Below are 57,671 nucleotides of genomic sequence, written 5' to 3'. Positions count from 1 at the left end.
TTTAGCTTAGAAAAGCTAAATCAATATGTGGCCGGCAAAAAGGTGAAAATTTTTTATCCGGCTCTTTACCCTAGATATGGAGTGTTAGAAGTAGGCGTTAAGCCAAGTACCTTTTTTATGTTTTTTGTTTCCATGCTATTGCTACTTGCTGGGAGAATATTTAAAGGCAAAATTACTAAAATAAATAAGGTAACGTAAATTAAAAGCAATTTTATAAAGGCTCACTCTCTAGGACACTTTTTGAACTGATTTAAGTTTGCCTTGATCATAATGAAACGTGCCACTAGTGATAGTCGCTCGTGTACGTAAAGCGGACGTTGGGGCATAGGCTCAGATTCTATTCAAAAATATAGTTATGAAGTGTCGACTGAACTAGTGGCGATTCACCTTAAACTGATTTTTCCCCTGTTTTTTAGCTTCATAAAGAGATTTATCCGCTTTTTGATATGCAGATTCATAGTTTGCGAAAAACTTGTTTAGTCGCGCAATTCCAACGCTTACGGTAACCTGAATACTAACAGCACTTTCTAATTTAAAATATTCGCTGGCAACGCTTTTTACCAACCTATCAGCTAGCTTTTCTATTTTATTTTCGGAGCATACAAAAATTACAAACTCTTCTCCTCCTAATCTGGCGAGAACATCTTCACTTCTAACCACACTCGATAAGCGCCTTGAAACTTCCGAGAGGACTTTATCGCCCTCAGAGTGACCATAAGTATCGTTAATTTGCTTAAAGTCGTCTATATCTACAATAAGAAGAAAGCCGCTGACATCTTTCTTTATACTCATTGCAGCATCAAAACCTCTGCGATTTAGCAGTGCAGTAAGCGGGTCGTGATTCGCAGACGTTTCAGCTGCTTTTAATGCTGATGCTCGCTTGTTACTCAAAACTCCTGCGATCATTAAAAGTGAAAAGAAAAACAGCAGATTCAGGGCCAATATAATAGAAAGCATAATGGTATTAGCCGCGACTTCTTGGTATTCAAAAACGGCATCTGTCACTGCATATACTTCAGAAGAAGAAAGTAGTACTGCGAAGAAACATGATTTTTTCACGGGATTTCTTTTCGGATAAGTAAGTAAATCACTTCTATGACAACACACGGAATACTAAAATACAGGACAGAGATTAACCCCACAGCTATGACAGGTCCTGTAAGCAATACGGGCAGTGATGAAAGCAACACGAGCTTAGCGGCTAAAAGGTGCAGCCACCCCATCACAAACAGCATCAATCCAAAGTAGCGTAATGGCAATCTGACCATGTTGCGGTGAAAAATCAGCAACCCCAGGCTGAAAATGCATAATGAAATGGCGGCATATGAGTTCGCCATTGTGCGTAAATTTGCAAAGAGGTTACTTAACGTTAAATCACTGGAGCTCCAAAAATCAGGTAATAAGGCCAAATCAAAAAGCGCTAATTTAGCGAAGAGGTTTACAAAATCTGATACCGGGATTGATAACTTATCTTCATCAATATCCAGAAGAAGTATAAGCCTTATAACAAAGAAAATTGAGAAAAAAGATAATATCAGAGTAATGTAGTTTAGCTGCGGAGACAGCTTAATAGGAAAAATGACCTTTAACATTCCTTGTTCTTATAATAATGCCTGTTCAAAGTCTGCCATATCCCACCTAAAAATCAATCACAGACTTCGACAGTCAAAACAACTTCCGCCTGCAAACCAGATGCAGGCAAAAATAAGCGTTGAGCTAACCGCCGCCAGGAAAGGCTGACTGACATGGGGGAGAATTGCCGATTCAATAACAGACGCAGTCAGGCCGCTAAAGCCAAATGATAAAAAACTAGTGTCAGAGTGCTTACCGTCCGGAACTTGTATCGAGCAGACCTTAAAGATGGGGACAGATGTGCGCCGCGCAATACTGCGGGGATGGTGCAAATCCATATCTGATTAAGTAAAACCGTAAGCTCACACTAAAATTAGTAAAGGGCTACTGTGTTATTACTAAGTTTTTGTATTATCGATTTTCAGAAGACGCTTTATTTCGAGCAACAACTACCAAAGAAAATGAGCGATTCAGCTAATTATTTCGGTCAAAAAAACTGATAACGACTAAACAAGGTATCTGGCTCGGGAATGGTGATTTTACCGTAATGCCGTTTTACCAAACCTTCACTTTCAAGCTCACCTAAAAGCTGATTAACCGTTTGCCTACTGCTATTTATCATTTGCGCCAAAGACTCTTGCGAGAGGGTGAGTGTAATTGCGTTGTTCTTAGGTAAATGTTGACCATAGCTGGTGGTAAGCATCAATAGCCGTTTTACAAGCTGGTGTTTAAGGCCAAGCCCCGCGCTTGAGTCAATAAACTGAAAAGCGCTGCGCACTCGCGTGCATAAAAGGCGGGTGAAGTGCGGGTAGAGTTCAGGAAACTGCTCAAGTAATGCCTTGAACGCATTTTTTTGAATAATAGCAACCGTGGAGTTTGTCTCACAGAAGTTATCGTGAGTACGAGGGAGATCATCAAACATGGATATTTCACCAAACCAAGTGCCGGGCCCAAGTAACGCGAATAGCATTTCGCGACCATCCACGCCCACAGTAACCACTCTTAAACGGCCCTCGCACACGCCATAAAAACCTACACCTTCTTCACCTTTGGCGTGCAGTTGCTGCCCTGCCTTTAAATGCTTAAGGCGCATCTTTTCGAACATGGCTTCCTGTAAATAGTAAGGGATCGCGCTAAACCAAGTAGAGCCAGCCAGAACAGGTTTAAATTTTTCCATTTAACAAATTACTTACAATGTCGTATATCCGACAGTGTATAGCAATTACTGCGCGTAATGTAGGCGGTAAGAGAAAGTAAATGGAAGTTTCATTGGAGTGCTTATGTTTTAGAGCCTCAAAAGACGGCTGACATACTTTAATGAAATGATTTTAGACATAAAAAGAGTAAAGCTATGACAGATTCAGTAAAGTCGAAGGTAAGCAATGAAGAATGGCAAACCCGTGTTGACCTTGCCGCGTGTTACCGCGCAGTTGCTATGTATGGGTGGGACGATCTTATTTTTACTCACATTTCTGCCCGTGTTCCTGGGCCTGACCATCATTTTTTAATTAACCCATACGGTTTAATGTTTGATGAAGTTACTGCATCCAGCCTAGTAAAAGTTGACCTTCACGGCAATAAGGTGATGGAAAGCGAATACGACATTAACCCTGCGGGTTTTACTATTCACAGCGCTGTTCATGAAGCACGTGACGATGCAAAGTGCGTGTTGCATTTGCATACAGCAGAAGGCGTGGCGGTATCCATTTTAGAAGAAGGGTTGCAGCCTTACTCGCAGCAGTCCCTTTTCCCGCTGGCGTCGCTTTCTTATCACGCCTATGAAGGCGTGGCGTTAAACCCAGACGAAAAAGCACGGTTGGTTCGCGACCTAGGCGATACTCAATTTATGATTTTGCGCAATCACGGGCTTTTAACCTGTGCAGACAATATTCCCGATGCATTTTTGTTTATGTTTATCATGCAGCGCGCCTGTGAAATTCAGCTAAAAGCCCAGGCCACAGGTAAGCCGTTAATTCCAATTCACTCGGCAATTTTAGATGGTATTCGTGCTCAAGCCGAACAAGTTACCAAACAAGCGGGTGGTTCACTGGCATGGCCGGGCATTAAACGTCGCGTAGAGCGCCGTTTCCCTGGATACGATAAGTAACTATTTAAAGTTAACGTTATCCAGTACCACGATCGTAAAGGATGAGGTGGACAAAAAACCCGAGCTAAAGCGCTTTGCTTAAAGCGTTCCCGGTTTAAAAGATTGTATAAACTTCGGCCGTCTCTTTGATATGGCGGCCAAACGTGCATCAAAATGACGTAGATTAAGCCAATCACCGACAAGATAAATAAGGGCGCTAGGTTACTAAAAGCCTAAGTTAGGTTACACTTAGCGCCATGAAAATACTTCTTGAAGATACCATTCCGTTTGGCACCGATTACCTTAACAGCGTAGGTGAAGTTGAAACCTATGCTTGGCAATCTCTTATGCCTGAAATGCTGCGCGATGTAGATATTCTTGCGTTGCGTTCTACCACTAAGGTTACCCCTGCACTGCTTACCAGCGCTAACAAGCTTAAGTTTGTTACTTCGGCAACGGCGGGTACTAATCATCTAGATAAAACGCATTTGAATAGCGTCGGTATTATGTATAGCAGCGCAGCAGGCTGTAATGCCGTTGCGGTTGCCGAGTACGTATTGAGTGTTTTGTTGCATGCACAAAAAGTCCAAAAGCTCGACTTTTACAATGCGAAAGTAGGCATAGTAGGGGCCGGAAACGTGGGAAGCGCGCTATCACGTATTTTAACGGCAATTGGTGTTGAACACTGCTTGTACGACCCTCCGCTACAGCAAGCGTTAGCAAAGACTGGCAAAACCCAGCATAACGGGCAGTCGTTTGTAGATTTAGCACAAATTGCAAAGTGCGACGTTATCTCGCTTCATGTGCCTTTCACAAAAGACGGCGATTACCCCACCTACCAGATGATTGATAAAACTTTTCTGGAAGCATTAACACCTGACCAGCTGCTTATCAATGCATGCCGTGGCGAGGTTATAGATGAAGAAGTGTTACTTAACCTGCTTCAACAAGAACAAGCGCCAACAGTAGTGCTCGATGTGTTCGATAATGAGCCTGCCATAAACACAGCATTATTTGACCACGTTTGGTTCGTTACGCCACATATTGCGGGTCATTCCGTCGAAGGCAAAGTGCGCGGTACGCAAATGATTTACGAGCAAATTTGTGAGGTAGTGGGTACAGCACCAGATAAAGAACTCAGCGATTTTCTAGATAAGACCAACCCAATAAACGCTGAGTTAGCATCGCCAGAAGCATCTCGGTTATCGGTTGAAGATCTTACTGCAGTATTTCACAAGGTGTACGATGTTGCTATTGATGACGAAATAACGCGAAACGCTTTTTCATCAACATCAAAAAATAACGAAAAGGCGAAATCTGACTTAGCAAATACGTTTTCTGCACTGCGCAAGCAATACAGAGTACGTCGCGAGTGCTGCGCCTATACGTTACAATTGCCAAAGAACACCAGTAAACAAATTCAAAACACTTTCACCAAGCTAGGCTTTTTCGTTAGTCTGGTTTAGTTATTTTCTTATTAGGAGCATAAAGCATTATGTCGCAAGCGTTTGACGTAGCGGTACTTGGCGCAACTGGTTTAGTGGGCCAAACCATGATTGAACTATTAGAAGAGCGAGACTTTCCGGTAAACCGTTTGTATCCGCTTGCCAGTAAACGTTCAGCTGGTAGTACTGTATCGTTTAAAGGCGAAGACATTGAAGTATTAGATGCTGATGACTTCGACTGGTCATTAGTGCAATTAGGTTTTTTCTCAGCCGGTGGAAGTATCTCAGCAAAATTTGCTCCGCTAGCCGCAGAAGAAGGCTGTATTGTAATCGACAATACTTCAGAGTTTCGTTACGAGCCTGATATCCCTCTTGTAGTGCCAGAAGTTAACGCCCATGCACTGGCAGAGTTTCGCAATAGAAACATTATTGCGAACCCAAACTGCTCGACCATTCAAATGTTGGTTGCGCTCAAACCTATTCAAGACGCCGTTGGTATTGACCGTATTAACGTGTGCACGTACCAGTCAGTCTCTGGTGCAGGTAAAGAGGCTATGGAAGAGCTGGCTAAACAAACCGCAGGTTTGCTAAACGCACGTGAAGTAAAGCCAGAATCGTTTAGTCGCCAAATTGCCTTTAACGTTATCCCTCAAATCGACATATTCCAAGACAACGATTACACAAAAGAAGAAATGAAAATGCTGTGGGAAACCCAAAAAATCATGGGCGACCAAAGTATTTTGGTAAATGCGACGGCTGTGCGTGTACCTGTCTTCTATGGTCATGCTGAAGCTATTCACCTTGAAACGCGTTCGCCAATAGATGCGCAGCATGTTAAAGAGCTTTTAGCCGATGCGCCAGGAGTAACAGTTTACGACGGCAATGAGCAATTCCCTACGCAAGTAAGCAGTGCTAGCGGCAACGACATTGTGCATGTAGGGCGTATCAGGAATGATATTACTCATCCTTGTGGTTTAAACCTATGGGTGGTGTCTGACAACATTCGCAAGGGTGCAGCGACAAACAGCATTCAAATTGCTGAGACACTCATTCGCGACTACTTGTAAGTATTCTACAGAGGTTCAGCCTCTGATTAATCGGATAAGCACAGTAAAAGGTAAACATTTTTCTGTGCTTGCCGATACGCAATGAAAGGGGCATTACCTGTTGCAATGAAGCGTCACTATTCAACGGGATAGAAAGACAGCACTCGAAGCTATTGAATGACGGTTTTTAGCGAAAATTTGAGCATTAGAGCACTTCAATACTACTGTCTAACTAGATCACCCTTAATAACTGGTTTATAGTTTGTAAAGTTAGGAATAGAACAACGTTAAAAACAATACTCAGTCAGACACTTAGGCGAAGGGTAAGAACTCTATAAAGCGCAAATAAATCTTACTGCTAAGTTCAAAAAGACTGTAAAACGCTGGCTTGATGATTAATGGTTTCAAGGTGGCTTAAGAATAAAAATAAAAGCCAATATTTTCTTCCGTTCTGATTGGCTAGAAAATCCGCCCATACGTCTCGGGTGGTAAAGACGCTTGAGGGCATATAGGACTGCTATGAAATTGCATTTGACGGGCTTACTTTTACTAACACTTTGTTTGTCTGGCCCTATTATCACTGTTGATGCACAAGAACGCGCTACCTTCTTAAAAGGTCCCAAAGACGCAACTGATCAGTATTCCGGCCTGGAATATGGGCCCATCGACGCCAACGATACCCTATGGCGCATTGCTGAGCGCTATCGCCAAAACAATAACCTGAGCGTATATCAGGTTATGACCGCCATTTACGAGCTCAATCCAAACGCATTTGAAAACGGCAATTTAAATTTATTAGTTGATGGTGCGGTATTAAAGTTACCATCAGAGCGGTATATCGCCAGAATTGATAAGCAAAAAGCTCAGATGCGCGCTGAGCAGGATGATAGAGCATTTGCTGAAATGCTTAATAAACCTGGCAGTAGCGTACGAAACATCAAGCCCGCATCGCCTTTAGTAAATCAACAAGACCTGACGCAAACCCAAACTGATATTGAGCAGAAAATCACTCGCTTGGATCAGGAGCAAACCCGACAACTCGACGAACTGCGTATGCAGTTTGCTGCCTCACTTGAGAATGTTGAAGCGATTCTTAACGAAAACCGACGCTTGTACGAGCGTGTTGAGGCTGTTAATGGCGAACTAGAAACCTTGCGTGGGCAAGTCGAAGGCGACGTTAAGAGCCAGCTTGATATGCAAGTAGCGCTTCAGCAAGAATTGCTCGACATGATCAAAGCCGAGCAAGCGCAGCGCGACGCAGAAAAGCAGTCTTCGTTTTTAAGCGCTCTTACCAGCCCTTTGAGTCTAATCATAGGCTCCGCAATTCTGTCACTATTGTTAGTTGGTGGCCTGATCATGTGGTTGCTTAAACGCAACAGTAAGCCTGAAGAAGCGCCTGCAGCTGGCCCTACGATTACAGCCGATAACGATGATGTGCCGGTACCTGATTCTGACATAGGCGATCTTTCAAGTGCACTAGCCCCTGACTTTGACGATAAAGCAGAGTTGTCAGATGATGACTTATTTAATGATGACGACTTACTCGATGACGTACTTACCTCAGATTTAGAAGAAAGCTTAGATGACGAGTTAGAAACCTTCGCGGACCTTGAAGACGATATGTTGGTGCCAGACGATGGCAGTGATGACTTGTTTGAAGCTGGCGATGATGAACTAGATCAAAGCGAACTGGATAGCCTGTTCGACGACGATGACTTGTCAGATAAAGTATTAAACGAAAATGACGCAGACGACCTTGAAGGCTTTGACTTGTCAGGTGATGACGATGTTTTTGATGAAAACAGCGATGACGATGGTATTGAAGACAGTTTAGAAGAGGACAAGCCAGAGGAAGCTGTTACTGAAGAAGCTGCGTCATCAGATGATGACGACGATTTTGATATTGATGACTTGCTTGATGATGTGCAAAGCCAAGATGCGGTAGAACCCGATAGTAATGCACTCGATGAGTCAGGTGATATAGACCCTGACGACATACTGGCTGAGGTCAAAGGAACCGCTGAATCTGACAATGTTGATGAAGACGATATCGACGCGTTGCTTGCCAGCTCTGTTGATGAATTATCTGACGCTGATGAAGAGACAGTAAGTGTTTCATCTTTGCCAACGGTAGAAGATGAGGACGATAAGCCTGAAATCAGTATTGACGATTTGCTGGAAGAGCATGGCGTTGATGCAGGTCTTACTGATGAGTTAGACAGCAATGACGACCTTATTAATGAGGATATGCTGAGCAAACTCGACGACGAGATTAATCAGCAAAATAAAGAAATAGATAAAATCACCGACGATTTGTTAAACGAAATTGAGCAAATCGAAATGATGGGTGGACTAGGTGAAGAAGATGACGAAGACGAGGATGATCTTGAGGAAGAAATAAATACTTCTTCGCCGTCGCCGCAGTCTATTCAGAGTCTAGATGCCATTACCGACGATTTGGACGAAATTGTCACTGACGAAATTGAAACTAGTGCCGACTTCAGTGATCCGCTTTCCGATGAGCTTATTGCTGAGCTACAGGCGGAAGACGAGTTTGCTGAAGAGCCCTCAGCGGGTGAACAGCCCTCAGTTGATGAACAGCCCTCAGCGGATGAACATCCCTCAGTTGATGAAGTGCTTAATGAAAGCGCTTCTAACGAGTTACCTCCTCAATCCGATGAGGGAGGTGATTTCGATGATCCGTTTACCGACGAATTACTTGCAGAGCTTGAAGCAGAGTTAGACGGCCAGCCAGAAGTTAGTCCAGAAGTTAGTCCAGAAGCTCACGATGAAGATGTAGACTTTGAAACGCCTGAAAGCGATGAAGAAGTTGCGAGCGAAGATGATTTCAGCGACCCGTTAACCGATGAGCTGCTTGCTGAACTAGAAGCTGAAGAATCTAAAAGCAGTGAAGATGTAGATTTGCTGACAGACGAGTTACTTTCTGAGCTTGAGTCTGAAATAGAGCCTGATGATGAAACAGATGCAGAGTTCGAACCTGAAGCTTTAAGCGAGCCAGAAACAGAAGTTGACTTGGAAGATGAAGTAGAGCTAGAGACGGAAGCCGAAGGTGAACCGGAGTTAGAACTAGAGTCAGAGCTTGGTACTGAAGTAGAAGCAGAACAAGACGTTGAGATTGAGCCTGAACTAGAGGCGGAACTTGAGTCAGAGCCAGCGCCGGAATCAGAGCTAGAATTTGAAGCTGAGTCTGAAGCCGATTCGGGAGATGAAGTAGGTCTAGATATGGAAGCCGAGGCTGAACCGGAGTCAGAGGCAGAGTTTGGAGCTGAAGTAGAAGCGGAACTTGACTCTGAGCCAGCGGCGGAATCGGAGCTAGAGATTGAATCTGAGCTCGAATCTGAATTAGAACAGGATGTCGATTCTGAAACAGAGCGAGACCAGGAATCAGCGGAAATAGTTGAACCTGAAGCTGAGCCTGAAGTAGCCTCGGAAGATGAAGTAGAGTCAGATACGGAAGCCGAGGGCGAATCGGAGTTAGAGCCAGAGCCTGAGTCTGAATTAGAACAGGATATCGATTCTGAAACAGAACGAGACCAGGAACCAGAAGAAAAAGTTGAGCCTGAAGCCCAGGCTGCAACGGAGTCAGAACCAGAATTTGGCACCGAAGTAGAACAAGACGCTGAGATTGAGCCTGAACTAGAAGCGGAGCTTGACTCTGAGCCAGAGCCGGAATCAGAGCTAGAGTTTGAAGCTGAGTCTGAGCTTGAATCTGAATTAGAACAGGATTTCGATACAGAAACAGAACAGGACCAAGAATCAGAAGACAAAGCTGAACCTGAAACCGACTCGGAAGATGAAGTAGGGCTAGAAACGGAAGCCGAGGGAGAACTACAGCCAGAAACAGACGTAGAGCCAGAGCTCGAAGTTGTCGATGAAGACGCCGAAGAAAAGGCCGGTGAAACGTCAGACGATCCACTGGATGATGCTATTGAAGCGTTTGAAAGACAAATGATGGATGATATTCCTTCATTCAGTGAGATGGATACGGAAGCGCCTTCAGCTGATGAGAAGCCCTTAACGGGAGAGGAGCCCTTAGCTCAGGAGCCCACTTCAGCAGAAAAAGAGCCTTCAACTGCAGAAGACAGTGATGAGTACGACGATAGCCTTCTAAACGCCGCTTATGACGAAATAGAAAGTTTTGAATTAGAACAAGAAATTGACGGTGTGGTAGACGGTGAAGATGAAAGCGACGAGTTACTATCAAAATCTGACGTTGATGAAGAGTCAAGTTCGCCTGATACAGCTGATTTAAACCAACGTGAATCAGATAAGAATAGCGAAGAAGACTTTAACGAGCTTGACGATGTTCCTGGCCTTGACGACTGGCTTTCTGCTTCCGATGACGACGATAACGTAGACGACAACGAGATTCTTGACGATCTTGACAGTGCGGAATTCGATGAGCTTCTTCAAAGTCTCGAGTCAGACGCTGTTGTCGACACAAGTGATGTCGATACCAGTGAAGTCGAAAGTGAAGGCGACGACGGTCAGGAGCCAGAAGCATCTTCGGCAAAGAGTGAAGAAGATACTTTCGAACTTGAACAGGAAGGTGACGAAGCCACGTTCGAATTAGAAGAGAGTGATGACAAACCTGGACTCAACGAAAGTGATGATACGTTTGAGTTTGAGGAAAACGATGAAACCTTTGAACTTGACGAAGACGGTACTTTTGAGTCAGAGCAAGAAGACGACGAAGATACTTTCGCCCTTGAAGAAGAAGATTCGGAACTTGCATTAGACGACCTTGAAATCCCAGATGATGTGGAATTGGATATTGCCACACCAACTGAAATTGAAGAGGACGAACAAGGTGCTCAACAAAATGATACTGACCAGGCACAAGAGGACGACCTTAAGCTTGATAACCCTGATTTAGATCTTGCAGCCTTACTTAGTGATGTCGATGGTGATAGTGACGCTCAAACACCACCAGAAGACTTTCTTGATGTTGAGGCTTTAATGGACGATGGCGATGATGCAGACGCCATTGACCCGGATAGCCAAGCGCTAGATCTTGATGTAAGTTTATCTGACTTCACGGGCGTATCGGATGAAGATACGGTTATCGATATAGATAAAGACGCAGGGCAAAATGCAAACTTGGATTTGGCTCGTGCCTATATTGAAATGGACGATGCAGATGCTGCAAAAGAATTGCTTGAAGAAGTTATGAAAGAAGGTAGCGAAGAGCAAAAGCAGGAAGCCGCGTCGATATTAGCGAATATTGCTTAAGTAGTCGGCTCTGATGTGCATAACTGCGCTCTCGTTTGACATATTGAACGGCCAGTATATTTCCAAGGTATGCTGGCCGTTTTTGTTTTAGGCAATGAGCATTCATTTTCTATGACCTAAAAGGGTTTTGCGTATTAGCGGCATTGCATGTTGTAAGCGACATGTCTACACTTAGCGCCTTTTCAGAAACGGGGTATAACAGATATGGGGCGAATTGCCTTAGGGATTGAATACGACGGTGCTGCTGTTTACGGATGGCAACGCCAGCGTGAAGTACCAAGTGTTCAAGAACATCTTGAAAAGGCACTATCGACAGTAGCCAACGAACCCATTGAAGTGCAATGTGCTGGACGTACCGATGCAGGTGTTCATGCTACGGGTCAAGTGGTTCACTTTAACTGTGATGCACCACGCTCAGAGCGCGCTTGGACACTCGGCGTAAATGCAAATCTGCCTAACTCTGTTGCGGTTACTTGGGCGAAGAACGTTAGCGATGACTTTCATGCACGTTTTTCTGCTACACACCGCCGCTATCGTTACGTTATTCATAATGCGAAAATGCGTCCCGCTATTCTCAATTCCGGTGTTACCCATATTCACCGCGAATTAGACGAGAAAAAAATGCATGTTGCCGCACAAGCCTTGCTAGGCGAACAAGATTTTACCTCGTTTCGCGCAGCGCTATGCCAGAGTAAAACGCCGTTTCGCAACGTTACTGATGTAAGCGTATATCGCCAGGGACGATACGTCATTATCGATATTCGTGCCAATGCGTTCTTGCATCACATGGTTCGCAATATTACTGGCGCGCTTGTTGAAATTGGGGCGGGGGAGCAAGATGTAAATTGGATTGCTCACCTGTTAAGCTTAAAAGACAGGAGCAAATCGGCAGCCACAGCGAAGCCAAATGGTCTGTACTTGGTAGACGTAACTTACCCTGAAGAGCATAACCTGCCTAAAGGGCCTATGGGGCCGTTATTTCTGCCAGATTACACATAGCACTGTCGATATATACAAGGAAGTAGTGTGACCAGGTTTCAATTTTTATCAAAAATTTTTGGTTTGTTACTGTGTTTAACGGCATTAGAGTGCGGCGCCGATATAAAAGATAAAACCCCTAGCGTTCGTTTCGCGGTTAACACCCCAGGCGCTGCCCCTTACTTATATTATGATAAGAACTCAAAACGCTATGAAGGCATAGTCGTCGATTTTTTTAACTCGGGTGAACTATCAAATCAGTTTCGTGTGGTTTATTTAGACTCGAATCGAACGAGAAGCGAAGATTTATTAAAGTCGTCATCGATAGATTTGTTCCTCTCTTCTGAAAGTTGGATAAGTAAACCGAACGACTTTTTGTTCAGCGAAGAGTTGATAATGCATGACAGCTATATCTACTCAACTTCAAATTTTGAAGGGCCATTTTTACCAGAGGAAAATTTATCCTCTAGTATTTGTACTAGATACGGCTTTACTTATCCCACTTTACAGCAGTTTTTTGAGAGAAAAGAAAACAATATTCAGAGGGTTGACTCAAGCAGTCAATTTACAATGGCTATGATGATGTCTAAAGGGCGTTGTGACTTTGCGATAATGAATGAACATAATGCGCGTGCTGTTATGTTTAATAAGACGTTTTGCTCTTCAGAATTCTATCAGTCACCCAACGTTGTTAGTCGGGCTCGTTTAGTGTTTGTTATTCGTTCTGATTTAAACTCCCTTAAAAATAAAATAGATACTGCACTGACGCATTTTGTCGAAAGCGGACAAAGGCAAAAGTCGCTAGAACGTCACTCAGGTGTTAACCATTTCCCAAAAGTTAAATGTCACGGTGCTCGGTGAAACCAGCATTCTATAAATCTCGCCAGTGATAATTTAGCAAAAGCTAACAGCGGTAAGCACTACTTGTGTCGATCGCCAACTTCTAAGACCAGTTTTGTTTTTTCCATTTCGTTGTATTGTGGTCTAATAGCGCGCTATATTAGGTAGCTGTTCTATTGTGTTACGCATTTTTTCTTTGTAATACAGTATGAAACTTAAAAATTTAATGTGTTGTTGACCTCAAGTATGAACAAACATTAATCGTCATGGTCGGCAAACAAAAACAAAGGATTCAATTTCCATGAGCTGGATTCAAAAAATTCTTCCTCGCACGCAAACATCAACCAAAGGTAATGTGCCAGAAGGTATCTGGACAAAGTGTGGTTCTTGCCAAGCTGTGCTGTATAAGAGCGAACTGGAAAAACTTCAGGAAGTTTGCCCTAAATGTGACCATCACATGCGTATTACGGCGCGCCGTCGCATTGATGCGTTCTTAGACGATGGCGATCGCGTTGAGTTAGGTGCAGAGCACGAGCCGCAAGACGTACTTAAGTTTAAAGATTCTAAACGCTACAAAGACCGTATTGTTGCTGCACAAAAGTCGACTAACGAAAAAGATGCGCTAGTGGTAATGCAGGGCAAGCTAAAAGGTATGCCGGTAGTGGTTGCGTGTTTTGAGTTTGCGTTTATGGGGGGCTCAATGGCATCAGTTGTAGGTGCTCGCTTCGTTGCTGCTGTTAATGCATGCTTAGAAAACGATATGCCGCTTATTTGTTTTAGTGCTAGTGGTGGTGCGCGTATGCAAGAAGCATTGATGTCGCTAATGCAAATGGCTAAAACATCTGCAGCGCTTGCTAAAATGAGTAAGAAAGGCCTGCCTTATATTAGTGTACTTACAGACCCTACAATGGGTGGTGTATCTGCAAGCTTGGCAATGCTTGGTGACATTAACGTAGCCGAGCCAAAAGCGCTTATCGGCTTCGCGGGTCCTCGGGTAATCGAGCAAACAGTGCGAGAAAAGCTGCCTGAAGGTTTCCAGCGCAGTGAATTCCTTGTTGAGAAAGGTGCAATTGATATGATTGTTGACCGCAGAGATATGCGTGATAGATTACACAGCCTGTTGGTTAAGTTGCATTATAAGAATTAGTGAATAACGAAAACAATCTAAATACTGGCTCAGCGCCACACGCAGAAAACGCCTCAGCGTCTTCATCTTCGCAAAAAAGCCTGAGCCAGTGGTTATCCTACCTAGAATCTATTCATCCTAGCGCCATCGATATGGGGCTAGACAGAGTGAAAGAAGTGGCCAATGCTATGGCACTTTCACTCAGCCAGTCTTTGGTTATTACTGTTGCAGGCACAAACGGTAAAGGCACAACGTGCCGCTTGCTTGAGCAGGCCATGCTTTCGCAAGGCAAAAGTGTTGCGGTATACAGTTCACCCCATTTAACCGACTATCGTGAACGCGTGCGTTACAACGGCGAATTACCGCCTGCCGATGAATTTGTAAATGCATTTGAGTTTGTTGAAAACGCGCGGAAAGACACAGGTGGTGAACCCATTACCTTAACTTACTTCGAGTTTGGTACGCTGGCTGCAATGAAAATGATGCAGTCATGGGCAGTCGATGTGGTTATTCTTGAAGTAGGCTTAGGCGGTCGTCTAGATGCCACCAATATTATTGACCCGAACCTTGCTGTTATTACAACTATCGATCTTGACCACCAAGATTGGCTTGGTAATACCCGCGAAAAAATTGCTCGGGAAAAAGCGGGCATTATGCGCAAAAACGGCAATGCAGTGGTTGGTGAGCTGTTTCCACCATCATCGCTTTACGATGTGGCTAACGAGCTACAAGCAAACGTAAGGTGGGCTACACAAGATTTCGAAACAGTAGTAGCAAGTGATTACAGTGAGTGGAGCTGGAAAGGGAAGAGCAATAGTTATACGTCGCTACCTTATCCTAAAATTCCACTTCAAAATGCGAGTACAGCGTTGGCCGCGCTGGAGCTACTAGATTTGCTGCCCGATGAGCATGTGGTCAGAGATATCATTGAGAACACCACCATGCCGGGGCGCCAGCAGACTATCAGTGATTCCCCGTTAGTAGTTGTAGACGTTGCCCATAATCCACAAGCGACGACAGCTATGCAAGATTGGCTAAACCGTTACGATGTAAGCCAAATGCGCGTTGTGGTGGGCATGCTAAAAGATAAGTCTATTGCAGAGACCTTAGCGCCACTGGCGACACTTAATGCCAAGTGGTACGCAGCGTCAACGAGTGGTCCTCGGGGCTGCAAGGCAGAAGTACTTGAAAATGCACTTGTTAATGCCGGCACAACCATAGAGAATATAGACACGTTTCAGGACGTGACCTCGGCATATCAGCGCGCGCTTGCAGATTATCAAACTGGTGAACTTATTCTCGTTTTTGGTTCTTTTGTTACCGTAGCAGACGTACTTGCTGAGCAAAACTAACACGCGCATTGTAGAGTAAAACCGTGTATTCAAGCAGGAGAGCACAGTGACATCGGCATTAAAGAATAGACTGGTGGGGACAATTATTGTAGTCGCCCTAGCGGTTATATTTTTACCAGACTTTCTTGATGGCAAAAAGCAAACGAACAGAGAGCCCTTTGTTTCTGTTCCAGCTAATCCGCCTAAAAAGCCCATCGTAGAGCCAGAATCTTTTCCATCAGAGCGCGTGGCGAAAGCTGCAGTGCCAGCGGTTGAAATTCAAGATGAAACGGCATTAGATGATGAGCCATTTTCTTCAGGCGCTGACGAAAATGCTACTTCGGACAGAGCCACTGCTGCAAAAGCGCCAGCGGTTAAAGCCTTTGAAGAAGAAGACAAGCTAGCGAGCCAAACGGTTGTAGACACAAAAGGTGATGCAGCCGACGATGATGCAGGTTGGGTTATTCAACTTGGCAGCTTCCGCCATGAGAAAAACGTGAAGGCACTGCTAGCTAAGCTAGAAAAGGCTGGGTATCGCGCATTTAGCCGCAAAATTCAAACCAGCTCTGGCCCGCTCAATAAAGTCTTTGTTGGCCCAGATTTAGACAAGAAAAAACTGGAATCAGCACTACCCCATTTAAAAGAGCTCACGAAACTTAAAGGTAAAGTGACCACGTTCAAAGTTGAGTAGGCCATATACATTTTATAATGAAACGCGCTTACTGAAAGGGGAGAAGGGATTGCATTACAGACTAGTAATATTTCTATCTTCTGTTAGAATGCGCGCCATCTCGCCAAAGGCTCGTTGCTTTACAATAAAAAGCAACATCAACGCAATAAAGAGACGATGAACTGGGTAGACTTTTCCATACTGGGTATCATTGCGGTATCTACCTTAATAAGCCTGATCAGAGGGTTTGTTAAAGAAGCCATCTCGCTAGTGGTGTGGTTTGCTGCACTCTTTATTTCAAGCAATTTCTACGCTGACCTCGCCGTTTATTTCACAGCCATTGACGACCCTTATTTAAAAAACGGTGCTGCAATTGCCGCATTGTTCGTCACCACGCTCGTTCTGGGCGGCATGATTAATTACGTTATTAGCCAGCTGGTTCAGGCAACGGGGTTGTCTGGCACAGATAGGGCTCTAGGTATAGTTTTTGGTGCACTGCGTGGCGTGCTTATAGTTAGCGCATTGCTCTTTTTTATGGACACCTTCACTGGCGCAGCCTCCTCAGATTGGTGGCGAGCATCGGTGCTCATTCCCGAGTTTGGTGTCATCATAGAGTGGTTTTTCAGCTATGTGAAAGACTCCTCCAGTTTCTTAAATCCCGCTTGAAATAGGTAACGCACATGTGTGGTATAGTCGGAATAGTTGGTAAAACGCCCGTAGCTCAGTCACTGTACGACGGTCTAACGGTTATTCAACACCGAGGACAGGATGCCGCAGGCATAATGACTATCGACCAAAATATGTTTAATTTGCGCAAGGCAAATGGTTTGGTTCGAGACGTGTTTCATACCCGCCATATGAAAAGGTTGTCTGGCAACATGGGCATTGGTCACGTTCGCTACCCAACCGCGGGTACATCAAGCTCTGCAGAAGCACAACCGTTTTATGTGAACTCGCCGTTTGGTATTGCTTTTGCTCACAACGGCAACCTCACCAACGCCCATGAGCTTCAGGAAGAAGTATTCCGCATTGCACGCCGCCATATCAACACCACCTCAGATTCAGAATTATTGCTTAACATTCTTGCTCATGAACTACAGCAAGTAGCGGGTTTGAGTGTAAGTGCGGAACACATTTTTGAAGTGGTAACGAAAGTTCATAAGAAAATTCGTGGTGCTTACGCAGTCGTTGCAGCCATTATCGGCCAAGGTATCGTCGCGTTTCGCGATCCGCACGGTATTCGCCCTCTAGCGCTAGGTAAGCGTATGAGCGAGTTAGGTGAGGAATGGATGGTGGCATCTGAAAGCGTGGCACTTGATGCCGTTGGCTTCCAGTTTGTACGTGATGTAATGCCAGGTGAAGCGGTATTCATTACCGAAGAAGGGCAACTGCACACCAGACAGTGCGCGGAAAACCCTGTTACCTCTCCGTGTATCTTTGAGTTTGTTTACTTTGCTCGTCCAGATAGCTTTATAGATGGCATTTCAGTTTATGCATCGCGTGTAAACATGGGCCGTAAGCTAGGTGAAAAAATTAAACGCGAATGGGCAGACCTAGATATCGACGTGGTTATTCCTATTCCTGAAACGTCGATGGATGTGGCGCTTCAAATCGCGAACACGCTTGAGTTGCCTTATCGCCAAGGCTTCGTTAAAAACCGTTATATTGGCCGTACTTTCATTATGCCTGGCCAAACCATGCGTAAAAAATCAGTACGTCGTAAGCTAAACGCAATCTCATCTGAGTTCAAAGGTAAGAGTGTACTACTTGTCGATGACTCGATCGTACGCGGGACTACATCAGGTCAAATCATTGAGATGGCGCGTGAGTCAGGGGCGAAGAAAGTATACTTTGCATCAGCTGCACCAGAAATTCGTTTCCCGAATGTGTACGGTATTGATATGCCATCGGCGAACGAACTGATTGCATATGGCCGTGAAATCGACCAAATTGCAGAACTAATTCAAGCTGATGGCCTCATTTTTCAAGACATTTCTGACTTGGTTGATGCCGTTCGCGAAGAGAACGTAACTATTCAGCGTTTCGAAACATCTGTGTTTGATGGCAACTACATTACTGCTGATATCGACCAAGAGTACTTGGAGCGAATTGACATGTCGCGCGGTGAAGCGTCAAGAAAAGCACCAGTGGTTCAGGCTGAACTTAGCAACCTTGATGTACATAACATTGATGCTGCTGATTAGCATCTTTGAAATACGCTGATAGTTAACAAGAAAAGCCGCTTTAAAGCGGCTTTTCAGTATCCAACTTGTATCGAACTGGAAACGCTAGTGCACGAACACTGGCCCGCCAGTTAACCCCCACACTAATACCGAACCTGTCATAAGGATAACAAGTAGCACTAGTCCGCATGTCACTACTGAACTTGAGTAAATAAACCCTTTATCTTCTGGCATATGCATCAAAATTGGCACACCAGAATAGAGCAGGTATACCGAATAGCTAATACCGACTAACAGCGCCGTCATCACCACCCAGAGTTCTGGGTAAAGACCTGCGAAGCCCACCATAAACAATGGTGTAGCCGTGTAGGCCGCAAGTTCCAGAGACTGCGTATAAGTTGGCGTCGCATCAAACGCTTTAGCCAACTCATGAATAAGTACAGCCAATGCGACCACGCCTGCAATTAAGCCAAAATACATGCCTATACCCATCATAATTGCGGTATTTTCGCTGAGGCGAATTATGTCACCTGCGCCGATACTCCAGCCAGTATGGGCACTGGAATAATAGGCTACGAGTGATGGAATGAGAGATATAAAAGCGATATGGGTAAGCGCGTAAAAATAGGTTTCGTGTTTGGTATCAATGGTTTGCCACTCTTCTTTTGGATGAGTGTAAATACCAATTAAATGATTCAAAATCATAGAGTTCTGCCTTGTTCACCAACGTTATTATTTTAAAAAATATTGTTGTGAGGCAGGGAGAACACACGGATTAACCGTAAAACCAAGGGAACACAAACACAGCGCAAAGCGCTAAACACTGCCGTTAACAATATGTTTACAAATTAAGTGTGCAGCAGAATTACTAAGCCGTCAATATAAATTGATTAATTTATAAACGGATGCAAAGCGTTAACTTAAGCGTGGTGCACCTGAGTGGAAACGCAATTCGTCATCGTCGCTTTCAATCAGTGATCTTTCCACGTCTCCGAAGTGGGCAACGCGCTCAGAAATATCGGTTTTAGCGATTTGCCCAGCCAGCGTTAGGTAGTCTTCAAAGTGTCTGGCCTCAGAGCGCAACAGCGACACATAGAACTTGCTTAAATCTTCGGAAACATACGGCGCAAGTTTGGCAAAGCGTTCACAAGATCGCGCTTCAATGTAGGCACCACAAATGAGCTTGTCGACAAGCTTTTCAGGTTCGTAAGTGCGTACGTGACGCAATAAGCCATTGGCGTAACGACTGGATGTCACCGATTTATATTCAAAGCCTAACTCGTGCATAATTTCTAGTACTTGGTAAAAATGATGAAGCTCTTCTTTAATCAGCATGACCATTTTATCTAGCATGTCTTTTTTAAAGGGGTCTAGCCCTTCAGTGTTAAACACATTTTTGGATAGATGCTTAGTATTAAGCGATTGCCAATTGCCCTCGTGGCGGTAGGTGAAGTCTTCGTAAGGCTTCAACCAGCCTAGTAGTACCTTACTGGTTTCCTCATCGGCCACATAGCGGCGAAGTAGGTACATAGCCGACTGTGCGGCTTTAAGCTCGCAAATTAGGTGGTCGGTAAGGATAACGCGAAGATTTTCTTCTTTCTGCGCTTCATCTATCCACGATTGTGGTGTCTCGCAATGTAAAAAAGCATTGACTGGTGAAAGTAGAGACGTGACTTCAGAAGTGGATATTACAGACATGTTGAAACTCAATTTTAAGTGCTACGGTATTTCAATTACATTTGAATTTGACTACTGCTGCCGCTAGTCTCGGCAGTATTAAATAGTGGGCGTTCCAATTCGGTGTGCTGAATTGAGCGCCAATTTTACTTGATACCTACAAGCCCTTACAACTTAAATCGAGGCCAATGTTTTAAAGAATGAATTACCTAGCCCACCTTTTTCTCGCTCGTCCAACCGCCGATTCTCATTTCGGCAATTTACTCGGTGATTTTAGGCGAGGTGTTGATATAGGCAGGTTTGGCAGTGCGGTTCAGCTTGGCCTTAAAAATCACTATGAAGTCGATAGGTTCACTGATAGCCACCCTCGTGTTTTTGCGGCTAAGTCGTTGTTTGATAGAAGTCGTCGACGCTTTGCACCTGTGGCGCTGGATATCTATTTCGATCACTTACTAATTAAACACTGGGCGTTGTTTACAACACAGAATTTTGACGACTTCAGGGAGCAGAGTTTCGCATTGTTAGAACAGCGATTGCCCACTATGCCAAGAACCATGCAGCACAGTGTAGGGCACATGATAACCCACGACTGGTTTGAGGATTATGCAAAAGAAGAGGGCATTGCCAAGGCGATTGAAGTTGTCGCGAAGCGTATTCGATTCGCTAACACATTTCATCATGCCGTAAAGGATATAATCGCAAACCAAGGTGAAATAGAAGAAGTGTTCCTGGATTTTTTCCCCGACCTCATCACACATATAAGAAGCAATGGCCCTGAGAATTTAGATAAGACTTAACGCTTATTACTGAAATGTATCGAAGAAATTGGTGGTTTTGTCTTTCATTGCTAAGCTGGGAGATAAACAGCGATATAGTCTAAATATGCTACGTTAACGGTGTACGACGTTCACTGATTAGCGGGTACTATGAGCAAAAAACGTCAAAATCTAACGACAAATAAAGATAATAATGATGAATATTAAAGCCGTAACTCGACTTACATTGCCCTTGTCACTCAGGCAGTGTCGTAAAAATCGTAATCACTTCCCTTATTTTACATTGCTACGTAGATCATTGGCATTGGTAACAACCGCCATGATTGCTTTTATTGGTTTAACTGCTAGTGCGTTGGCACAACAAGATGGTGTAGCTTCACATGCACGCGCAATAGAGATTGATAGCAATGTCGTCACAGAGCACGAAACTAAAATCCTAGGCAAGCGCGTAAAATACAGTGCGACCACGGGTACTCAACCGGTTTGGAACAGTAAAGACGAAGCGGTTGCTACCTTATTCTACACGTACTATCAGCGTACTGACGTTAAAGAGAATACGGAGCGTCCGCTTATTATTTCTTTTAATGGTGGCCCTGGATCTGCCTCTGTATGGATGCACGTAGCGTACACGGGCCCTCGTATTCTTAATATTGATGATGAGGGTTATCCTCTTCAGCCTTATGGTGTTCAAACTAACCCTTATTCCATTTTAGATGTGGCAGACATCGTATTTGTAAACCCGGTAAACACAGGGTACAGCCGTGTACTGCCTAAAGCTGATGGCAGCATGCCGTCGCAAGACGAACAACAAAAAATGTTCTTTGGTGTAAACGCCGATATTAGCTATTTGGCAGACTGGGTAAATACTTTCGTAACGCGCAATAACCGTTGGCGCTCACCTAAATACCTTATTGGTGAAAGTTACGGTACGACGCGTGTTTCCGGGCTTGCACTAGAGCTGCAGAACCGCCAATGGATGTACCTAAACGGCGTAGTGCTTGTATCGCCAACTGATATTGGTATAGAGCGCGACGGGCCGGTAAAAGCCGCTAATCGACTGCCTTACTTTGCCGCCGCTGCCTGGTATCACAATAAACTTGAACCCGCGTTGCAAAACAAAGATCTCACTGAGCTATTGCCTGAAGTTGAAGACTTCACCATTAATACACTTATTCCTGCTCTGGCCAAAGGTGGTTTCATTGGTGAAACGGAAAAGCGCGATGTGTTAAAGCAAATGGCGCGCTATTCTGGGTTAAGTGAAGCGGCTATTGCGCAAAATAACTTAGACGTGAGTACTGCATTTTTCTGGAAAGACTTACTGCGAGAAGAAGGGAAGACGCTAGGTCGTTTAGACAGCCGCTATTTGGGCATAGACGCTAAGCAAAGCGGCGACCGCCCTGACTACTGGGCGGAGCTTACTTCGTGGCTTCATTCGTTCACACCTGCCATTAATTACTATTTGCGTGAAGAGTTGAACTACAAAACCGATATTAAATACAACATGTTTGGAAACGTGCACCCTTGGGATAGAAGTAATAATCAAACGGGCGAGAACTTGCGATTGGCTATGGCGCAAAATCCGTATCTAAACGTGATGATTCAAGCTGGCTATTATGATGGTGCAACTAATTACTTTGATGCCAAATACACCATGTGGCAGCTTGATCAAAGTGGCAACCTAAAAGACCGCCTAAGCTTTAAAGGGTATCGTAGCGGCCACATGATGTACCTGCGTCGCGACGACTTAAAACAGTCCAACCAAGACCTACGTGAATTTATCAAAGAAAGCACGCCAAGCAGGGGGGCACCTGCAATGTACCAGCGATAGCGAGAAGTTAATTGTACTTTGAATCAAGTGCACCTGCTTTTTCGAGCTGCGCTAAACATTCAGCGCAGCGCTCTTTCAACATATCTCTTAATAGCCTAACAGCTGGCGTAATTGACTGGCGGCTTGGGCATATCAGCCAAAGCTGAGTGGGTTTTGGATGGTAGCCAGGTATCAAGGTTACCAAGCGGCCATTTAGAATATCGTCGCAGGTATCTAAACTTGACTTCACGGCTACGCCTTTACCTGCCACAGCCCATCGCCTGACTATTTCGCCATCATTTGCTGTTCTGTTTCCCTGCATCTTTATCTTCAAAGGTCTACCCTCGTACTCAAACTCCCATTCGTTATAAACCTTGTCGTAGAGTTGATAAAACAGGCCGTTGTGATCCTGTAAATCGTCGAAGTTTTTAGGTGCACCGTTAGTGTTGATGTAAGACGGAGAGGCAACAAGTAAGCGTGGCACATCACATATTTTGAAGCCGTAAACGCTAGCGTCATCGGGCGAGCCGTAACGCAAGGCTAAGTCGATAGGGTCGCGGTAGAAATCAATGTTACTGTCATTCAAATTGAGTTTTACGCTCACTTTCTCGTGCTTATCCATAAAATCATCAAGCCAAGGGGCAATGACATTACGGCCCAGGTCAGACGATAAACCCAAACGTAATTCCCCTTCGATCACGCCTGTATCGCCTTTTAAGTTCTGCTTGGCATTAGCTAGCATTGACATGGCTTCTTGGCACGTTGGTAAAAAGCGTTCTCCGGCAGAAGAAAGCCTTAGTGAGCGAGTTGTTCGAACAAACAATTCTGCGCCAAGCGTTTGTTCAACGCGTTTCACGGCCGCACTTGCTGTTGCTGTTCGCATATTCAAATGGGTTGCTGCTGCGGTAATGTTTCTAAATTCAGCAACTTTTATTACTACATTCAAGTCATCAAGAAGCATAATATTCAAATAATATTTGATAATGTTTCTTGTATTGTGCTGTTTATCGAAATTTAATCAAGAGTATTATGAGCATAATACTTTAAAGGAGGAACGAATGATGAAAGCTATTGGCTATACTCACTCACTTGATATTAATGAGCCTAATGCGTTGGTTGACTTGGAAATTGATAAGCCGAGTGCAACGGGTCGTGATTTGCTGGTAAAAATAAGCGCCATAGCGGTTAACCCTGTCGACTACAAAATCCGTCAGCGAGTAAACCCTGAGGGTGGCGAATCTAAAATACTTGGCTGGGATGCAGTAGGCGAGGTAGTTGATATTGGCTCGGACGTTACCAAATTTGCAGTTGGAGACAGAGTTTATTACGCAGGCGATCTTACTAGACCAGGCTCAAACGCAGAGTTTCAATTAGTAGATGAGCGTATTGTCGGTAAAGCGCCTAAGTCTCTGTCAGACAGCGATGCAGCGGCACTTCCGCTTACTACTATTACCGCTTATGAGCTGTTGTTCGATCATCTCGAATTAAAACAGCAAAGTGAAAAAAGCGAAGAAGTTGTACTTGTTGTCGGTGCAGCCGGTGGAGTGGGGTCGATTATGTTGCAACTGCTTAAAACCCTAACAGGGGCGACCGTCATCGCTACCGCATCGCGTGAAAGCTCAAAAAATTGGGTACAGGAATTAGGCGCGGATTATGTCGTCGACCACAGTCAACCTATGGCTGAGCAAATAAAGGCATTAAACGTTGGTGAAGTAACGCACGTGGCAAGTTTAAATAATACCCACCAATATATTGATACCTATGTGGAAGTCATGAAGCCAAAGGGAAAATTAGCGCTCATTGATGACCCAGAAAGTTTAGATGTGGCAAAACTTAAACAAAAGAGCCTATCACTTCATTGGGAGTTTATGTTTACTCGTTCAATGTTTGAAACTGACGATATGGCTGAGCAAAGTCGTCTGCTTTCTCACGTGGCGTCGCTTATTGACGAGGGTAAAATTAAAACGACGGTAGGTAAGCATTTGGGGAAAATCAATGCCGCAAACTTAATAGAGGCGCATAAGTCACTAGAGCAAGGTAGCGCCATTGGTAAGTTTGTACTAGAGGGCTTTTAACTTAATCAGATAAACTCGCAGGCAGCATAACAATGCTACCTGCGGGTGTGAATTTTTCGTACTGCTCTGACATAGAAAACGACACAGAACCTAGTTTTGTACCTTTACTAAAGTACGGCCAGAAATCTGCCCCTTCAATATTGCGTCAATTTTGTCATCAACCTCGCTAAGGGTGACTTCTTCTGTCAGGTCATCAAGGCATTCTAGCTTCCATTCATTGGCAAGTTTATCCCACAGCCTTTCCCTTGGCGGCATTGGGCACTGAACCGAATCGATGCCAAGTAAAGACACACCTCTTAAGATAAATGGAAATACGCTAACGTTGAGGTCGGCAGAAGCAGTAAGGCCGCAGCATGTCACTGTGCCACCGTATTGTGTTGCTTTTACAGCTTGTGCTAAATATTCTCCGCCTACGGTATCAACAGCGCCCGCGTATTGCTCTTTTAAGATAGGGCGTTCTTTACTTTCTAACAGTTCGTCGCGAGTTATTACTTTGCTTACGCCAAGGTTTTTCAAGAATGACTCATGCTCTTTTTTGCCAGTACATGCCACAACTGAATAGCCAGCTTTAGCGAGCAGGGCGATAGCGACAGAGCCGACACCACCGGTGGCGCCAGTGACTAAAATATCACCCTTTTCAGGCGTTACACCATTTTCGACTAGACCTTGCACCGATAGACCAGCAGTAAATCCTGCAGTGCCAATGACCATCGCTTCCCTTAACGTGAGGCCATCTGGTTTTGCTAACGCCCAATCACTGGGAATCCGAATGTACTCGCCAAAGCCGCCGGCTGTATTCATGCCAAGGTCATAGCCTGTCACTATAACTTCATCCCCTTTTTTAAAACGGTTGTCATCACATGACACCACGGTGCCTGCTGCATCAATGCCGGGAGTATGAGGGAAATTTCTGCTTACTCCAGGATTGCCGGTAGCAGACAGCGCATCTTTATAGTTAAGCGATGAATAATGAACATGAATGAGTAGTGTGCCGTCAGGCAGGTCGTCAAGTGAGCGCTGCGTTACCTTACGCGTGAACGATTTATCTTCCTGTTTTTCTACAAGCAAAGCGTTGAACGTTGTCATTCCTGTCTCCATAAGTCGAAAATTACGCTTTCCATTGTGACGTTATAGAAACTTTGCGCAAGTATGCACTTTTTAGTACGGTAGTACCCTAAAAGATACTATTAGCGCTGTGGTCGGTGTAGTGAGTATTTGTATGCGTTTGCCCGAACAGACTGATACTCATGGATCGTTATTGAAAAAGTAATTAAGAGAGAGAGCATGACGGTAAATTTAAAAAGTGTTGAGGATATAGAAAGAGAAGTATCGTCAGACAATAAAAGCAACGATACCTCTAAAAGTGAAAATAAAGGCTGTAGTCAGGCTCTCGGAGAAAATGCAGGCGATCCAAATCAATACATCTGCGGAGTTGCTGTGTCGCTTGAAATTATAGGCGGCAAGTGGAAAGGCGTGATTTTATGGCACCTTTGTCATAAAACGCTACGCTTTAGTCAGTTGCGTAGGAGATTGCAGGGCGTTACGCAAAAAATGCTTACACAGCAGTTAAGAGAGTTAGAACGCGATGGGTTAGTTAACCGGAAAGTGTATGCTGAAGTGCCACCTCGTGTTGAATATTCTTTGACTGATTTAGGCCGTACGCTAGAGCCCACTTTACGGCAACTTTGTGAATGGGGCAGAGCATACAATGACGACTTTAGGTAGTCGAGACGATATTCATTTGAAGTAGCGCTTAACACGCGCCAAGCGCTACTTCTTGCTGTAAGGATTTTAATCTAAAACTTTAAACAGTCGGATATTAAGCTAGCAATGAGCCAATAGACAATACACTTTCTTCACCATTGGTTACTGTGGTGACGGTCGCATCCATTGCGCTGAAGTTAACGTTTAATGAAGCGGTATCGCTATCTTTTTTCCAAAAAAGAACCAGTTCGTCATTGTTGTAATTTACGTCAAACTCGCCATTGAATGCATCGCTTTCGTTTCTAAGTGAGATAAGTTTCATTAAGCCTTTGACCACCGGCTTTTCAACGGCCTGTTCAACCATAGACGTTGTTAAATAAGGGCGGTTAATATCACGGCCAACATTAGTCCGAGCAAGCAATTCCATATCATTGTGTGCAGCAAGCATACCGCCATAGTAGACTTGGGGAATACCAGGGCTAAAGAACTGAATAGCACGAGCAACCAAGTAGGCGAAATCATCCTTACCCAATGCATCGTAATATGTACAGTTAACTTGATACAGGTCTACATTGTTTGCCGCGGCTCCTGTAGCTTTTTTAGATTCACCGTTAGAGTTCACATGAATTTGTTCAACTAGCGCGTTGATGGCGTCTGCATTAAGAAGACCAGGCTTGTCACCACTTGCGCCCACATCAACAATACCAATGCCATCATGGGTATCTAATACGGTAAAACAGTTACGAGGCGAGATAGAAAGCCAGTATGCCAGTGCTTCTGCGTTTTTAGTAAATAATGTATGTAGTACAAGCGGCGGTAAAGCAAAATCATAAACACTGTCGCAACGCGCAGCAATATCGATCTGTGTTTGATAGTGACTATGTATCTCTACTAGGCACTGCATGCCCATACCACGCGCGCGATTAGAAAGTTCTTCAATAAACTCAAAGGTTTCTTCAAGCATGAAGCAGTTTGAGCCTGCGCGTTTAATGGCATAGCCTGCCGCGTCTAAGCGAATAAGATCAACGTTGCTTTCCGTAAACGACGTAAGAATGGAAGAAAGGTATTCTTGGCCTAATTGCGACTCAACATCAATATCAATCTGATTAGAGGTAAAGGTAGTCCAGAACGGCACAGTTTCTGGTTTATCAGTTGCAGTACCTACTTCATATTCGCTGAAAAATGGCGTCGGACGAGGGCGGAAGACTCGTGCTATTTGTTCGTCGATTTGCGCTTGGTCATTACCCTTAAAAATGTCTTCCTTGGTTAAAAACAATGGCCAGTAATTCGATTCGCGTCCGTTTTCTAACACGTCTTTAAATGCTTCGCTTTGCCCTGACATGTGGTTAACGATGAGGTCGGCCATAATATCTACCGATTCGCCAAGCTTTTTGATGTTGTTCCAGTCGCCTAGTCGCTCATCTACTGCTGTATGATCGATTGGGTCGAAACCCGCATCTTCGCCATCGTATGGATAGTAAAAGGGTAAAACGTGAACGCCAGTGAACAGTCCGTTCAATGGACCTTCGAGTATCGCTGTCATGCTCTCGATGTTGCCATCGCCCAGTCGATCTGCATAGGTAATGAGTTGAACGCCATTGCGTATAGACATGATAATTCTCCAAAATTCAGCATGTGCTAGCTCGTACTTCTTCTGTGTTTCGCGAGCACGCATTACTACAAATTAAGCACTACCAGTCTGATAGGTTCATAGTTAACTATGTAACGGGTTTAGCTTAATTCTTAATCTTTTACCGTGGACTCATAAAGTTTGATTAAACATCACGATAAACTTAAAACTTAATCGATTAAGTTAAGATAGCAGCAGACAGCGAATTTGTAAATGAGAAGTTTCAAAAATGAGACAGGAAAATCTTATCCCAAAGGGGAGTTAATGTCGATTTTGCATTTGAGCAACTTATTGATGGTTAGCCTTTCAAAGACAAAGCCCAGTCTACGGTGGTTGTGAACATTGTGAGTTTTGAAGAAAAGCATTGGCACAAGTGTTAAGCGCTACTGTTTGATGTGTTGCTGTTGTTGACTTCCTCTAACTCTCGTTTTGCTTCTTTCCATTTAGCAAGCTTTTCATAGTATACATCCCAAATACAAGGGCAGCACGAACCCCCGCCGCAACAGTCGTCTCTTAATGGTTTTTCCGGCTCTTCTGGTAACGAGTCCATGGAATTTATCCTTACCTTTTTTCTAAGAATATGCAGCGCGCTAAGAATATTGGCAATAATTAACGATACCTAGAAGCGATTAGAATTGAAACTGCCAAATCAGATCTTACTCGCAAAAACGAGGCAAAACAAAAAGCCCTGTTGAATAACAGGGCTTGGGATATCTATATATCTTAGTTTACTAACAGGCCCTTGTAACTAATTACTCAGCAGGGTTCTCTTCTTGCACTTTTTGACCATTTAGGTTTTCTGGTGCAGTTACAACGGGCTTAGGCTTAACTGCACCGGCTTTAGCCAGTATATCGCTGTTGCCGGTAACCAAGTCTGCTAAAGAGCCTTTGTCGGCATCAACTAAACCTACTTCCCGCAGCATAGAGTCTACCAGAGGGGCGTTAGCACGATAATTTAGCGCTGCCTGTGTTACTTGCTCAGCCAAGCCGTTGCCCGAGGTTGCAAGGGTATGTTCACCAGTAGTGCCGCTACCTTGACCGTATCCTTGAAGAATTTTAATACCTTCAATGTTTTCCAGAGGCTTAACCGCTTGCTCAACAAGTTCAGGTAGAATCTTAAGCATCGCAAGGGCTTTTTGTAGCTCAATTTGTTCGGTCTTAAGCGTATTCTCAGCTTCGTAAAGGGCTTGTTTACCCTGCGCTTCAACGGCAAGCACTTTCTCGTCAGCGTCGGCTTGCAGCATTTTAGCATCGGCTGCAGCTTTGGCTTCCGTAAGAATAGCGGCAGCAGAGTTTTCAGCCGCTTCTTTCTTAGCCTGTGCTTCAACGGTAATGCCCACTGCCTCACGTTCAGCCTCTTTTCGCGCATCAATAACTTCAATTTGCTTCTTACGTTCAGCTTCTGCTACCGATTTAGCGGTAAGCACTGCTTCTTCTTTTTCCACTTTTTGCTTTTCAGCTTCCGCGGCTTTAGCGCGTGCTGCAGACTCTTCTTCCGACTTAGTAGCAACAGCAATTTGTTTAACTTGCTCTGAAACCTCAACTTCTTGCTGCTGGCGAATACGTGCTTGTTCTAGCGCCTGGCGCTTGGCGATTTCTTGGGTTTCTATTTCACGAGATTTCTCAATTTCAGCTGCTTCAATAGCGCGGTTTTTAGCAATTTCTGCTTCGCGCTCTTCTCGTTCTTTCATTTCGCGCTGTTTAGCAATTTCAGCTTTTTGCTCTTGGCGTTTAAAAGCAAGTACCTGCTCTTGCGCAAGGCGGGCCTCTTCTTCATCGCGCTTTACGTCTAAAGATTGTTTTTCAGCGGCTAGGTTACGCTGCTCAATGAAAATACGGTTTTCTTGTTGGATGTCGTTAGTTTCTTTGCGTTTTTCTTCAATGATTTTGGTCAGGCGAGCGCGACCTTCGGCGTCAAATGCATTGTTTTCGTTAAAGAACTGCAGATCTGTTTGGTCGAACCCGGTTAAGCTTACCGATTCAAGTTCTAAACCGTTCTTCTCAAGGTCGTTAGCTACACTCTGCTGAACTTTTTGTACAAAATCAGCGCGCTGTTCGTGCATTTCCGTCATGCTCATTTCAGCAGCTACGGCACGTAGTACGTCAACAAACTTCGACTCCATTAATTTTTTAACTTCTTCAGCGCGGGTGGTGCGAGTACCTAGCGTTTGCGCAGCCATTGAAATGCCATTAGCATTTGGCGCTACACGTAAATAGAAGTCGGCTTTTACGTCCACACGCATGCGGTCTTTGGTAATAAGCGCGTCTTTTTGAATTTTCTCCACTTCTATACGAAGGGTATTCATGTTCACCGGAATAATTTCGTGAACAACAGGAAGAACCAAAGCGCCGCCGTCCTTGATCACTTTCTCGCCACCTAGACCGGTTCTTACGAACGCCGTTTCTTTAGTAGCGCGTGTGTAGAGTTTAGCGAATATAAGGCCAATAACGATAAGCCCTACAACGATAGCACCGGCAATAAAGAGTATTGACGGCAAGCTAGATGGTTGGAATGTATCCATACTTTTATCTCTTTTAGGTTATAAGTAGCGGGTTGCTAACCAGCTGTGTTGGTTTTTTTGAACTAAAATGACGCGCTCTCCCTGTGCGAACAATTCTTCATCTTCGAATGGTTCAACTAACACAAAATGAGGCTGAGAATAATGGTCGGTAAACTTAGCTTCTGCCGGATTGCCTCGGCTTGCTTTTCCAATGGTGATTTCGGCTACTGAGCCTATAAAATCCTCGCTGTTCACCGCACTAGACTCTACACTAGGCAATACGCCTGCAATAATCTTTACAGTTTTTGCTGTAACCAGTAACCCAATAAAAAAGGCGAGGGGAACAGATAAGAGCGCAGGTAGCGTAAAGCTGAATACACTTGCTGTTATGCCATTCATAATTAGGCCAACAAGGCCGAATATTGTAAGCAATACAATTAAGTAAATTAAAAAGGGGACTTTATTGATATTTAGCCAGTTAGCAAACGAGGTATTGAGAAATCCATCGCCATCTAACTCTGCAAAGTCATCGCCAAGCCCTAAAAGGCTTGCGCCAAAGATTGTACTTACAAGCTCTAAGATAAAAACGAAAAATACGGCTATAAGCGCAATGCTAAACCAGAAATTTGCAGGGGAAAGAAGAACATCTGTCATTTACACCGTCCATGATGACTAACTTGCTTTTATTCTTTATACCACAGAACAAAAATTAAGCCAGTGCGTAACACATGTACTTTGGGCTAGTTTGTAAGAAATCATGTTCGGTGTAACGTTAGCGTTGATTCGTGCGAAAGACTGCTATTTACTAAAGTTATGTTGCTGCAGCATCACGTCGTTTTCTGAAACCTTTAAAACGCTACCTTGATCGTACCAATCACCCAGTACAATCCGCGTGGCAGGTTTGCCATTAGCTTCAAGGCTGTGAATGTTTGGTCTATGTGTATGGCCGTGGATCATGCGTTGCACGCCCCATTTTTCCATTACTTTCACCACTTCTTCAGGGGTAACATCCATAATGTCTGGTTTGAGGTTTTGTTGCTTAGCCTTACTTTCCTTACGGCCATTATCGGCTACGCGTTGGCGATACCATAAAGGTAGGGCAAGCATTAAACGAGGCCACCACCAACCACGAGATTTCTTGCGAAACTTCTGATAGGCAACATCACGAGTACATAACTCGTCACCGTGGGTCAGCAGGGTAGGTGTGCCGTACAAGTCTATGACCTCTTGTTCGTTTAACAGGGTCATGCCTGCTTTTGATAGCCACTTTTCTCGTATAGCGAAATCGCGATTGCCGTGTATAAAGTAAATGGGGCAGTGCTGACTCACTTCTTTAAAGGCTGTCGCTATAGCAGTATTAAACGGGGTAACATTGTCGTCGCCAATCCACACTTCAAATAAGTCACCAAGAACATATAGTGCATCAGCATTAATCGCGTCTTCTTTTAAGAAGCGCATTAAGCATTCTGTAATATCAGAACGGTCTGCACTTAGGTGTAAATCAGCAATGAAGTAGGTGAACGACATAAATCTTCTTAAGTGTGGTCTAAAAAGCCGCGTTAACGTTCACGCGGCTTTAATGTAACTAAAGGCTTGTTTTGAACAGCATGCCAGCCAAGCCAAAATTTAGTCAGGTGTTGTAATAATAATCTAAGCAGTTACTTATGCTACAACTGCTTTTTCAATAATAACTGGCTCAACAGGTACATCCTGATGGTAGCCGTTGTTACCGGTTTTAACCGCTTTGATCTTCTCTACCACGTCCATACCTTCAACCACTTTACCAAACGCGCAGTAGCCCCAACCGTTTACTGACTTACTAGTGTGGTTAAGGAAGTCGTTGTTGTTCACGTTAATAAAGAATTGTGCGGTAGCTGAGTGTGGGTCTTGAGTACGCGCCATCGCGATTGTACCTACTTCATTCGCAACACCGTTGTCAGCTTCGTTTTCGATAGGCTCTTTAGTATCTTTCTGTTCCATATCAGGTGTAAAACCGCCACCTTGAACCATGAAATTGTTAATTACACGGTGAAAGATTGTGTTGTCGAAAAAGCCGTCTTCTACATAAGAAAGGAAGTTAGCTACTGTTTTAGGTGCTTTATCTTCAAAAAGCTCTAGGGTGATGTCACCGAAATTTGTTTTTAACGTAACCATTGTGGTTTGTCCTGTGTGTTAGCGTATATGTAAAGTGGGGGCATTTTAGCGCAAAACAGGTAGCTAGCGCAAAGAGCGGGTATGGCAAATAACAGCAATATCGCTGCAAATGGCTTGTACCATTTAAATCGTGACAGTGCTAAACTTTGCGCCCCAAAATTATGACAAATAGGAAATATAGACATGCTACATCTTTACAATACCCGAACCCGTGAAAAAGCGAAGTTTGTTCCGCTTCAAGAAGGGAAAGTGGGTTTGTATGTGTGTGGTATTACCGTTTATGACCTTAGTCACATGGGGCATGCCCGTACCTACCTAAGTTTCGACGTTTTGGTACGTTACATGCGACACCTTGGTTTAGATGTGAAGTACGTACGTAACATCACGGATATCGACGATAAAATTATTGCTCGTGCCAATGAAAACGGCGAAAGCTTTGAAGCGCTGACTGCACGCACTATCGCTATGATGCACGAAGACTTTGCGGCGATTAACTTACTAGAGCCAGACGTAGAGCCAACAGTAAGTGGCCACATGGACGAGATCATTGAAATTATCCAACGTCTTATGGACAAAGGCTATGCCTATCAAGCTAAAAGCGGCGATGTGCTATTTGACGTAAGCAAGTATGAAGACTACGGCAAGCTAAGCAAGCAAGACCTAGATCAGCTTAAAGCCGGTGCCCGGGTTGAAGTAGCGGCAGGTAAAGACGACCCGCTAGATTTCGTATTGTGGAAAACCACCAAGCCGGGTGAGCCAGCGTGGCAGTCGCCATGGGGCGAGGGGCGTCCGGGCTGGCACATTGAGTGTTCAGCGATGAACCACAAGCACCTTGGCGCCCACTTTGACATTCATGGCGGTGGCTCAGATTTAACCTTCCCACACCACGAAAATGAAGTAGCTCAATCGTGCTGCGCGTATGACACACCTTATGTAAACGTGTGGATGCACGCGGGTATGGTTCAAGTTAATGATGAAAAGATGTCTAAGTCGTTAGGTAACTTCTTTACCTTACGCGATGTGCTTAAAGAGCATGACTCAGAAACCTTGCGTTTCTTTTTAATGTCGGCGCATTATCGTAGTCAGTTAAGCTACTCGCAAGACAACATCACTCAAGCAAAAGCTGCGCTAGAGCGTTTGTATACTGCGCTGCGTGGTGTAACAGTAGACGAGAGCACGGACCTTAGCTACGGTGGTTATTTAGCGCGTTTCGAAGCGGCTATGGATGACGACCTAAACGTACCTGAAGCCTTTTCGGTGTTGTTCGATGTGGCACGTGAGCTTAACCGTCAGAAAGACAACGCTGAAGAAGCGGGTAAACTAGCAGCGGTTCTTAAAGGCCTTGGTGCAATTTTGGGTATGCTTCAAAGCGACCCAGACACCTTCTTGAAAGGCGGTGAAGGCAATGACGACGAAGCGGCCGAAATTGAAGCCTTGATTAAACAGCGCAACGATGCCCGGGCTGCGAAAGACTGGGCGGCAGCAGACGCTGCACGTGATGCACTAAATGCAAAAGGCGTAGTGCTGGAAGATGGCCCAAGCGGTACGACTTGGCGAAAAGCCTAATTAGCTGCCTGTACTATTTGACAGAATGAAAGCCCGCAATTTTGCGGGCTTTCTTATTTGGCACAGCCATCTCTTAAATTTCGGGCTTGCCAGTGGGAATGGCCGACTCTTTTTCAGTCAGATGTGACTTCCAACGCTGCTGTGCAACGTGAGCTTTTACAAGTTCTAAGCATTCATTTACAACGTTAAGTACTTCTTTATCAAGTGCATCGGCGGTAGGGGTATAGTCGTGCATACCGACTGAAATGAAATGGTCGATGCGCTCTGCGTCTAAGTCGCTTAACAGATTAACTAACGATGTGGTCACGATATCGGTGACTGACTCTTCTAATGTATTTTCAATGGTTTTGCCGATAACAGGCAGGTAATGCAGGGAAGAAACTTGTGCATTACTTCTCACCGCTTTGCCTACGCTTTTGCGCACGTGCTCTCGTATCACCTCGCCGTGCTCTTCGCTTTGAATTGACTGGCCTAAATGGTTGATAACGCCAGCCATCCACTGCGTTATCACTGGGCGACGGGGGGCAAGTACTTGTGCGTTGATATCGTCTAATAAAGGCGAGCCAGCTGAAATATCTTTTTGCGCATCGCTGAGCACTTTTACAACAATCCGGTCGCTTAATTCTTCAACAAATACATCATAGTAAAACGCAAAAAAGCGAAAGACTGCGGTTTGGTTCAAGTCGATGATTTCGAATTTATGCAGGCGGTGCAAAATAGAAAATATGCGCAAGAAACGAAATAGGCGGGTAGGTCCAGTAGGGATAAGGCCTATGATGTCGTACCAATGCAAAAACGGAAAAAAGTACCAGCGTAAGTGTTCTTTACGCACAATGGCTACACCCCACCGGAAGCAAAATTCGCTGAAGAAAATAGCGATAAACACCAAGTCGACCAACAGAAAGTTGTTGTGAACGGGATCGTAAGCACTAAGAAAAGCGGGAAAATACGTGCCCAATAGACCATAGACAAAGTCGGTGGCGTATAAGGCATCGAAAATGAGCCATGTTAGGTTCACAAAAAGTATACCTAACATGACTAAATCTAAGATTAACCAAGGCGTTTCATGACTGTTTCGCAAATTTTCTCGGTTAATTCTTAGCATTTCCTTATCCTGTATTCTGACTTAAAGCGTAACGTAAATGCGGTTTGGCATGAACAGTATTGAACTTTAAGTACTAAAGGTTAGCTTGATGCGTTCAACCTTGTTACGTCTACATAAAGTTTTAGCTTCTGACCAGGTTGTAGATAGCGCTTGGTATTAAGTGAATTCCACTTGCCTATGTCGCTTACTCTAACATTGAACTTGCTGGCGATACGAGACAACGAATCGCCATTTCTTACTGTGTAGGTCACTTTTTTGGTAACACCGTCTTGCGCTTTACCTTCCTGCCAGATAACTAAGGTCTTGCCCGGGTGAAGCATATCGCCAGGGGCCATACCGTTCCATTTAGCTAACTGCTTAGTGCCTATATTGTACTTACGGGCAATATCCCAAAGCGTATCACCAGATTGTACGATATGACGTACTTTTTGCTTAGACAGGTTGCCGTTCTGCAAGCTGGCTAGACGCTGTTCCTGAGATAATGTGTAGCTATCCAGTTCTTGAAGTGCTACTGGTACCATTATTGCCTGGCCTATTCGAATCATTGATGAGTCTAACTCATTTATTCGTTTCAGCACTTTCACTGTGGTGTGGTACTGCTTTGCAATCTTACCTAAGCTGTCACCGGACTTAACTGTGTGGCGTACCCAGTTAAGACGCTCTTTTTGATCAATCTCAGCAAGGGCTTGCGAAAACGCAGCAGCTTTATCAAGGGGGAGTATTAACCTGTGTGGTCCTTCAGGTGACGTTGCCCAGCGGTTGAAGCCAGGGTTTAAGCCATGCAATTCCTTCAGTGACATACCTGCTAGTTCGGCAGCAAATGCTAAATCGACCTGAGAGCCAATATCGACCACCTCGATAACCGCAACATTCTCAACTTCAGGCCACGCATACGCATATTCATCTTTATTTTTTAAAATATCAGCCAGCGCAAGCAATTTAGGCACATAAGCGCGGGTTTCCTTGGGTAGATTCAAATTCCAGAAATCAGTAGGTTTACCCGCACGTTTGTTAGCTTTAATAGCCCTTTGAACGCGGCCTTCGCCACTATTATAGGCGGCAAGTGCGTGCAGCCAATTACCATCAAACATTTCGTTTAGATAGGTTAGATAGTCAAGTGCACCTTGAGTAGACGCAACAACGTCGCGACGTCCGTCATACCACCAATTCTGTTGCATACCAAAGCGCTTTCCTGTGCCAGGAATAAACTGCCACATACCAGCCGCTCGGCCATGGGAATAAGCAAAGGGATCGAAAGCACTTTCTACGATAGGAAGAAGAATTAACTCCATCGGCATATCGCGCTTTTCAATTTCCTCTGCAATATAATAGAGGAAGGGCTTAGCGCGCTTTACCACGCGAGCCATGTATTCAGGGTGTTTTAGATACCACTTTCGTTGGGCGCTAATACGCTTGTCATTAGGGATAGAAAGGGCAAAGTTTGCACTAGCACGTTCCCAAACGTCTGTTACCACAGCTTGCGTATGCATGTCAGGTGTATCGGTAAGCTCAGCACCTTCTTCTAGCGTATCGTCATTCGGGTGAACGACTTCAACAACGCCATCTCTTGCTAATTTACAATCTGAAATGGCTTCTTCGTTGCTATAAATTTCATTGCACGCTTCTAAAGAAGCGTTTTCATTGTTCTGTAACTGTGCATTGTCGCTACTGTCGTCGGTTAACTGACAACCCGTTAAACCTATCGCCAACAACAACGGCGATAGAGGAAAAAACTTCAACTGCATATATGAAGAAACCTCTTGGAGCACTGCAAACCGGCAATATTACGATAATCGGCTTACTTTTGCATCAAAACTCATCTTTCCAGCCGCGAACTGCAGCAAACACTGCAACATCGTCAGCCAGGTTATTTTCGCAATAGGCTTCGGCAGCAGTTTTCACAGAAAGTTCATGGGCGCGTAAAAATGGGTTAATGTTTTTTTGTTCTTTGAGGTTACTGGGTAACGTAGGCAAATTTTGGGCGCGTTTTTCATCTACCCACTGCGCGTAGTCGCGTAACGCTTTATTGTTTGGCTCTACTGCCAAAGCAAATTGAACGTTGGCTTTGGTGTATTCGTGGGTACAGTACACCTTAGTGGTGTCTGGAAGTCGCTTTAACTTATTTAATGAATGGTGCATTTGCTCTGGAGAACCTTCGAACAATCTTCCGCACCCTGCTGAAAACAGCGTATCACCGCAAAATAGTACGCCATGCCCAAAAAAAGCAATATGGTCAAGAGTATGGCCTGGCACTTCCATAACTTGCAGTGCCATTTTAAACACAGGAAGTGTAACGGTATCGCCTTGTGCCACGGACTTTGTAATGCCTCGTATATGGTTACCTCTGGGGCCTATAACAGGTAAATTGGGCACTGCTGACACTAACTTCGCTATGCCGCCGGTGTGATCTCTATGATGATGAGTAATCAGCACAGCGCTGAGCGTTAAGCCCTTAGCTTTCAGAAAGGCCAACACAGGTTCCGCATCACCGGGGTCCACAACAATAGCGCTACTTTCGTTATAAATGCACCAAATGTAATTGTCGGTAAAAGCGGGAATAGGATGAATGGCTACGCCTGAAGGAAGTGTTTCTGCCGTCATTAGAGTACCTGCTTGTGTAGGTAGAATTATGCGTTACTATAGGGGCTTGTGAAGAGCAGAGCAACCTAAGAGCGCGCAGTGTTAATGAGAACGGCGTTTAAAACCAAACCGCCTCGCTACCCTACAAACTGGGATGATTTCCCCGCCGGCGAGCATATTAGACATGCTGTAAATGTTGTGTGTAACGATTATTCTGAGCGCATATTTGGGTATCACTTTGCCAAATTAGGTTCGCTGAGTGCCGAGATCAATCTGAATGGCAGCCCAATTCGACACCATATCAACCATGTTCCTTTTAATGACTTATTTAGCGACAAGCTGCGTGAAAACGGCGGAGAAGATGGCTACCTCAGCCGTGATCACGCATCGGTTAAGTCAATAGAAAATGAAACACGCGAAACAAAAACAAGTAGAGAAAACACGGTAGTCGGGCAGTCGCACTGCTTACCCTTTGCCGAAAACAGTATTGATGGGTTTCTATTAGCGAATGAATTAGATTTCGCGCAAGACCCTCACGAGATCTTACGCGAAGTCGACCGCGTTATTACACAAAACGGTTACGTCATCATCAGTGGTTTTAACCCGTTAAGCCTAGCTGGAATTGCCAAATTTCTGCCGGTTAAACGCGGAAATATCTTACACGATGCTCGCTTTTTTACGTCATATCGCATTAAAGATTGGCTTCAGTTGCTGGGATTTGAAATTGTTGAACAACGCCAAGTAATGTTTTCAACGCTCTTTTTTCAACAAAAGTGGAAAGGGGCGGTTAAGCTTCAGGATTATTTATCTTCTTATTTGCCCTGGTGCAGCGCTATATATGTAATACTCGCGAAAAAGCGGGTAATCCCTATGACGGCCATAAAACCTAAACGCAATTTAAAGCCGCGTTTTTCAGCGGTAGGGGCAAGTGTGCGTACCTATACGGCGAATCGTACGCTGCGTTAGTGGTCTTAATATACATGTCATGTGGATTGAGAGCGCGCTTGGCTCTTAACTAGCAGGCTGTACTAAGCATTAACCCTTTTAGATATTTGCTAGGTTGCTGTATCAGATCGCCAGGCTTTAGCGTTTATAAGCCAATTTGAAGGGGAGTTGGAGATAGCTTAGCAAGCTACCTCCATATTGAGATTTTAATCGTCACTTGCTTTATACAAATGCACATCTCGCTGCGGGTACGGAATACTAATACCTTCCTCGTCAAAGGCTTTTTTAACCTTTTCCTGCATATCCCAGTAATAAGGCCACAAGTCATCTGTACCGACCCAAGGTCTAAACATCAGGTCGACTGAATTATCACCTAGTCCACCTACACAAATCCTAGGTGCAGGGTCGGTCAATGAGCGTTCGTCCTCTTCAAACAAACGCTGCAAAATATTCTTTGCTTTGTCGATATCGTCATCGTAGCCAATGCCAAATGTCATGTCGCAGCGGCGTTTATCGTATACGCTAACGTTAGTTAATGTGGCATTAGACAGATTCCCGTTGGGAATAACAACACGCCTATTGTCAAAGGTGTTAATCACAGTATACAGAATTTGTATTTCTGCTACAGACCCTAAATGACCTTCCGCTTCAATGGTGTCACCCACTTTAAAGGGTTTGAAAATAAGGATAAGTACACCGCCAGCAAAATTAGCCAGGCTGCCTTGTAATGCTAGACCTATAGCCAAGCCTGCCGCCCCAACTACGGCAATAAATGAGGTGGTTTCAATACCTATCATAGAGGCAACAGAAATCAACAACATGACTTTTAAAACGGCACTTATAAGTCCGCATAAGAATTTATTGAGAGTGGGGTCCTTTTTACCTATTCGGTGATCCAACAGGGTTATAAAACGATTCACTAACCAAAGACCTACCACCAAAGTAAGAATAGCCAATAGCAATTTGGGGGTGTAAGTCATCACCAGTGATATAGCTTTTTCGGTTAATTCCGATAAATCGATATTAGTCCCGAACAAATCTTCCATAAATACCTCTTTCAATGATTAAACACCGTGACTACGTTATAGAAAGAATGATAGATCGCCTTAAATTGACGCGAGTTGAAATAGTTTTTTTGTTGATTTGAAGTGGGTAGCCTCTTGAGCTAGAGAGCTAGAGAGCAAGAGGGCCATAGCGGATTAGGGTGCAGAGCATGTGAGTAATGGTGGAGCTAGATGATGGGGGAGATTACTGAGCTTATACGGTTGTGTGCTTGTACCTGGCGTATCCAGATAACTTTGGGTATTAAAAATAAAAGAGTTTCAATAACCGCTCAATAAAAAAGGTGACATCCCATCGCTTTATAGCGCTGAATGTCACCTTACTTTAATATGTGCGCTTTAAAGCTTACTTAACACGCATACCCGGTTTTGCACCTTCGTGCGGCTCAAGAATATATAGCTCGTCGCCGCCAGGGCCCGCGGCTAATACCATGCCTTCACTCATGCCAAAACGCATTTTACGCGGGGCTAGGTTCGCCACCATTACCGTGTGCTTACCGATTAGGGCTTCAGGCGAGTAGGCCGACTTAATACCGGCAAAAACTTGTTTAGTTTCGCCGCCTAAATCTAGCTCTAAGCGAAGAAGCTTGTCAGCTTTTTCTACGTGCTCGGCGTTAGCGATACGTGCAATACGTAAATCAACCTTTGCGAAATCATCAAACGAAATAGTGTCGCTGATAGGGTCTTTAGCTAGCGGGCTGTCTGGGTCGATAGCCGGTGCAGCTGGCGCTAGGCTTTCTTTTGAATCATCAACCATGGCGTCGATTTTCTCCATTTCTACACGCTGCATCATCGGCTTAAATTTGTTGATGGCGTGGCCTTTTAATAAGGTTTGCAGTGAATTCCAGTCAAACGAGTCGTTTAGGAAAGCTTCTGCTTTTTCTGCAAGTACTGGCAGTACAGGCTTTAAGTAAATAACCAACAGACGGAACATGTTGATACCCAGCGAGCACACATCGTGTGTGAACTGCTGTTTAGTTTCGTCTTTAATGGTTACCCAAGGTGCGTTGTTGTCGATGAACTGGTTTGCCTTATCAGCAAGGGCCATAATTTCACGCACTGCTTGGTGGTACTTACGTTTCTCGAAAAGTGCTGCAATGCTCTCTGATGCGTTTTGGAACTCGGCAATTAGCTCTGGCTCAATCACGTTGTCAGACAATTTGCCGTCGAAACGCTTGGTGATAAAGCTTGCACAGCGGCTTGCAATGTTAACCACTTTACCTACCAGGTCTGAATTCACTTTTTGTGCAAAGTCAGTAAAGTTAAGGTCGATGTCGGTAACACCGTCGCCCAACTTAGACGCAAAGTAGTAACGCAGATATTCTGGGTTCAGGTGGTCAAGGTAAGTACGGCCTTTAATAAAGGTACCGCGCGACTTTGACATTTTCGCACCGTTCACCGTTACAAAACCATGAATGTTTACGCCAGTAGGCTTACGGTATCCCGCGCCCTCTAGCATGGCAGGCCAGAATAGGCAGTGGAAATAAGTAATGTCTTTACCAATAAAGTGGTACAGCTCAGCGTCAGAATCGGCTTTCCAGAAGTCGTCAAACTCTAGGTTATTCTGGTCGCAGAAGTTTTTGAAACTAGCCATGTAGCCAACAGGCGCATCTACCCACACGTAGAAGAACTTGTTCGGCGCACCTGGAATTTCAAAGCCGAAGTAAGGCGCATCACGGCTGATGTCCCACTGTTGAAGACCTTCAGTAAACCATTCTTGCAGCTTGTTAGCCATTTCTTCTTGAAGGGCACCCGAGCGGATCCACTCTTTTAACATGTCTTCAAATTTTGGCAGATCAAAGAAGAAGTGCTCAGACTCACGTAGTACTGGTGTAGCACCCGATACCACGCTACGCGGGTTTTTAACTTCAGTTGGGCTGTAAGTTGCGCCACATACGTCGCAGCTATCGCCGTTTTGGTCTTCTGCACCACAGCTTGGGCACGTACCCTTAACGAAACGATCTGGAAGGAACATTTCTTTTTCAGGGTCGAACAGTTGGTTAATAGTGCGCTTGCTAATGTAACCCGCGTTATCTAGACGAGTGTAAATCTCTTCACACAATGCCTTGTTTTCTGGCGAATGGGTTACATAGTAGTTGTCGTAATCAACGTGAAAATCAACAAGGTCTTGGTGATGTTCAGCACGCGTTCTTGCCACCATTTCTTCTGGTGTAATGCCAAGCTCTTGGGCTTTAAGCATAACCGGCGTACCGTGTGCATCGTCGGCGCAAACACTGTAACATTCGTTTCCGCGAAGGCGCTGAAAACGAGTCCAGATGTCGGTTTGAATGTGTTCTAGCAAATGACCTAAGTGAATAGAGCCATTTGCGTATGGCAACGCACTGGTTACCAGAATTCGGCGTTTTTCTGACATAATGACGTTATTGATTCTTTGCGTTTCAAAATGGCTGCAAATACTAGCGGAAAACCGCGTTTTTTGCATTACGTAATTCAAACAATTCTACTACTAGTAAGGCATTTTATGTTCTTTTCTCGCAAAGCAGAGCCGCTAAAACAAAAGGTTGCTGCTATTTTAGCCAAGTATTTCTCGCTAGATGTTGAAGATACCTTGCCATGGTGTGCTTTTAGCCAGCCAGAAAATGAAGATGCAGGCGTTACAGTTACTTTGCCATTTTGCATTGCTACACAGTTAGATACGCTTAAACAAGAAGTGCTTAACCAGCTTAAAGGTAAGCTAGATGCCGATAAGCTTACTTTCAAGCAAAACGTTGCCAGTGGCGAAACTGAAGTTGCCCCTGTTACTAATATCAAAAATATTATTGCGGTAGCCTCGGGCAAAGGTGGTGTGGGCAAGTCTACAACCAGTATCAACCTTGCGTTTGCGCTTATGCAAGAAGGCGCGAAAGTAGGTATTTTAGATGCTGACATTTACGGGCCGTCTATTCCCATTATGTTGGGCAACCCTGATGCACACCCTGAAAGTGAAGACAACAAGCACATGCAGCCGCTTGTTGCACATGGGCTGGTAGCAAACTCCATAGGTTATTTAGTGCCGCAAGAAGACGCGGCAGTATGGCGCGGACCAATGGCGAGCAGGGCGTTAAAGCAATTATTAGATGAAACCCTATGGCCCGTGCTGGACTACTTAATTGTAGATATGCCGCCCGGTACTGGTGATATCCAGCTGACGATGGCACAGCAAGTACCGCTAACTGCTTCTGTGGTAGTAACTACACCGCAAGACTTAGCGCTAGCCGACGCCCAAAAAGGTATAAGCATGTTTGAAAAAGTCAATGTGCCAGTGCTTGGACTTATCGAAAACATGAGCTATTACCAATGCAGAGCATGTGGTACTAAAGATTACGTATTTGCAAAAGACGGTGGAGAGGCACTGGCCGAACGTCACGGATTGCCACTGTTAGGGCAGCTACCTCTTGATATTCATATTCGCGAACATGCCGATGCAGGTACTCCGTTGTTACTGGCCTCGCCTGACAGTGCTTTAAGCGAAAGCTACCGTGAGGCAGCTAGAGCAATGTCTATGCAACTAGCGCTTACCGTTGAACCACGTAAAGGGGCGGTTAAACACATCAAAGGCGACCCAATTGGCATCATTGGGAAAGAGTGAAAAAGGGGAAAGATAGGCAACAATGTAAGAGAAGGTAGGGTTAAGTAATACAGGTGACGCACAGTAGAGGTGTTCGTTCAGTTCAAAGCCTAGCTAGATGCTGAACCAAGGAAAAATAGATTAAGTTCTGGTGCTTAAATTTAAAATTGACTAAAACTTTATAAAAATTGCGCAAAAGCAGATAAAACAAGCCTTTGAGCAGTTGAATGCATGCGATGACATACGCATAATAGCGGCCTAACGAAATGAGGAATACACCATGCGCTTGTGCGACCGCGATATCTATCAACATCTTCAAGATGGGAAAATAAAAATTGAACCTACACCTAATTATGATCAGATTAGCGGTGTAACGGTAGATATCCGCCTTGGTAACAAATTTCGTGTGTTTGAAGATCATCAAGCACCGTTTATCGATTTAAGTGGTCCAAAAGCGCAGGTACAAGAAGCGCTGGACCACGTGATGAGCGACGAAATTGAACTAGAAGAGGGTAAAGCCTTCTTTCTACACCCTGGTGAACTAGCGCTTGCTATTACCCACGAGTCGGTAACGCTGCCGGATAATATCGTTGGCTGGCTAGACGGGCGCTCTTCGCTCGCACGTTTGGGCTTAATGGTTCACGTGACGGCGCATAGAATCGACCCAGGTTGGTCGGGCAACATTGTTCTTGAGTTTTACAACAGCGGTAAATTACCCCTAGCGCTTCGCCCTAAAATGAAAATAGGGGCACTAAGCTTTGAAGTACTATCAGCGCCAGCTGAAAAACCTTATAACGCCAGAGTTGATGCGAAATATAAAGGCCAAGCCGGTGCAGTAGCCAGCCGAATCTCGTCTGACGACGAAAGTAAGTAAAACAACCAAAAACAAATTTTTGGAAAAGCCTCGTGCGTTTCCCGCTAATTACTGATAGAAAATATAAGAGCAATAAAAAGGGCCAATAGCTAAGGCCCTAGCACTTATAATAAAGCGATTAGTAACGGGAAGCGCAATGCACACAAATCCTGAACCTTCTTCAGATACTCTACAACGGCAGCCAACACGTAAGAATAGTATTATTCTTTTTGCGTTTATCGCCTCTGTTCTAAGCGGTATGGGCTTGTGGGCTGTAAATCAGCCCAGTGAAATTGTATTTACTGCAGCTATCACTCTTTTTGTAGCAGTACTTTGGGTAACCGAAGCGTTGCCCATTCCCGCTACCTCGCTTTTACCCTTCGCGCTATTCCCGCTATTTGGTGTGTTGTCTCACAGCGAAGCTGCGTCTGCCTTGGGAAGTCATGTCATTATTTTATTAATGGCGGCTTTCATGCTTTCAAAAGGGCTAGAACGTGCCAACTTACACAAGCGGTTTGCTATTTACATGCTGCGTATAACAGGCAGCGGCAGCCCGCTAAAACTGGTAATGGGCTTTATGCTGACCACCGCCGTCCTTAGTATGTGGATTAGTAACACCGCCACGGTGTTAATGATGTTGCCAATGGCCATTGCCATTATCAACGCGGTTGATCACCCCCGATTTGGCGTAGCCCTCATTTTGGGTATCGCTTATTCAGCAAGTTTAGGCGGGGTAGGGACGCCAATTGGCACACCGCCTAATATTATCTTTATGAGCGTGTATGAAGAAACACAAGGTATGGAGTACAGCTTTATTGACTGGATGAAAACTGGCGTACCGATTGTTGTTTTAGGTGTGCCTATCATGGCCTTGTGGTTAGCGCGCGGAATTAAAGAAGTGGGCAACATAGATTTGCCGGTACCTAGTGCATGGACAAAAGCCGAAAAGCGTGTACTTGCCATTTTTGGTACGGTTGCAATGGCATGGATATTTAGACCTTTTTGGACTGCATGGATAGGCGTAACTACTATTAGTGATAGCACTATAGCCGTTGCGGGTGTTGCTGCCATGTTTTTCACCAATAGCGGCAATGACCACGGTGAAATAGACGCAAAAGGAAACCGTGACAAGCTGCTAGATTGGAAAACCGCGAACGATATTCCGTGGGGGATGCTGCTTTTGTTCGCGGGTGGAATTTGTATTGCGAAAGCGTTTATGTCGTCGGGTTTAAGCGTATTAATGGGCTCTTGGTTGACAGGTCTTGCAACCTTACCGGTATTACTTCTTATACTAGGCATTTGCTTGTTTGTAACTTTTCTAACGGAAATTACCTCAAATACCGCGACCTCTACGCTGCTAATGCCAATTCTTGCGGCGGCGGGTATGGCGGTTGGCGTAGACCCCAAATTACTCATGATACCGGCGGCCATAAGCGCAAGTTGCGCCTTTATGCTGCCAGTAGCGACAGCACCGAACGCCATTGCGTACTCAACTGAAAAGTTCGATATTAAAACCATGGCAAGAGAGGGAATAATGCTGAACGTGCTGGTGGCCTTAGTTGTAACTGCAGTGTGCTACGTTACGTTAGCCTGATATCAAAAAAACCGGCAACTAGGTGTTTTAATGCAGAAATTTGCAAAGATGGTTAGCAATTGAGCGCTTAAACAGACTTATTGCTAATTCTCGTTGCATTGTGAACAAATTTGAGTAGTATTACTCGCTCTTTCGGTCGGTGTGTAGCGCAGCCTGGTAGCGCACTGTCATGGGGTGTCAGGGGTCGGAGGTTCAAATCCTCTCACACCGACCAACTTCTCTCTCACCCTTGAGTGGCTTGACTTACAAGCGTTTCATCACTCAGAATCTCTCTTATCAATTCATATACAAGCTTCTATAGGGTCACCAATAGGGTCACTTCTGGGGTCACCTTAAGGCTCAATAGCAGCTGATTTGGCAATGGTTTTAACTAATGGACGATACGTATCTCAGAAGAAAAGACTCTGGTTTGTTTCTTTATCGGAGAAAAACGTCTCTACCCCATAAACGGGGGATAAGCATTCACCTTACACGATTGATAACACCATCCCATCCGCAATGGGTCATCACTCTTATTCGATAATTTTCAAAGTTTCTAAAACCATTGATTTCAATTTTTAGGTTGCGCGTTTAGCTGTAGTTGCTTATATCTGAACTAGAGGTCGCACATGTGCTCTGAGACCTAACCTGAAAGATATTTAAATGTCATAAGTTTATGTGTTTACATTATTTTTCCTGCCGCGTTTCAGTGCGTAGTGCAGACCCTTAGGCGATATACTCCCCATCGCAAAAGGCAGAGGCCTAAGAAGCAAAGTGTATACTCAGCTTTCGCATGCTCCTTTACTTCCAGTCGGTTGAGCCCAAGGTATTATCAGCGTACTTAGATATATTACTTGCCAGCGTAGCCATTTTGTCGAAACTATTTATACCCGAAGCACCACCAAAGAATGGAACAACAAACACGAGAGTGTTATTGTCATTGCAACGCGCAACATTGAACATTTCACCGTCGTCTACAGTCGTCAAATCGCAGTCGAAAAAGCGAAAAAAGGACATCATCGAGCCTTTGCCGGTACATACTATTACTCGCGGACTATGTTTTTTTACTAAGCTTTGAAAGAAACGCCCTCGATGTGATATACACCATTCTATATAAACGTCGAAAGAATGCAGTCCTATGAGCTTAGCCATATCGCTATTCCAAGATACACTGGAGCGATTTTTGAAAGAAATAGGAAAAGCGTTCATTTTAAATCCAATGCCATCCGAGCACATAAGCTTGTGTTTAACAGCTTGTTCTTTGTGCCCATGTTTCCAGTCATAGAGATAACTGTATAGCCAGGCAATCTTATTATTGTATTGATATTTAAGACGCTCTTGTACCTGACCATCCCAGTTGCCCACATTGAAGGGTCCCTCCATTGTCTTTTCTAGATCAGCTAAGTCTTTAAACTCCGTTCCCCATTCCAAGCCACATACCCAAACACTCGAATCTAAATTTCCACCATCACAGCCGTAGTGGGAACATGCAAATTGTTTGAATTTTTCATTTAACTGGCGCTTCGTCATTACTTAATCCTTTATCCTTTCAACTTATACACAAAACTTACACCTAAACTGCGTCATAATTTGTCGCATATATTAAAAATTATCGACTTTATACAAATTAGATAATGCGGTGACTTCATTTTTAATTGCTTGTCGCAAATTCGTAGGTGCAAGCACTTCAATACTGCTCCCTTGTGAACGTAGCCACCATCTGAACTGCCAAGAATCCTTGACGGTGGCAGTAAGGTCAAGCCAGTCAGTATTAGTTTCTTTAACCTGCATATCATGCGATAGCGGAGTCTCAAAAAGATAGTTGATGACCGAACGATGAATTCGAGCTTCAAAAGCAATGTCACCACTCAAACTAAATTCAGCAGCACCAGAATCTATATAATGTTGCAACGAAAAATTCACTGGCTTATCAATATTGTCCTCCAGCTGTTCAGCGACATTTATTCTCTGTAACGCATATAACCGGACATCTTTGTAACTAAATGCTGTGGCAGCTAAATAAAGTATCTTACCTCGCTGAATCAACCCGAGGGGGTGTAACACGAGTGTTTTAGCCTCTTCCGCCCAAACACCCGAATAAACAACTTTCACTTGCTTATCATCTAGCAGAGCACTCTGGATAATGTTAAGGACTTGTCCGTCAATAGCTGGAGGGAGTAACGGCATTGATGGTGTTCGAATGGCGACTTTATCCGTCCATTGAGCAAGAGCATGATCTCGACTAGCTTCTTGCAAATGTTTTTTAGCATATTCGAAACGTGGCTTTAATGGTCTTAAAACCGAGGGTGGTAGTAGTGGAGCGATAACTTCTTCGGTTATTGCCAGGGAAACACAATCACTGATGCTGAGATTAGGTATATCAAACGAAGCATTATCCATCCAGCGCCAGCCATAAGGTCTACTTTTGTCATTACAGAGCAACGGAAATTGTCGAGACAGCTCATTTAAATCTCGCTCTACAGTACGCTTTGAAACATTAAAACCTAAGCTTGTAAGCCTTTCTACTAGTTCTCTGGCCGATATGCCTACTCCAACTGAAGGTAAGAGTCTCAAGATTTCCCACTGGCGACTTAGCGTATTCCGTTCTGTTATCTGACTCATCTCAATTCGTCCTTACACGTGCGACACATATTGTCGCGCCTTTTAATCACTATACCTTACCTTACTGAATGATCACTCGAAGGAGTGCAAAAATGCTCTACAAAATAGAAGAACAAGCCAACCTTTTTAAGAAATTAGAACCTTTGGAGTTTAAAGACTTTTCGAGTTTTGGAAAGCTTGCGGATAATCTAGAGAACTTAATTGCAAGTAGTATTTTAGATGTATTGTTTGAAGAAGCTAGATTAATGCCTGCGTTTCAGCGAAAGCAGCGGCCAATAGGAGCGGATATATATGCTCTCAATGAAATAGGTGAATTATTATTGTTTATCTTAAAGCGTTCAACTGATGGGGAAGACGCCGTCAATCAAGCTCTAAGATACATGCAAAATGCTGGTCAATTGAGCTACCAAAAATTAGAAGAAAAATTTATACGGCATAGTCAAAACGAAATGTCTCTAGTTCAAGTTCACAAAGAAGCTTTCGGCCTTGAGCACGAACTAGAGCCTGAAAAAATTAACAATAAACAACATCTATTAGTTATCGGCAGTGCAGCCGATCAATCACTAATTTCTCACGTTGATTACTGGAAGAAAAATGGTATGTCTATTTATTTCCTACCATATAGGATTTATGAACTTGCTGGAGAATATTACTTTGAATTCTTTGCACTTCCACATGATCAACACAAGAACCCAAGAGATGTAAAAGGCGTAATATTCGACACAAATCGTCGTTGGAACGAGAACTCTATTTGGTCGATGATAGATAATAGTCGTCTTGAAGCATATGGTGATTCAAAGCAGTTTGTTCACGATATTCATGTAGACGATATTGTTTTCTTTTCACACGAATGGTGCGGCTTAATTGCTGCCGCAAAAGTAAAAGGTGAGATTAAAGCTCTAGACAGTGAAACTCTGTATCGAGATGTAGAATTTTTGACTCCCATCCCGAACCGGAAGGATAACAGAATGTTGGCTATGCCTTTTTCACATGTGAAACTAAAGACGGGTAAAACTTTCTTTTGGGCTAGAACTGTAAAGATACCTTATCTGTCAAAAAGTGAAGCGCTTGAGTTAGTTGATGTGCTTAATAATTATTTGTATCAAACATAGAAAGTCGCGATTGCCGGAATACTTCGTAGCCGCGCCTTTGAGTGACAGAAGTCGGCTATGAGCGTAAAGCGGAGATTGGGTTAGCTATTCTTCTATTGTTTTCGGCAGAGAATGGGAGATGCATACAACATAAACATATCAGAACCGGAAATTCTTTTTCAACGAACTTGCCATAACATGCTCCCCTATAACGACCAGATTTTTTTGCCCATAACTTAAAAATGTTCAAGGCAATAGGTCTCTCAATGAAAGCGTTTTCTTTGTTTTCATTGAGAGTTATAGTTTTCACTTCACTTGCGCACGATACTGTCAGTGAATCGACCAGACTTTACTAGACAGATTTTCGGTTGAAACTTGAGGCTCACTGAAATGCGATTCCAGCTGTTGATTTGAAGTATTACAGACGTCAATTCTACCAACCCTTGTTTTCCAAATACATTTTCTACAGTGTTATAAAGTTCTTCGGTAATGGTCGAGGAGTGAATAAGCGTTAAGGCTTCGGTCCATTCAAGGGCAACCCGCTCCTCGTTATTAAAACAATCCAACTCTTTCCACGCTGATAGCACATCTAGCCTCGCCTGGTTTTCATTAGATTTTCTCGCTTCGTCGGTATGCATATGTTGGCAGAAGCCACATTGATTAATTTGTGACGCGCGCAGCCTGACTAAATGCAGAATTTTGTGGCTTAGTAGGCTTTTAGAGGAAGGTTTAACCAAACCTTGTAAATGTTCAAGAATATGAGGGTATTCAGAGTAGAATTCAGATTGCGTTATACGATTGTTCATAGTTATCTCCTTTCGTTCAGAGAGAACTATAAGTGTTTGGTATTATGGCTTATTGTAAATTTGCGACAATTTTCGCGCTCTATATTGATGTGGTGTTTCTAATGCAAAGGCGCTAAAGGCATGGGTAAAGTGTGCTTGATCGAAATAACCACACGCTAAAGCAACTTCGCTTAGTTGATTGGAAACACTCCCAAGTAGATAGCGTGCTCGACGTATTTGAGCGAACTTGTGAAGTTTGTTTGGCGAGAATCCAAAATTAGCATTGAATTGACGCTCAAGCGTTCTTCGACTCACACCAAATTGGTCAGCAAGACTTTGCGGGGGTACCAGTAAATTTGCTGACTGATAAAGCATGTGCTCCCATTTCTGTACCCGAGTATCGCAATTTTCGATAATACGTTCCAGCCACCTCTGAATGGCCAAGCACTGAATGGCGATAGTTTTGCCGGTAAGAGATTCTTGTAGTTGTCGATACGAAGCAAGATGTTTGGCTCCAATATCGGTGATGTTTATTTGATGGTTTTCAGTACTATCGAACTGAACCCCGAAAAGACGTCTTAATGCACCAGGCTTCAATCTTATGCTGATTTGCCTACCTGACAGTTTCCAAGGCATGGCACAAACTTTTGTGTGGTAAAACAGTTTTGCCTCACACGTTGTTTGATCGATATAGAAAGTCAAACTTGCACCCGCGTCGGGATAAAACTTTTCCTTTAGGGTAGTGGAAGACCCTATTGGGCGATCATTGACCCAGATACATTGCACAAATCTGCGGATGGCATAAATTGGCGTTATAAACTCAATATTAAAACGCTTAAAGCTCACGGCGGGAATGATTTTGTTCATGCTTGAAGCGTACATAATAGTTTAAAAAAAGCGTCTTACAGTTCAGATAATCATCATCTTACCCTTGTCGCTTTTTGCATCAAGCTTAATATTGTAAGCATAAAATTATTTTCTCAGAAACTCCTGAACAGACTCTAAAACCAATTCAGCACTTTCAATCTGCGGATAATGTCCTATATCAACAAGTTCTACTGTGTCAGCATTGGGTACAAGTTCCTTATACCTTTTGACCATGTGTGCACCAGAAATGGGGTCAGCCATGCCAGCAGTTAGTCGAACCGCAACGTCAGCATTTTGAAGTGCACCTACCCAACGTTCTCGGTATTGCTTGCGCTGTTTCATATAGTCCAAAAGCAAGTGCATGTATTTGTGACCACTTTTTTCAGTAATAAGCGCCCAAAAATCATTGATGTCTTGATCTGAAGGGGGCGTGTTTGGGCCAAAAATGTTGTGCATGCTTTTTCGAATCGCATTTTTGCTTAAAAAAGGAATAAGCAGCCCGCCAATAGGGGAAAGTAATAGCTTTTGAATGGGTAATGCTTGATGGGTTTCAGGAAAAAGGCCGCCATTTAGCAAATGCAGCGACTCCATACGAAACACGAGGTTACCATCTAACTGACGGGCCATTAACTCCTGCGCAACGGTATCACCGTAATCGTGAGATAGAACGTGAGCATGCGTAATTTGAAGATGTTTCATTACTGCTTCTATCACCGCTGCTTGTTCTATTATTTTGTATTTTTTGGGGGCTTTGGTGCTAAAACCAAACCCCAACATATCGAGTGTTACGCAGTGAAATTTCTTTGTAAGTGAAGGCCATAACTTAACCCAGTCGAAACTCGCAGTAGGATACCCATGAATTAACAACAGCACAGGCCCTTTGCCTTGGGTTTTGTAGAAAATTTGCTGATTGTTAACGCTTAGGAATTGGCCTGAACTACGCCATTGTGAAAGTTGCATTACGACATGCCCTTATTATTGTTTTATTCTTAGCCTGCCTTATGTGAGGTTTTTGAACTGTCGTAAGCGCGACATTTAAACCATGGCGCGCTTTCAAATTTATCTTGGGAAGATAAATGGTTTATACAGGAACAACTACACTAGCTTTCAACGGGTATACAAACTGTAATTGTGGTTCCTTCACCAGGCGACGATACCAAATCAATCTCACCGTTAAATTTCTGTCGAACAAGATTGTATAAAATGTTTAAGCCTAAACCCGTACCACCTTTATCGCGGGCCGTTGTATAAAAAGGCTCAAATACTTTTTTATGAAGTTCTGCAGGAATGCCTTTTCCGTTGTCTTGAACGCTTATTACAATACCTTTTTCATTTTTGCCGCAGGTTACGGCAACTTTATTCACTTCATTATTTACTGATGGGTCAAAGGCGTGACGCTGAGCGTTCGATATTAAATTCGTTAATAGTTGAGCAATAATGCCCGGACATGTCGTGATAACTAAATCAGAGGGCACATCAATGCTAAGCTCGATTTGCTCTTTGCGAAGCATAGGCTTCAATGGATTACAAACCCTAGGGATATATTCATCTAGCGTGATTTCTTCAATTTCTAGTGAGGTTTGGTCCGCAGAGGTTCGCTTAAAATCTTGTACTAAGTTTGCGGCCCGCATTAAGCTGGCTTCCGCTAGTGATAAACCCTCAGAACATATCTCTTCAAAGTCTTTAAAACCCTCTTCTGTTAACTCGCCATTCTCGAAATCTTGATAAATACTTTTGAGCTCTTCCTTGCAGTTACTTACCGAGGTAAGTGCAATGCCCAATGGCGTATTAACTTCGTGAGCAATACCTGCTACCAAGTTGCCTAAGGCTGCCATTTTCTCTGATTCAACAAGCTTTTCTTGGGCAGCCTCAAGTTCGGTAGTGCGATCTATGACTTTTTGTTCAAGATTCTGGTTTGCTTCTATAAGCTGTTGCTCATAGTCAGCACGCTCGTTAGCACTTACCGCACGCCCGTAAAGATCGGCAAGCGATGCAGCAAAAACCATTTCATCGTCAAGCCATTGTCGAGCCTTGCCCTGGTGCTCACAACATATTATCCCAATCATCTTTCCGCGGTGGCGAATAGGCACATCCAGCATAGAGCTTATACCCAGAGGCGTTAAATACACTTCAGCAAACTCAAAAGTTGCAACATCAGTTATCGCATCGTGGGCAGCAATTGTTCTACCTGAGTCGAGCGCTTCAAAATAGTGGGGAAAATCCTTTCGGGTTAGCACTAAGCTCTCGTTATCGAGATCGTTTCCTTTGTCTATAAGTAGTGTGCATTGCACTAGCGTTTGGTTTTCGTCATATAACCAAATGCCTGCCCGAGTAATTTCCAAACCTTCGCACATAGAGTTGATAATAAGTCTTGAAGCAACATCCAGTTCGCCTTTATCAATGTCAGGGCTTTGGCTAACGCGCAGTAAAATTAACTCTAATTTCTCTTTCATTCATCTTCGTCCGGTTCTGTTGCACGGATTTCTAATATTCTGTCGAAGTGCTCTAGCATTATATGGGTAATTAACGGGTCGAATTGTTTACCTGCATTCTCTTGAAGATAAGCTTTAACCTCATCAACGCTCCATGCAGGTTTGTAGCACCGTTTGGATAGAAGGGCGTCGACAACGTCAACAATCGCCATAATACGGCCTTCCACTGGTATATTGTCGCCAGCCAAGCCGTCAGGGTAGCCTTTACCGTCCCAGCGTTCGTGGTGCGTTTTGGCAATAATTGCGCCCATTTTGGCGACAATACGGCCAGAATCTGCAAGTAGTTCGTAACCTTTTTGAGCGTGGGTTTTCATTATTTCCCACTCATCGGGGTCGAGTTTCCCGGGTTTATGCAATATGGATTCGGGTATGCTAATTTTGCCTACATCATGAAGGGCCGCAGAGTAGCGGATGGTTTCAATAAACTCTTTGCTCATATGCAGCTTTTCAGCAAGAAACTCTGTCATTAGGATAACGCGTCTTACGTGCCCCCCGGTTTCTTTACTGCGCATTTCAATGGCATCGCTAAGCACCATGATCAGTTCTTTCTGCGTTTTTTGTATATCTTCTTTTTGTGTAAGGTTTTGGAAAATTACCGCCACGTTAGATGCAAACATTTCTAATGTCTTTCGTTGCATTTCATCTAGAGGCTGGTCGAGTTTAACGTATAAAATATTATGGCTGTCTTCACCAGTGGGGTAATAACCAATAAATACGTTATCGCTTTGGTAGTGCGCTTTTTTGGCCAGAACGCTTTTAACTTGTTCTTCAATCGATTCGGGAATACGGGTCGAAATACCGGGTTCACAAAGTCCAATAAGGTCTCCGCTTGCACCCAAAACTGTCATGCTGGTGTCGCCATATAAATCGGTGTGCTGTGTTGAAAGGTAAAGCACTGAGTTGTTTAAATTAAGAAGGGTGAGCGTTTGTTTCAGAACAGCGGTACCAAATTGCGCTAGTGACTGACTTGCTAAAACAGAGGATGATGATTTCAGTACATCTTCCATACCCCGTTTGCCTTTTTCGATAGTTTGTATATCGCGATAAGAGCGAATCGCCGTATAAACGCATGATTTTAATTTTAGCGAGGAGAGTTCTGTCTTGGCTTTATAGTCATTAATGTCATAACGTCTGATAACATCCTCTTCAGGGGCTTGCCCTGGCTGGCCTGTTCGCAATATTAATCGAGTGACGTGATTTTTGAGGTCGTTGCGAATAGCATCTACTAGCTTTAAGCCGGCATCGTCGGTTTCCATTACTACATCAACAAACGCAAGTGCGATATCAGGATTAGCCTTCAACAGCGCTAAGCCTTCTTCTCCACTGTAAGCTGATAAAAACTCTACACCACGCTTTTCAAAACTAAATTTGCGTAGAGTTAATTTGGTAACCTCGTGGACGCCTTCTTCATCATCGATAATGGCTATTTTCCATGGGGCTAAACGAGGGGTGTTTTGTTCAATTTTTGACTTTTTGAATAATGACATACACAGCGCTAAAAACAATTGTATGGTTTAAACGTAAGCCACAAAATACAATATCGCAAATTTGCGAGATAAGATTTGTTCTAAAGTTGAATGGTGTGGATTTGTTGACAAAACTCTACTGTTGGATTACCGAGATAGGATTGAACCAATAAAGGTTTGTTGACATTGCCCGGCTGCGAACCAAGTTGATACCCTCAATAGATACCAACTTGGAGATATAGTTTAAATCACTAGAAGCAGGTTTAGTTGTCTTCAATAGGTGTATTTTCGGTAATAGGTACCGTGTTTACATCAGTGTCCAAGCTTTCTACTGCATTTTGTACGCCTGCAGCGTAATCTGGATGAACTTTTTCTAACACAGCGTACCAGCGTTCTTTAACGCTATCAGAGCATGGGCCCATAGCTGCAGCATAGTTTTTATAAAGCCGTTCTTTTTGTTCATCAGAAAACATCTCGTACAGCTTACGCGGTTGCACATAATCGACATCAACATCATCTTGATGATATCTGTCGGCATCACCATCAATACGAAGTGGTGGCTCTTTTACGGAAAAGTCTGCGACTGGGCCTTCATGTTGGTTTGGCTCATAATAAGCGTCTGGGTTACCGAAATCATTGGTAAAGAAGCGCATAGCGCCGTCTTTATGATAGTGGTTTACTTTGCTATTTTTGGGCGCATTAGCAGGTAGTGCTTCATAGTGCGTGCCCAAGCGGTAGCGGTGTGCGTCGGCATACGAAAAAATACGTGCTTGAAGCATTTTGTCGGGACTAAAGCCAATGCCCGGCACAACGTTCGACGGGCTGAATGCCGCGTTCTCAATCATCTGGAAATAGTTTTCTGGATTTTTGTTCATTTCTAACTCGCCGACTTCTATCAGCGGGTAATCGTCGTGCGGCCAAACCTTGGTTAGGTCAAAAGGGTTATAGCTTTGCTGTCCGGCTTCCTCTTCTGGCATAGCCTGAATGTACAGCTTCCATTTAGGAAAGTTACCTTCTTCTATGGCGTTGTACAGCTCTTCCTGATATTTCTCACGGGTACTGCCAATGATCTTTTCAGAGGTCTCATTGGTGTAGTTTTTGATGCCTTGCTGCGTTTTGAAGTGAAATTTCACCCAGTGACGTTTGCCGTCTTTGTTCCACATGCTAAAGGTGTGACTGCCATAGCCATTCATATGCATAGGAGACACGGGAATACCGCGATCAGACATTAAAATAGTGACTTGATGAACGCTTTCTGGCTGTGCGGCCCAAAAGTCGAACATAGCTTCCGGCGAGCGTAAATTGGTTTTCGGGTGACGTTTTTGCGTGCGGATAAAGTCAGGGAATTTGTATCCATCGCGAATGAAGAAGATAGGGGTGTTGTTACCTACCATGTCCCAGTTGCCTTGCTCAGTGTAAAACTTCAGGCTAAAGCCGCGTACATCCCGCTCGGTATCAGCTGCACCAGACTCGCCCGCTACTGTTGACCAGCGGCTAAGTACTTCAGTTTGCTTACCAACTTCTGAAAATAAATCGGCGCAAGTGTAATCGGTAATGTCGTGAGTGACCGTAAATGTGCCTTGTGCTCCCCAGCCTTTGGCGTGTACCACGCGCTCTGGAATGCGTTCACGGTTCTGGTGGGCTAACTTTTCAATGAGCTGATAATCTTGTAAAAGGGCGGGGCCACGCTCTCCGGCCGTTTTAGTGGTTTCGTTACTTACTACAGGGGCGCCTGCCGACGTAGTTAATTGCGGTTTCTTAGCCATTATAAAACTCCTTTCATATGCTTTTTTTAAAGCCAAACGTCCATAAACATCATGTGCGCTTGACTCATGATATGCTTTTGCTACGGGTTGCTTTATGAAAGGGTTTACAACTTTCTATATATATCTATAAAAACAATCAATCTTAATAAGCATGCCTGCCTATTGATGACATATCTTCTCGTGTTTACTCTAAATCAACAGTTCTAATAACCGCGTTTAAGGAAGTGTATGAATTTTGCGGAGTTTGCAGCATCAAGAAAAAGTGTTCGAGGGTTTACTAAGCAGCCGGTAACAAAGGAAACAGTAGACGCCATTATTAACGCAGCGAAGTGGGCGCCGTCGTCATACAATACGCAAACGTGGAAAATCCATGCGGTGACTGGTGATGTGTTAGATAAAATTCGCGAGGGTAATACCAAAAACACATTGGAAGGTAAGCCTCACGTTCGAGACTTTCCTTATAAAGAGGACTACGAG

At 44.0% G+C, this 57,671-nt stretch carries 49 protein-coding genes and 1 tRNA gene (2 of these 50 only partly in view); 24 read left to right on the top strand and 26 right to left on the bottom strand.

The annotated features are described in order from the left end of the window. Nucleotides 1-198, top strand: the 3' end of a protein-coding gene (locus ACXAGV_RS12000; RefSeq protein ID WP_474873460.1) for a hypothetical protein. It extends 270 nt beyond the left edge of the window; the window shows 198 of its 468 coding nt (coding positions 271-468); its start codon lies beyond the left edge, outside the window; the stop codon is at nt 196-198. Nucleotides 199-372: 174 nt separating this feature from the next. Here ACXAGV_RS12000 and ACXAGV_RS11995 read toward each other — a convergent pair whose 3' ends face one another. From ACXAGV_RS11995 to ACXAGV_RS11985, 3 genes are all read right to left on the bottom strand, one after another. Beyond that, a complete protein-coding gene (locus tag ACXAGV_RS11995; RefSeq protein WP_474873459.1) occupies nt 373-1,059 on the bottom strand; it encodes a GGDEF domain-containing protein in 687 nt (228 codons plus the stop codon). Further along, nucleotides 1,056-1,592, bottom strand: a complete 537-nt coding sequence (locus ACXAGV_RS11990) for a hypothetical protein (RefSeq protein ID WP_474873458.1) — start codon at nt 1,590-1,592, stop codon at nt 1,056-1,058. Before ACXAGV_RS11990 ends, ACXAGV_RS11995 begins: the two co-directional genes overlap by 4 nt. A 467-nt stretch (nt 1,593-2,059) precedes the next feature. After that, entirely contained in the window at nt 2,060-2,749 is a 690-nt protein-coding gene (locus ACXAGV_RS11985; protein WP_474873457.1) for a Crp/Fnr family transcriptional regulator, read from the bottom strand. Nucleotides 2,750-2,923: 174 nt separating this feature from the next. On the opposite strand from ACXAGV_RS11985, the gene ACXAGV_RS11980 reads away from it, so the two are divergent. The 11 genes from ACXAGV_RS11980 (at nt 2,924) to purF (ending at nt 18,551) form a co-directional block, all read left to right on the top strand. Then, the gene (locus ACXAGV_RS11980; protein WP_474873456.1) at nt 2,924-3,679 is read left to right on the top strand and encodes a class II aldolase/adducin family protein; all 756 of its coding nucleotides are present in this window, start codon (nt 2,924-2,926) and stop codon (nt 3,677-3,679) included. 236 nt (nt 3,680-3,915) lie between these two features. Then, nucleotides 3,916-5,124: a 4-phosphoerythronate dehydrogenase gene (locus ACXAGV_RS11975; RefSeq protein WP_474873455.1), complete on the top strand. Its 1,209-nt coding sequence runs from the start codon at nt 3,916-3,918 to the stop codon at nt 5,122-5,124. A 29-nt stretch (nt 5,125-5,153) separates the two neighbouring features. Then, nucleotides 5,154-6,170 (top strand): aspartate-semialdehyde dehydrogenase, encoded by a 1,017-nt coding sequence (locus ACXAGV_RS11970; RefSeq protein WP_474873454.1) that lies wholly within the window; start codon nt 5,154-5,156, stop codon nt 6,168-6,170. Nucleotides 6,171-6,668: 498 nt separating this feature from the next. Further along, nucleotides 6,669-11,402 carry a FimV/HubP family polar landmark protein gene (locus tag ACXAGV_RS11965; RefSeq protein WP_474873453.1) on the top strand — a complete coding sequence of 1,578 codons (4,734 nt, stop codon included), beginning with the start codon at nt 6,669-6,671 and terminating at the stop codon, nt 11,400-11,402. A 204-nt stretch (nt 11,403-11,606) separates the two neighbouring features. After that, the gene (gene truA / locus ACXAGV_RS11960) at nt 11,607-12,401 is read left to right on the top strand and encodes a tRNA pseudouridine(38-40) synthase TruA (protein ID WP_474873452.1); all 795 of its coding nucleotides are present in this window, start codon (nt 11,607-11,609) and stop codon (nt 12,399-12,401) included. Between the two features lie 27 nt (nt 12,402-12,428). Further along, nucleotides 12,429-13,241, top strand: coding sequence for a substrate-binding periplasmic protein (locus ACXAGV_RS11955; protein ID WP_474873451.1), 813 nt, complete (start codon nt 12,429-12,431; stop codon nt 13,239-13,241). A gap of 280 nt (nt 13,242-13,521) precedes the next feature. Beyond that, nucleotides 13,522-14,367, top strand: coding sequence for an acetyl-CoA carboxylase, carboxyltransferase subunit beta (gene accD, locus ACXAGV_RS11950; RefSeq protein WP_474873450.1), 846 nt, complete (start codon nt 13,522-13,524; stop codon nt 14,365-14,367). Then, nucleotides 14,367-15,698, top strand: a complete 1,332-nt coding sequence (gene folC, locus ACXAGV_RS11945; protein WP_474873449.1) for a bifunctional tetrahydrofolate synthase/dihydrofolate synthase — start codon at nt 14,367-14,369, stop codon at nt 15,696-15,698. The genes accD and folC overlap by 1 nt, the downstream gene beginning before the upstream one ends. 46 nt (nt 15,699-15,744) lie before the next feature. Next, complete coding sequence (locus ACXAGV_RS11940) at nt 15,745-16,368, top strand: SPOR domain-containing protein (protein ID WP_474873448.1); 624 nt, start codon at nt 15,745-15,747, stop codon at nt 16,366-16,368. Between the two features lie 156 nt (nt 16,369-16,524). After that, nucleotides 16,525-17,013 (top strand): CvpA family protein, encoded by a 489-nt coding sequence (locus ACXAGV_RS11935; protein WP_474873447.1) that lies wholly within the window; start codon nt 16,525-16,527, stop codon nt 17,011-17,013. 14 nt (nt 17,014-17,027) lie between these two features. Further along, on the top strand, nt 17,028-18,551 hold the full coding sequence (gene purF, locus ACXAGV_RS11930; RefSeq protein ID WP_474873446.1) for an amidophosphoribosyltransferase: 1,524 nt from the start codon (nt 17,028-17,030) through the stop codon (nt 18,549-18,551). Between the two features lie 84 nt (nt 18,552-18,635). Here purF and ACXAGV_RS11925 read toward each other — a convergent pair whose 3' ends face one another. Next, on the bottom strand, nt 18,636-19,235 hold the full coding sequence (locus ACXAGV_RS11925) for a Yip1 family protein (protein WP_423078081.1): 600 nt from the start codon (nt 19,233-19,235) through the stop codon (nt 18,636-18,638). Between the two features lie 210 nt (nt 19,236-19,445). After that, nucleotides 19,446-20,228: a tRNA isopentenyl-2-thiomethyl-A-37 hydroxylase MiaE gene (gene miaE / locus ACXAGV_RS11920; protein ID WP_474873445.1), complete on the bottom strand. Its 783-nt coding sequence runs from the start codon at nt 20,226-20,228 to the stop codon at nt 19,446-19,448. 179 nt (nt 20,229-20,407) lie between these two features. On the opposite strand from miaE, the gene ACXAGV_RS11915 reads away from it, so the two are divergent. After that, nucleotides 20,408-21,004, top strand: coding sequence for an acyl carrier protein phosphodiesterase (locus ACXAGV_RS11915; protein WP_474873444.1), 597 nt, complete (start codon nt 20,408-20,410; stop codon nt 21,002-21,004). Between the two features lie 298 nt (nt 21,005-21,302). Further along, nucleotides 21,303-22,811 carry a S10 family peptidase gene (locus tag ACXAGV_RS11910; protein ID WP_474873572.1) on the top strand — a complete coding sequence of 503 codons (1,509 nt, stop codon included), beginning with the start codon at nt 21,303-21,305 and terminating at the stop codon, nt 22,809-22,811. 7 nt (nt 22,812-22,818) lie between these two features. Here the strand turns inward: ACXAGV_RS11910 and ACXAGV_RS11905 are convergent, their stop codons facing one another. Beyond that, nucleotides 22,819-23,751: a LysR family transcriptional regulator gene (locus ACXAGV_RS11905; RefSeq protein ID WP_474873571.1), complete on the bottom strand. Its 933-nt coding sequence runs from the start codon at nt 23,749-23,751 to the stop codon at nt 22,819-22,821. Nucleotides 23,752-23,851: 100 nt separating this feature from the next. Between ACXAGV_RS11905 and ACXAGV_RS11900 the strand changes: the two genes are divergently transcribed. Continuing rightward, nucleotides 23,852-24,865, top strand: coding sequence for a zinc-binding alcohol dehydrogenase family protein (locus ACXAGV_RS11900; protein ID WP_474873570.1), 1,014 nt, complete (start codon nt 23,852-23,854; stop codon nt 24,863-24,865). 90 nt (nt 24,866-24,955) lie between these two features. Here ACXAGV_RS11900 and ACXAGV_RS11895 read toward each other — a convergent pair whose 3' ends face one another. After that, nucleotides 24,956-25,951 (bottom strand): YhdH/YhfP family quinone oxidoreductase, encoded by a 996-nt coding sequence (locus ACXAGV_RS11895; RefSeq protein ID WP_474873443.1) that lies wholly within the window; start codon nt 25,949-25,951, stop codon nt 24,956-24,958. A 198-nt stretch (nt 25,952-26,149) separates the two neighbouring features. On the opposite strand from ACXAGV_RS11895, the gene ACXAGV_RS11890 reads away from it, so the two are divergent. After that, the gene (locus tag ACXAGV_RS11890; RefSeq protein WP_474873442.1) at nt 26,150-26,590 is read left to right on the top strand and encodes a winged helix-turn-helix transcriptional regulator; all 441 of its coding nucleotides are present in this window, start codon (nt 26,150-26,152) and stop codon (nt 26,588-26,590) included. A 94-nt stretch (nt 26,591-26,684) separates the two neighbouring features. Here the strand turns inward: ACXAGV_RS11890 and gtfA are convergent, their stop codons facing one another. The 6 genes from gtfA to ACXAGV_RS11860 form a co-directional block, all read right to left on the bottom strand. Beyond that, nucleotides 26,685-28,181, bottom strand: a complete 1,497-nt coding sequence (gtfA, locus tag ACXAGV_RS11885) for a sucrose phosphorylase (protein ID WP_474873441.1) — start codon at nt 28,179-28,181, stop codon at nt 26,685-26,687. Nucleotides 28,182-28,575: 394 nt separating this feature from the next. Then, nucleotides 28,576-28,749: an oxidoreductase-like domain-containing protein gene (locus ACXAGV_RS11880; protein WP_474833009.1), complete on the bottom strand. Its 174-nt coding sequence runs from the start codon at nt 28,747-28,749 to the stop codon at nt 28,576-28,578. A 202-nt stretch (nt 28,750-28,951) separates the two neighbouring features. Then, a complete protein-coding gene (locus ACXAGV_RS11875; RefSeq protein WP_474873440.1) occupies nt 28,952-30,721 on the bottom strand; it encodes a flotillin family protein in 1,770 nt (589 codons plus the stop codon). Between the two features lie 18 nt (nt 30,722-30,739). Next, the gene (locus tag ACXAGV_RS11870) at nt 30,740-31,354 is read right to left on the bottom strand and encodes an OB-fold-containig protein (RefSeq protein WP_474873439.1); all 615 of its coding nucleotides are present in this window, start codon (nt 31,352-31,354) and stop codon (nt 30,740-30,742) included. A gap of 144 nt (nt 31,355-31,498) precedes the next feature. Beyond that, complete coding sequence (gene lpxH, locus ACXAGV_RS11865) at nt 31,499-32,227, bottom strand: UDP-2,3-diacylglucosamine diphosphatase (protein WP_474873438.1); 729 nt, start codon at nt 32,225-32,227, stop codon at nt 31,499-31,501. Nucleotides 32,228-32,362: 135 nt separating this feature from the next. Further along, complete coding sequence (locus ACXAGV_RS11860) at nt 32,363-32,854, bottom strand: peptidylprolyl isomerase (RefSeq protein WP_020743833.1); 492 nt, start codon at nt 32,852-32,854, stop codon at nt 32,363-32,365. A 183-nt stretch (nt 32,855-33,037) separates the two neighbouring features. Here ACXAGV_RS11860 and cysS point away from each other — a divergent pair, with 183 nt between their 5' ends. Continuing rightward, entirely contained in the window at nt 33,038-34,420 is a 1,383-nt protein-coding gene (gene cysS / locus ACXAGV_RS11855; protein ID WP_474873437.1) for a cysteine--tRNA ligase, read from the top strand. Nucleotides 34,421-34,493: 73 nt separating this feature from the next. Here cysS and ACXAGV_RS11850 read toward each other — a convergent pair whose 3' ends face one another. The 3 genes from ACXAGV_RS11850 to gloB form a co-directional block, all read right to left on the bottom strand. Next, nucleotides 34,494-35,525: an ion transporter gene (locus ACXAGV_RS11850; RefSeq protein ID WP_474873436.1), complete on the bottom strand. Its 1,032-nt coding sequence runs from the start codon at nt 35,523-35,525 to the stop codon at nt 34,494-34,496. An 80-nt stretch (nt 35,526-35,605) separates the two neighbouring features. Further along, nucleotides 35,606-37,270 carry a lytic transglycosylase gene (locus ACXAGV_RS11845; protein ID WP_474873435.1) on the bottom strand — a complete coding sequence of 555 codons (1,665 nt, stop codon included), beginning with the start codon at nt 37,268-37,270 and terminating at the stop codon, nt 35,606-35,608. Nucleotides 37,271-37,334: 64 nt separating this feature from the next. Then, nucleotides 37,335-38,126 carry a hydroxyacylglutathione hydrolase gene (gloB, locus tag ACXAGV_RS11840; RefSeq protein WP_474873434.1) on the bottom strand — a complete coding sequence of 264 codons (792 nt, stop codon included), beginning with the start codon at nt 38,124-38,126 and terminating at the stop codon, nt 37,335-37,337. Nucleotides 38,127-38,210: 84 nt separating this feature from the next. On the opposite strand from gloB, the gene ACXAGV_RS11835 reads away from it, so the two are divergent. Further along, complete coding sequence (locus ACXAGV_RS11835) at nt 38,211-39,071, top strand: class I SAM-dependent methyltransferase (protein ID WP_474873433.1); 861 nt, start codon at nt 38,211-38,213, stop codon at nt 39,069-39,071. Between the two features lie 185 nt (nt 39,072-39,256). Here ACXAGV_RS11835 and ACXAGV_RS11830 read toward each other — a convergent pair whose 3' ends face one another. Together ACXAGV_RS11830 and metG are read right to left on the bottom strand one after the other, a co-directional pair. Further along, nucleotides 39,257-40,096 (bottom strand): mechanosensitive ion channel family protein, encoded by an 840-nt coding sequence (locus ACXAGV_RS11830; RefSeq protein WP_474873432.1) that lies wholly within the window; start codon nt 40,094-40,096, stop codon nt 39,257-39,259. A 361-nt stretch (nt 40,097-40,457) separates the two neighbouring features. Next, entirely contained in the window at nt 40,458-42,485 is a 2,028-nt protein-coding gene (metG, locus tag ACXAGV_RS11825; protein ID WP_474873431.1) for a methionine--tRNA ligase, read from the bottom strand. Between the two features lie 108 nt (nt 42,486-42,593). Between metG and apbC the strand changes: the two genes are divergently transcribed. From apbC to ACXAGV_RS11805, 4 genes are all read left to right on the top strand, one after another. Beyond that, on the top strand, nt 42,594-43,700 hold the full coding sequence (gene apbC / locus ACXAGV_RS11820; protein WP_474873430.1) for an iron-sulfur cluster carrier protein ApbC: 1,107 nt from the start codon (nt 42,594-42,596) through the stop codon (nt 43,698-43,700). 259 nt (nt 43,701-43,959) lie between these two features. Then, nucleotides 43,960-44,553, top strand: coding sequence for a dCTP deaminase (gene dcd, locus ACXAGV_RS11815; RefSeq protein ID WP_071815166.1), 594 nt, complete (start codon nt 43,960-43,962; stop codon nt 44,551-44,553). A 136-nt stretch (nt 44,554-44,689) separates the two neighbouring features. After that, nucleotides 44,690-46,126: an SLC13 family permease gene (locus ACXAGV_RS11810; RefSeq protein ID WP_474873429.1), complete on the top strand. Its 1,437-nt coding sequence runs from the start codon at nt 44,690-44,692 to the stop codon at nt 46,124-46,126. A gap of 137 nt (nt 46,127-46,263) precedes the next feature. Continuing rightward, nucleotides 46,264-46,340, top strand: a tRNA-Pro gene (locus ACXAGV_RS11805). Nucleotides 46,341-46,906: 566 nt separating this feature from the next. On the opposite strand, the gene ACXAGV_RS11800 is transcribed toward ACXAGV_RS11805, so the two are convergent. Both ACXAGV_RS11800 and ACXAGV_RS11795 read right to left on the bottom strand, forming a co-directional pair. Beyond that, the gene (locus ACXAGV_RS11800; protein WP_474873428.1) at nt 46,907-47,635 is read right to left on the bottom strand and encodes a hypothetical protein; all 729 of its coding nucleotides are present in this window, start codon (nt 47,633-47,635) and stop codon (nt 46,907-46,909) included. 72 nt (nt 47,636-47,707) lie between these two features. After that, the gene (locus ACXAGV_RS11795; protein ID WP_474873427.1) at nt 47,708-48,727 is read right to left on the bottom strand and encodes a helix-turn-helix transcriptional regulator; all 1,020 of its coding nucleotides are present in this window, start codon (nt 48,725-48,727) and stop codon (nt 47,708-47,710) included. A 92-nt stretch (nt 48,728-48,819) separates the two neighbouring features. Here ACXAGV_RS11795 and ACXAGV_RS11790 point away from each other — a divergent pair, with 92 nt between their 5' ends. Next, complete coding sequence (locus ACXAGV_RS11790) at nt 48,820-49,839, top strand: PDDEXK family nuclease (RefSeq protein WP_474873426.1); 1,020 nt, start codon at nt 48,820-48,822, stop codon at nt 49,837-49,839. 290 nt (nt 49,840-50,129) lie between these two features. Here the strand turns inward: ACXAGV_RS11790 and ACXAGV_RS11785 are convergent, their stop codons facing one another. The 6 genes from ACXAGV_RS11785 to ACXAGV_RS11760 all read right to left on the bottom strand — a co-directional run bounded on the left by ACXAGV_RS11785 (nt 50,130) and on the right by ACXAGV_RS11760 (nt 57,194). Further along, on the bottom strand, nt 50,130-50,624 hold the full coding sequence (locus ACXAGV_RS11785) for a carboxymuconolactone decarboxylase family protein (RefSeq protein WP_474873425.1): 495 nt from the start codon (nt 50,622-50,624) through the stop codon (nt 50,130-50,132). A gap of 42 nt (nt 50,625-50,666) precedes the next feature. Next, the gene (locus ACXAGV_RS11780) at nt 50,667-51,470 is read right to left on the bottom strand and encodes an AraC family transcriptional regulator (protein WP_474873424.1); all 804 of its coding nucleotides are present in this window, start codon (nt 51,468-51,470) and stop codon (nt 50,667-50,669) included. A gap of 105 nt (nt 51,471-51,575) precedes the next feature. After that, nucleotides 51,576-52,430 carry an alpha/beta fold hydrolase gene (locus ACXAGV_RS11775; protein ID WP_474873423.1) on the bottom strand — a complete coding sequence of 285 codons (855 nt, stop codon included), beginning with the start codon at nt 52,428-52,430 and terminating at the stop codon, nt 51,576-51,578. Nucleotides 52,431-52,570: 140 nt separating this feature from the next. Beyond that, complete coding sequence (locus ACXAGV_RS11770; RefSeq protein WP_474873422.1) at nt 52,571-53,923, bottom strand: sensor histidine kinase; 1,353 nt, start codon at nt 53,921-53,923, stop codon at nt 52,571-52,573. Beyond that, the gene (locus ACXAGV_RS11765) at nt 53,920-55,449 is read right to left on the bottom strand and encodes a DUF3369 domain-containing protein (protein WP_474873421.1); all 1,530 of its coding nucleotides are present in this window, start codon (nt 55,447-55,449) and stop codon (nt 53,920-53,922) included. Before ACXAGV_RS11765 ends, ACXAGV_RS11770 begins: the two co-directional genes overlap by 4 nt. Nucleotides 55,450-55,691: 242 nt before the next feature. Then, nucleotides 55,692-57,194, bottom strand: a complete 1,503-nt coding sequence (locus ACXAGV_RS11760) for a catalase (protein ID WP_474873420.1) — start codon at nt 57,192-57,194, stop codon at nt 55,692-55,694. A 228-nt stretch (nt 57,195-57,422) separates the two neighbouring features. On the opposite strand from ACXAGV_RS11760, the gene ACXAGV_RS11755 reads away from it, so the two are divergent. Beyond that, a protein-coding gene (locus ACXAGV_RS11755) for a nitroreductase (RefSeq protein WP_474873419.1) crosses the window boundary here: on the top strand, nt 57,423-57,671 show its 5' portion. Its footprint extends 423 nt past the window's final position; only the first 249 of its 672 coding nucleotides appear in the window; it begins with the start codon at nt 57,423-57,425; the stop codon falls past the right edge of the window.

The sequence above is a fragment of the Alteromonas sp. ABH4_453 genome (assembly GCF_056160665.1).
The sequence above is the reverse complement of the archived record's forward strand: the minus strand, read 5'-3'. Positions and strand labels throughout refer to the sequence as shown.

Coding starts and splice junctions, on each gene's coding strand:
- ACXAGV_RS11935 (WP_474873447.1), top strand. CDS start 16,525: ATGAACTGGGTAGACTTTTCCATACTGGGTATCATTGCGGTATCTACC.
- accD (WP_474873450.1), top strand. CDS start 13,522: ATGAGCTGGATTCAAAAAATTCTTCCTCGCACGCAAACATCAACCAAA.
- ACXAGV_RS11975 (WP_474873455.1), top strand. CDS start 3,916: ATGAAAATACTTCTTGAAGATACCATTCCGTTTGGCACCGATTACCTT.
- ACXAGV_RS11925 (WP_423078081.1), bottom strand. CDS start 19,235: ATGATTTTGAATCATTTAATTGGTATTTACACTCATCCAAAAGAAGAG.
- ACXAGV_RS11860 (WP_020743833.1), bottom strand. CDS start 32,854: ATGGTTACGTTAAAAACAAATTTCGGTGACATCACCCTAGAGCTTTTT.
- cysS (WP_474873437.1), top strand. CDS start 33,038: ATGCTACATCTTTACAATACCCGAACCCGTGAAAAAGCGAAGTTTGTT.
- ACXAGV_RS11770 (WP_474873422.1), bottom strand. CDS start 53,923: ATGAAAGAGAAATTAGAGTTAATTTTACTGCGCGTTAGCCAAAGCCCT.
- ACXAGV_RS11780 (WP_474873424.1), bottom strand. CDS start 51,470: ATGAACAAAATCATTCCCGCCGTGAGCTTTAAGCGTTTTAATATTGAG.
- ACXAGV_RS11765 (WP_474873421.1), bottom strand. CDS start 55,449: ATGTCATTATTCAAAAAGTCAAAAATTGAACAAAACACCCCTCGTTTA.
- ACXAGV_RS11970 (WP_474873454.1), top strand. CDS start 5,154: ATGTCGCAAGCGTTTGACGTAGCGGTACTTGGCGCAACTGGTTTAGTG.
- ACXAGV_RS11835 (WP_474873433.1), top strand. CDS start 38,211: ATGAGAACGGCGTTTAAAACCAAACCGCCTCGCTACCCTACAAACTGG.
- ACXAGV_RS11845 (WP_474873435.1), bottom strand. CDS start 37,270: ATGCAGTTGAAGTTTTTTCCTCTATCGCCGTTGTTGTTGGCGATAGGT.
- ACXAGV_RS11830 (WP_474873432.1), bottom strand. CDS start 40,096: ATGGAAGATTTGTTCGGGACTAATATCGATTTATCGGAATTAACCGAA.
- ACXAGV_RS11965 (WP_474873453.1), top strand. CDS start 6,669: ATGAAATTGCATTTGACGGGCTTACTTTTACTAACACTTTGTTTGTCT.
- ACXAGV_RS11850 (WP_474873436.1), bottom strand. CDS start 35,525: ATGCTAAGAATTAACCGAGAAAATTTGCGAAACAGTCATGAAACGCCT.
- ACXAGV_RS11915 (WP_474873444.1), top strand. CDS start 20,408: ATGAATTACCTAGCCCACCTTTTTCTCGCTCGTCCAACCGCCGATTCT.
- ACXAGV_RS11785 (WP_474873425.1), bottom strand. CDS start 50,624: ATGAACAATCGTATAACGCAATCTGAATTCTACTCTGAATACCCTCAT.
- gloB (WP_474873434.1), bottom strand. CDS start 38,126: ATGACGGCAGAAACACTTCCTTCAGGCGTAGCCATTCATCCTATTCCC.
- ACXAGV_RS11775 (WP_474873423.1), bottom strand. CDS start 52,430: ATGCAACTTTCACAATGGCGTAGTTCAGGCCAATTCCTAAGCGTTAAC.
- ACXAGV_RS11910 (WP_474873572.1), top strand. CDS start 21,303: ATGATTGCTTTTATTGGTTTAACTGCTAGTGCGTTGGCACAACAAGAT.
- dcd (WP_071815166.1), top strand. CDS start 43,960: ATGCGCTTGTGCGACCGCGATATCTATCAACATCTTCAAGATGGGAAA.
- ACXAGV_RS11800 (WP_474873428.1), bottom strand. CDS start 47,635: ATGACGAAGCGCCAGTTAAATGAAAAATTCAAACAATTTGCATGTTCC.
- ACXAGV_RS11760 (WP_474873420.1), bottom strand. CDS start 57,194: ATGGCTAAGAAACCGCAATTAACTACGTCGGCAGGCGCCCCTGTAGTA.
- ACXAGV_RS11985 (WP_474873457.1), bottom strand. CDS start 2,749: ATGGAAAAATTTAAACCTGTTCTGGCTGGCTCTACTTGGTTTAGCGCG.
- ACXAGV_RS11790 (WP_474873426.1), top strand. CDS start 48,820: ATGCTCTACAAAATAGAAGAACAAGCCAACCTTTTTAAGAAATTAGAA.
- miaE (WP_474873445.1), bottom strand. CDS start 20,228: ATGTCTGTAATATCCACTTCTGAAGTCACGTCTCTACTTTCACCAGTC.
- ACXAGV_RS11870 (WP_474873439.1), bottom strand. CDS start 31,354: ATGACAGATGTTCTTCTTTCCCCTGCAAATTTCTGGTTTAGCATTGCG.
- purF (WP_474873446.1), top strand. CDS start 17,028: ATGTGTGGTATAGTCGGAATAGTTGGTAAAACGCCCGTAGCTCAGTCA.
- metG (WP_474873431.1), bottom strand. CDS start 42,485: ATGTCAGAAAAACGCCGAATTCTGGTAACCAGTGCGTTGCCATACGCA.
- apbC (WP_474873430.1), top strand. CDS start 42,594: ATGTTCTTTTCTCGCAAAGCAGAGCCGCTAAAACAAAAGGTTGCTGCT.
- ACXAGV_RS11895 (WP_474873443.1), bottom strand. CDS start 25,951: ATGACAACGTTCAACGCTTTGCTTGTAGAAAAACAGGAAGATAAATCG.
- ACXAGV_RS11880 (WP_474833009.1), bottom strand. CDS start 28,749: ATGGACTCGTTACCAGAAGAGCCGGAAAAACCATTAAGAGACGACTGT.
- ACXAGV_RS11795 (WP_474873427.1), bottom strand. CDS start 48,727: ATGAGTCAGATAACAGAACGGAATACGCTAAGTCGCCAGTGGGAAATC.
- ACXAGV_RS11980 (WP_474873456.1), top strand. CDS start 2,924: ATGACAGATTCAGTAAAGTCGAAGGTAAGCAATGAAGAATGGCAAACC.
- gtfA (WP_474873441.1), bottom strand. CDS start 28,181: ATGTCTATACGCAATGGCGTTCAACTCATTACCTATGCAGATCGACTG.
- ACXAGV_RS11905 (WP_474873571.1), bottom strand. CDS start 23,751: ATGCTTCTTGATGACTTGAATGTAGTAATAAAAGTTGCTGAATTTAGA.
- lpxH (WP_474873438.1), bottom strand. CDS start 32,227: ATGTCGTTCACCTACTTCATTGCTGATTTACACCTAAGTGCAGACCGT.
- ACXAGV_RS11900 (WP_474873570.1), top strand. CDS start 23,852: ATGAAAGCTATTGGCTATACTCACTCACTTGATATTAATGAGCCTAAT.
- ACXAGV_RS11890 (WP_474873442.1), top strand. CDS start 26,150: ATGACGGTAAATTTAAAAAGTGTTGAGGATATAGAAAGAGAAGTATCG.
- ACXAGV_RS11810 (WP_474873429.1), top strand. CDS start 44,690: ATGCACACAAATCCTGAACCTTCTTCAGATACTCTACAACGGCAGCCA.
- ACXAGV_RS11875 (WP_474873440.1), bottom strand. CDS start 30,721: ATGGATACATTCCAACCATCTAGCTTGCCGTCAATACTCTTTATTGCC.
- ACXAGV_RS11990 (WP_474873458.1), bottom strand. CDS start 1,592: ATGTTAAAGGTCATTTTTCCTATTAAGCTGTCTCCGCAGCTAAACTAC.
- truA (WP_474873452.1), top strand. CDS start 11,607: ATGGGGCGAATTGCCTTAGGGATTGAATACGACGGTGCTGCTGTTTAC.